The sequence below is a fragment of the Marinobacterium alkalitolerans genome (genome assembly GCF_017776525.1).
Taxonomy (GTDB): Bacteria; Pseudomonadota; Gammaproteobacteria; order Pseudomonadales; family Balneatricaceae; genus Marinobacterium; species Marinobacterium alkalitolerans.
Genome location: NZ_JACVEW010000014.1, coordinates 1 through 55,962, shown reverse-complemented (window position 1 = coordinate 55,962; position 55,962 = coordinate 1). Strand labels below are relative to the sequence as shown.

At 59.3% G+C, this 55,962-nt stretch carries 55 protein-coding genes (1 of these 55 only partly in view); 19 read left to right on the top strand and 36 right to left on the bottom strand.

The genetic code is table 11. The features are described 5' to 3' along the window. From H9C73_RS10250 to H9C73_RS10230, 5 genes are all read left to right on the top strand, one after another. A protein-coding gene (locus tag H9C73_RS10250; RefSeq protein ID WP_209287736.1) for a GIDE domain-containing protein crosses the window boundary here: on the top strand, nucleotides 1–803 show its 3' portion. It extends 130 nt beyond the left edge of the window; the window shows 803 of its 933 coding nt (coding positions 131–933); the start codon falls outside the window, past its left edge; it ends in the stop codon at nucleotides 801–803. A gap of 71 nt (nucleotides 804–874) precedes the next feature. After that, on the top strand, nucleotides 875–1,285 hold the full coding sequence (locus tag H9C73_RS10245) for a hypothetical protein (protein WP_209287735.1): 411 nt from the start codon (nucleotides 875–877) through the stop codon (nucleotides 1,283–1,285). A 34-nt stretch (nucleotides 1,286–1,319) separates the two neighbouring features. Then, entirely contained in the window at nucleotides 1,320–2,168 is an 849-nt protein-coding gene (kdsA, locus tag H9C73_RS10240) for a 3-deoxy-8-phosphooctulonate synthase (protein ID WP_209287734.1), read from the top strand. Nucleotides 2,169–2,240: 72 nt separating this feature from the next. Next, on the top strand, nucleotides 2,241–4,334 hold the full coding sequence (locus H9C73_RS10235; RefSeq protein WP_209287733.1) for an SUMF1/EgtB/PvdO family nonheme iron enzyme: 2,094 nt from the start codon (nucleotides 2,241–2,243) through the stop codon (nucleotides 4,332–4,334). A gap of 13 nt (nucleotides 4,335–4,347) precedes the next feature. Then, nucleotides 4,348–5,760, top strand: coding sequence for a DUF4139 domain-containing protein (locus H9C73_RS10230; protein ID WP_209287732.1), 1,413 nt, complete (start codon nucleotides 4,348–4,350; stop codon nucleotides 5,758–5,760). Here the strand turns inward: H9C73_RS10230 and H9C73_RS10225 are convergent. Then, nucleotides 5,750–6,235: a tetratricopeptide repeat protein gene (locus H9C73_RS10225; RefSeq protein WP_209287731.1), complete on the bottom strand. Its 486-nt coding sequence runs from the start codon at nucleotides 6,233–6,235 to the stop codon at nucleotides 5,750–5,752. The genes H9C73_RS10230 and H9C73_RS10225 overlap by 11 nt on opposite strands. Nucleotides 6,236–6,416: 181 nt before the next feature. Between H9C73_RS10225 and cysK the strand changes: the two genes are divergently transcribed. Continuing rightward, nucleotides 6,417–7,385 (top strand): cysteine synthase A, encoded by a 969-nt coding sequence (gene cysK, locus H9C73_RS10220; RefSeq protein ID WP_209287730.1) that lies wholly within the window; start codon nucleotides 6,417–6,419, stop codon nucleotides 7,383–7,385. A 57-nt stretch (nucleotides 7,386–7,442) separates the two neighbouring features. On the opposite strand, the gene H9C73_RS10215 is transcribed toward cysK, so the two are convergent. The 3 genes from H9C73_RS10215 to H9C73_RS10205 all read right to left on the bottom strand — a co-directional run bounded on the left by H9C73_RS10215 (nucleotide 7,443) and on the right by H9C73_RS10205 (nucleotide 10,045). Next, entirely contained in the window at nucleotides 7,443–7,646 is a 204-nt protein-coding gene (locus H9C73_RS10215) for a hypothetical protein (protein WP_209287729.1), read from the bottom strand. Between the two features lie 170 nt (nucleotides 7,647–7,816). After that, nucleotides 7,817–8,743 carry a Dyp-type peroxidase gene (locus H9C73_RS10210; protein WP_209287728.1) on the bottom strand — a complete coding sequence of 309 codons (927 nt, stop codon included), beginning with the start codon at nucleotides 8,741–8,743 and terminating at the stop codon, nucleotides 7,817–7,819. A 24-nt stretch (nucleotides 8,744–8,767) separates the two neighbouring features. Further along, nucleotides 8,768–10,045, bottom strand: coding sequence for a tryptophan--tRNA ligase (locus H9C73_RS10205; RefSeq protein WP_209287727.1), 1,278 nt, complete (start codon nucleotides 10,043–10,045; stop codon nucleotides 8,768–8,770). Between the two features lie 131 nt (nucleotides 10,046–10,176). On the opposite strand from H9C73_RS10205, the gene H9C73_RS10200 reads away from it, so the two are divergent. The 3 genes from H9C73_RS10200 (at nucleotide 10,177) to yaaA (ending at nucleotide 11,610) form a co-directional block, all read left to right on the top strand. After that, nucleotides 10,177–10,455, top strand: coding sequence for a hypothetical protein (locus H9C73_RS10200; protein WP_209287726.1), 279 nt, complete (start codon nucleotides 10,177–10,179; stop codon nucleotides 10,453–10,455). Between the two features lie 77 nt (nucleotides 10,456–10,532). Then, nucleotides 10,533–10,766: a DUF2789 domain-containing protein gene (locus H9C73_RS10195; protein WP_209287725.1), complete on the top strand. Its 234-nt coding sequence runs from the start codon at nucleotides 10,533–10,535 to the stop codon at nucleotides 10,764–10,766. A 61-nt stretch (nucleotides 10,767–10,827) separates the two neighbouring features. Then, nucleotides 10,828–11,610 (top strand): peroxide stress protein YaaA, encoded by a 783-nt coding sequence (yaaA, locus tag H9C73_RS10190; RefSeq protein WP_209287724.1) that lies wholly within the window; start codon nucleotides 10,828–10,830, stop codon nucleotides 11,608–11,610. Nucleotides 11,611–11,700: 90 nt separating this feature from the next. On the opposite strand, the gene H9C73_RS10185 is transcribed toward yaaA, so the two are convergent. Together H9C73_RS10185 and H9C73_RS10180 are read right to left on the bottom strand one after the other, a co-directional pair. Continuing rightward, nucleotides 11,701–13,635, bottom strand: coding sequence for an FAD-dependent monooxygenase (locus H9C73_RS10185; protein WP_209287723.1), 1,935 nt, complete (start codon nucleotides 13,633–13,635; stop codon nucleotides 11,701–11,703). A gap of 109 nt (nucleotides 13,636–13,744) precedes the next feature. Further along, nucleotides 13,745–14,635: a LysR family transcriptional regulator gene (locus tag H9C73_RS10180; RefSeq protein WP_209287722.1), complete on the bottom strand. Its 891-nt coding sequence runs from the start codon at nucleotides 14,633–14,635 to the stop codon at nucleotides 13,745–13,747. 116 nt (nucleotides 14,636–14,751) lie between these two features. On the opposite strand from H9C73_RS10180, the gene H9C73_RS10175 reads away from it, so the two are divergent. Next, nucleotides 14,752–15,525: a ferredoxin--NADP reductase gene (locus tag H9C73_RS10175; RefSeq protein ID WP_209287721.1), complete on the top strand. Its 774-nt coding sequence runs from the start codon at nucleotides 14,752–14,754 to the stop codon at nucleotides 15,523–15,525. Between the two features lie 140 nt (nucleotides 15,526–15,665). On the opposite strand, the gene H9C73_RS10170 is transcribed toward H9C73_RS10175, so the two are convergent. The 5 genes from H9C73_RS10170 to H9C73_RS10150 form a co-directional block, all read right to left on the bottom strand. After that, nucleotides 15,666–17,819 (bottom strand): methyl-accepting chemotaxis protein, encoded by a 2,154-nt coding sequence (locus H9C73_RS10170; protein WP_209287720.1) that lies wholly within the window; start codon nucleotides 17,817–17,819, stop codon nucleotides 15,666–15,668. Between the two features lie 191 nt (nucleotides 17,820–18,010). Next, nucleotides 18,011–18,859, bottom strand: coding sequence for a Tim44 domain-containing protein (locus tag H9C73_RS10165; RefSeq protein WP_209287719.1), 849 nt, complete (start codon nucleotides 18,857–18,859; stop codon nucleotides 18,011–18,013). Continuing rightward, nucleotides 18,859–19,767: a DMT family transporter gene (locus tag H9C73_RS10160; RefSeq protein ID WP_209287718.1), complete on the bottom strand. Its 909-nt coding sequence runs from the start codon at nucleotides 19,765–19,767 to the stop codon at nucleotides 18,859–18,861. Before H9C73_RS10160 ends, H9C73_RS10165 begins: the two co-directional genes overlap by 1 nt. Then, entirely contained in the window at nucleotides 19,767–21,467 is a 1,701-nt protein-coding gene (locus H9C73_RS10155; protein WP_209287717.1) for a potassium channel family protein, read from the bottom strand. The genes H9C73_RS10160 and H9C73_RS10155 overlap by 1 nt, the downstream gene beginning before the upstream one ends. A gap of 3 nt (nucleotides 21,468–21,470) precedes the next feature. Beyond that, a complete protein-coding gene (locus tag H9C73_RS10150) occupies nucleotides 21,471–21,854 on the bottom strand; it encodes a DUF6394 family protein (RefSeq protein ID WP_209287716.1) in 384 nt (127 codons plus the stop codon). Between the two features lie 137 nt (nucleotides 21,855–21,991). On the opposite strand from H9C73_RS10150, the gene H9C73_RS10145 reads away from it, so the two are divergent. Further along, nucleotides 21,992–24,832 carry an insulinase family protein gene (locus H9C73_RS10145; protein ID WP_209287715.1) on the top strand — a complete coding sequence of 947 codons (2,841 nt, stop codon included), beginning with the start codon at nucleotides 21,992–21,994 and terminating at the stop codon, nucleotides 24,830–24,832. Here the strand turns inward: H9C73_RS10145 and H9C73_RS10140 are convergent, their stop codons facing one another. After that, nucleotides 24,833–25,435, bottom strand: coding sequence for a hypothetical protein (locus tag H9C73_RS10140; protein WP_209287714.1), 603 nt, complete (start codon nucleotides 25,433–25,435; stop codon nucleotides 24,833–24,835). Then, complete coding sequence (gene sbcB, locus H9C73_RS10135; protein ID WP_209287713.1) at nucleotides 25,401–26,855, bottom strand: exodeoxyribonuclease I; 1,455 nt, start codon at nucleotides 26,853–26,855, stop codon at nucleotides 25,401–25,403. The genes H9C73_RS10140 and sbcB overlap by 35 nt, the downstream gene beginning before the upstream one ends. A gap of 87 nt (nucleotides 26,856–26,942) precedes the next feature. Here sbcB and H9C73_RS10130 point away from each other — a divergent pair, with 87 nt between their 5' ends. The 3 genes from H9C73_RS10130 (at nucleotide 26,943) to H9C73_RS10120 (ending at nucleotide 31,306) form a co-directional block, all read left to right on the top strand. Beyond that, nucleotides 26,943–27,371, top strand: coding sequence for a YchJ family protein (locus H9C73_RS10130; RefSeq protein WP_209287712.1), 429 nt, complete (start codon nucleotides 26,943–26,945; stop codon nucleotides 27,369–27,371). 61 nt (nucleotides 27,372–27,432) lie between these two features. Then, the gene (locus tag H9C73_RS10125) at nucleotides 27,433–28,545 is read left to right on the top strand and encodes an EF-hand domain-containing protein (protein WP_209287711.1); all 1,113 of its coding nucleotides are present in this window, start codon (nucleotides 27,433–27,435) and stop codon (nucleotides 28,543–28,545) included. A 151-nt stretch (nucleotides 28,546–28,696) separates the two neighbouring features. Then, nucleotides 28,697–31,306, top strand: a complete 2,610-nt coding sequence (locus tag H9C73_RS10120; RefSeq protein WP_209287710.1) for a DUF349 domain-containing protein — start codon at nucleotides 28,697–28,699, stop codon at nucleotides 31,304–31,306. Between the two features lie 57 nt (nucleotides 31,307–31,363). Here H9C73_RS10120 and H9C73_RS10115 read toward each other — a convergent pair whose 3' ends face one another. The 17 genes from H9C73_RS10115 to H9C73_RS10035 form a co-directional block, all read right to left on the bottom strand. Continuing rightward, complete coding sequence (locus tag H9C73_RS10115; RefSeq protein ID WP_209287709.1) at nucleotides 31,364–31,693, bottom strand: DUF7352 domain-containing protein; 330 nt, start codon at nucleotides 31,691–31,693, stop codon at nucleotides 31,364–31,366. A 69-nt stretch (nucleotides 31,694–31,762) separates the two neighbouring features. Continuing rightward, a complete protein-coding gene (locus H9C73_RS10110) occupies nucleotides 31,763–32,686 on the bottom strand; it encodes a LysR family transcriptional regulator (protein WP_209287708.1) in 924 nt (307 codons plus the stop codon). Nucleotides 32,687–32,734: 48 nt separating this feature from the next. Then, on the bottom strand, nucleotides 32,735–33,301 hold the full coding sequence (locus tag H9C73_RS10105; RefSeq protein ID WP_209287707.1) for a HupE/UreJ family protein: 567 nt from the start codon (nucleotides 33,299–33,301) through the stop codon (nucleotides 32,735–32,737). A gap of 34 nt (nucleotides 33,302–33,335) precedes the next feature. Continuing rightward, nucleotides 33,336–33,983 (bottom strand): urease accessory protein UreG, encoded by a 648-nt coding sequence (gene ureG, locus H9C73_RS10100; protein WP_209287706.1) that lies wholly within the window; start codon nucleotides 33,981–33,983, stop codon nucleotides 33,336–33,338. Nucleotides 33,984–34,015: 32 nt separating this feature from the next. After that, complete coding sequence (locus H9C73_RS10095) at nucleotides 34,016–34,690, bottom strand: urease accessory protein UreF (RefSeq protein ID WP_209287705.1); 675 nt, start codon at nucleotides 34,688–34,690, stop codon at nucleotides 34,016–34,018. Beyond that, nucleotides 34,665–35,114, bottom strand: a complete 450-nt coding sequence (gene ureE / locus H9C73_RS10090; RefSeq protein ID WP_209287704.1) for an urease accessory protein UreE — start codon at nucleotides 35,112–35,114, stop codon at nucleotides 34,665–34,667. The genes H9C73_RS10095 and ureE overlap by 26 nt, the downstream gene beginning before the upstream one ends. A gap of 24 nt (nucleotides 35,115–35,138) precedes the next feature. After that, nucleotides 35,139–36,845 (bottom strand): urease subunit alpha, encoded by a 1,707-nt coding sequence (ureC, locus tag H9C73_RS10085; protein WP_209287703.1) that lies wholly within the window; start codon nucleotides 36,843–36,845, stop codon nucleotides 35,139–35,141. Further along, on the bottom strand, nucleotides 36,845–37,174 hold the full coding sequence (locus H9C73_RS10080; RefSeq protein ID WP_209287702.1) for an urease subunit beta: 330 nt from the start codon (nucleotides 37,172–37,174) through the stop codon (nucleotides 36,845–36,847). The genes ureC and H9C73_RS10080 overlap by 1 nt, the downstream gene beginning before the upstream one ends. A gap of 204 nt (nucleotides 37,175–37,378) precedes the next feature. Beyond that, entirely contained in the window at nucleotides 37,379–37,681 is a 303-nt protein-coding gene (gene ureA / locus H9C73_RS10075) for an urease subunit gamma (protein WP_209287701.1), read from the bottom strand. A 39-nt stretch (nucleotides 37,682–37,720) separates the two neighbouring features. Then, a complete protein-coding gene (locus H9C73_RS10070) occupies nucleotides 37,721–38,608 on the bottom strand; it encodes an urease accessory protein UreD (RefSeq protein ID WP_236014213.1) in 888 nt (295 codons plus the stop codon). A gap of 10 nt (nucleotides 38,609–38,618) precedes the next feature. After that, the gene (gene urtE, locus H9C73_RS10065) at nucleotides 38,619–39,314 is read right to left on the bottom strand and encodes an urea ABC transporter ATP-binding subunit UrtE (protein ID WP_209287700.1); all 696 of its coding nucleotides are present in this window, start codon (nucleotides 39,312–39,314) and stop codon (nucleotides 38,619–38,621) included. Beyond that, nucleotides 39,311–40,144 (bottom strand): urea ABC transporter ATP-binding protein UrtD, encoded by an 834-nt coding sequence (gene urtD, locus H9C73_RS10060; RefSeq protein WP_209287699.1) that lies wholly within the window; start codon nucleotides 40,142–40,144, stop codon nucleotides 39,311–39,313. Before urtD ends, urtE begins: the two co-directional genes overlap by 4 nt. After that, complete coding sequence (gene urtC, locus H9C73_RS10055; protein WP_209287698.1) at nucleotides 40,141–41,286, bottom strand: urea ABC transporter permease subunit UrtC; 1,146 nt, start codon at nucleotides 41,284–41,286, stop codon at nucleotides 40,141–40,143. The genes urtD and urtC overlap by 4 nt, the downstream gene beginning before the upstream one ends. Further along, a complete protein-coding gene (gene urtB / locus H9C73_RS10050) occupies nucleotides 41,283–42,896 on the bottom strand; it encodes an urea ABC transporter permease subunit UrtB (protein ID WP_209287697.1) in 1,614 nt (537 codons plus the stop codon). Before urtB ends, urtC begins: the two co-directional genes overlap by 4 nt. 64 nt (nucleotides 42,897–42,960) lie before the next feature. Further along, nucleotides 42,961–44,247, bottom strand: coding sequence for an urea ABC transporter substrate-binding protein (gene urtA, locus H9C73_RS10045; protein WP_209287696.1), 1,287 nt, complete (start codon nucleotides 44,245–44,247; stop codon nucleotides 42,961–42,963). 186 nt (nucleotides 44,248–44,433) lie between these two features. Beyond that, nucleotides 44,434–45,294, bottom strand: a complete 861-nt coding sequence (gene mtnP / locus H9C73_RS10040) for an S-methyl-5'-thioadenosine phosphorylase (protein WP_209287695.1) — start codon at nucleotides 45,292–45,294, stop codon at nucleotides 44,434–44,436. Nucleotides 45,295–45,369: 75 nt separating this feature from the next. After that, nucleotides 45,370–46,485, bottom strand: coding sequence for an FAD-dependent oxidoreductase (locus tag H9C73_RS10035; protein ID WP_209287694.1), 1,116 nt, complete (start codon nucleotides 46,483–46,485; stop codon nucleotides 45,370–45,372). Between the two features lie 216 nt (nucleotides 46,486–46,701). Here H9C73_RS10035 and arsS point away from each other — a divergent pair, with 216 nt between their 5' ends. From arsS to H9C73_RS10010, 5 genes are read left to right on the top strand one after another with little or no spacing between them, the layout of a single operon-like run. Beyond that, entirely contained in the window at nucleotides 46,702–47,664 is a 963-nt protein-coding gene (gene arsS, locus H9C73_RS10030; RefSeq protein ID WP_209287693.1) for an arsenosugar biosynthesis radical SAM (seleno)protein ArsS, read from the top strand. Further along, entirely contained in the window at nucleotides 47,661–49,811 is a 2,151-nt protein-coding gene (locus tag H9C73_RS10025; protein ID WP_209287692.1) for an FAD-dependent oxidoreductase, read from the top strand. The genes arsS and H9C73_RS10025 overlap by 4 nt, the downstream gene beginning before the upstream one ends. Before the next feature lies 1 nt (nucleotide 49,812). Then, a complete protein-coding gene (locus tag H9C73_RS10020; protein ID WP_209287691.1) occupies nucleotides 49,813–50,502 on the top strand; it encodes a TIGR04283 family arsenosugar biosynthesis glycosyltransferase in 690 nt (229 codons plus the stop codon). After that, entirely contained in the window at nucleotides 50,499–51,146 is a 648-nt protein-coding gene (locus H9C73_RS10015; RefSeq protein WP_209287690.1) for a TIGR04282 family arsenosugar biosynthesis glycosyltransferase, read from the top strand. Before H9C73_RS10020 ends, H9C73_RS10015 begins: the two co-directional genes overlap by 4 nt. After that, a complete protein-coding gene (locus H9C73_RS10010; RefSeq protein ID WP_209287689.1) occupies nucleotides 51,143–51,889 on the top strand; it encodes a DUF3047 domain-containing protein in 747 nt (248 codons plus the stop codon). Before H9C73_RS10015 ends, H9C73_RS10010 begins: the two co-directional genes overlap by 4 nt. 18 nt (nucleotides 51,890–51,907) lie before the next feature. Here the strand turns inward: H9C73_RS10010 and H9C73_RS10005 are convergent, their stop codons facing one another. From H9C73_RS10005 to H9C73_RS09980, 6 genes are all read right to left on the bottom strand, one after another. Beyond that, a complete protein-coding gene (locus H9C73_RS10005) occupies nucleotides 51,908–52,420 on the bottom strand; it encodes a M48 metallopeptidase family protein (RefSeq protein ID WP_209287688.1) in 513 nt (170 codons plus the stop codon). Nucleotides 52,421–52,428: 8 nt separating this feature from the next. Further along, nucleotides 52,429–52,734 (bottom strand): MTH1187 family thiamine-binding protein, encoded by a 306-nt coding sequence (locus H9C73_RS10000; RefSeq protein WP_209287687.1) that lies wholly within the window; start codon nucleotides 52,732–52,734, stop codon nucleotides 52,429–52,431. Nucleotides 52,735–52,932: 198 nt separating this feature from the next. Beyond that, complete coding sequence (locus H9C73_RS09995; protein ID WP_209287686.1) at nucleotides 52,933–53,235, bottom strand: type II toxin-antitoxin system RelE/ParE family toxin; 303 nt, start codon at nucleotides 53,233–53,235, stop codon at nucleotides 52,933–52,935. Further along, nucleotides 53,223–53,480, bottom strand: coding sequence for a type II toxin-antitoxin system Phd/YefM family antitoxin (locus tag H9C73_RS09990; protein ID WP_209287685.1), 258 nt, complete (start codon nucleotides 53,478–53,480; stop codon nucleotides 53,223–53,225). The genes H9C73_RS09995 and H9C73_RS09990 overlap by 13 nt, the downstream gene beginning before the upstream one ends. A 141-nt stretch (nucleotides 53,481–53,621) precedes the next feature. Further along, on the bottom strand, nucleotides 53,622–54,032 hold the full coding sequence (locus tag H9C73_RS09985; RefSeq protein WP_209287684.1) for a hypothetical protein: 411 nt from the start codon (nucleotides 54,030–54,032) through the stop codon (nucleotides 53,622–53,624). A gap of 63 nt (nucleotides 54,033–54,095) precedes the next feature. Then, on the bottom strand, nucleotides 54,096–55,784 hold the full coding sequence (locus H9C73_RS09980) for an ATP-binding protein (protein ID WP_209287683.1): 1,689 nt from the start codon (nucleotides 55,782–55,784) through the stop codon (nucleotides 54,096–54,098). Nucleotides 55,785–55,962: the final 178 nt, after the last annotated feature.

Genomic DNA, 55,962 nt, shown 5'->3' with positions numbered 1-55,962 from the left:
CACCGACCGCCCGCATCCGCTCGGCCCCTCAAGGCTATGTAGAGCTTATCGGCCATGTGATTGCAGGCGAGGATGGCATGTTGAGAGCACCGCTGTCAGGCCGCCCCTGTGTCTGGTACCAGTACAGCGTCGACGAGCTGGATAACAGCGATAACAAGCAGCGCTGGCGCCGCGTCCAGAGCGGACGCTCGGAACAGTGGTTCCAGATCAATGACGGTACCGGCACCTGTCTGATCGACCCTGAAGGCGCCGAAGTCAGCACCCGGCACAAACACAGCTGGCAAGGCAACGGGCGCCTGCCCGGTGCCGTTTCAGACCTGGGTTCAGAAGGCATATCCGCCGTCATGACCTCTGTCATGGGAGGAGAGCGTTATCGCTACACGGAACGCCTCATTTTTGAGCATGAACCCATCTACGCCCTCGGCCAGTTCAATACCGTGGGTGGCGGGCGCGACCAGCTCAATCTGGCGCACACGGCCCGCGACCTGCTCCGGGAGTGGAAACAGAACCCTGACCTGCTGAAAGAGCGTTTCGACCGCGATGGTGACGGCACCATCAGCATGCAGGAGTGGGCCGAGGCTCAGCAGGCGGCCCAGCGGGAGGCCGAACAGCAACAGGCCTCGGTGCACGCGCTGCCCAGCATGAATGTGCTGACCAATCCGGATGCCGGGCGACGTCCGTACCTTTTATCGACACTGGATGAAGAACAGCTGATCAAGCGTTACCGATGGATCTCGGTCGCCTGTTTCAGCGGCAGTATTGTCGCTTTTTGGCTATTTATCGAAGTTTTACTGGCAAATTGATCAAAAAGCACTCAAGCTGCACTTGGATACGCCGACATGTGGATGTATCGACTGCTTTTGAGGTCAACACTATGAGATGTCCGGAGCATTACCTTCAGCATCCTGACCAGATAAAACTTGAGCTTCTTCCCATCGCCCCCACGCCTCAGTGGAGCGACCCCTCTCTCCCCCTTGGCCTGTCCATGTTGAGTTTTCGCCAGTATATTCCCGGCAAGTGGCTGCGTATTACGGCTCCTGAGGTAGACCCCTGTCTGGGCATCAGCGCGCTGGTGGTCGAGTGCCTGCCGGCACCGGATCATCAGGGCCAGTTCGAGCTCAAGCTTGCCTTTCCCGACCAGGAACAACTGTTCCGGGCGCGCATGCTGGAGCAGCTGTGCCAGATCTGCATCTGCCAACAGGACTCCCCGGAAGAAGACCCGGAAAAGCTGGCGCTGGAATGGATCGAGTCAGAAGCGGCACATTTCCCCTCGGATGGCTTATAATCCCGGTTTTGCGCGCCAATAACGAGAGGAAGCTATGCAGCAGAAGGTTGTTCAGGCCGGAGCCATTGAAATCAGCAACGACAAGCCAATGGTACTGTTTGGCGGCATGAACGTGCTTGAGTCACGTGACCTGGCGCTCCGCATCGCCGAGCACTACGTGAAGGTCACCGACAAGCTGGATATCCCCTATGTGTTCAAGGCCTCTTTTGACAAGGCCAACCGCTCTTCACTGAGTTCATTTCGCGGCCCCGGCCTTGAAGAAGGCCTGAAGATTCTTGAAGAGGTCAAAAAGACCTTCAATGTCCCCCTGATTACGGACGTACATGAGCCCTGTCAGGCGGCACCGGCGGCCGAAGTCTGCGACATTATCCAGTTGCCGGCTTTCCTGTCCCGCCAGACGGATCTGGTATCGGCCATGGCTGAAACCGGAGCCGTTATCAACATCAAGAAGGCTCAGTTCCTCGCGCCTCAGGAGATGCGCCACATCCTGCACAAGTGTGAAGACGCCGGTAACAGCCGACTGATTCTCTGCGAGCGTGGTACCAGCTTCGGCTACAACAACCTGGTGGTGGACATGCTGGGCTTCAGCGTGATGAAAGAGTTTGGCTACCCCGTCATGTTTGATGCGACCCACGCCCTGCAGATGCCGGGTGGTCGTTCCGACTCGGCCGATGGCCGCCGTGCACTGGTCGCCCAGCTGTCCCGGGCCGGTCTGTCTCAGGGCATTGCGGGCCTGTTCCTTGAAGCTCACCCGAACCCCAATGAAGCCAAGTGTGATGGCCCCTGCGCCCTGCCACTGGACAAGCTGGAGCCCTACCTGCAGCAAATGAAAGCAGTTGATGAGCTGGTTAAATCCTTCCCGCCACTGGACACCGGTGCCTGATAGGCATATATCTGGGGTCTGACACTCAGACCCCGGATAATGACGCTGTTGTACTAAGGAAGGCAGCACCTCATGGCTAATGCACATGAAAACGCGTTCAACGCCCTCAAGGACGGGCTGATCATTGGGCCCGAACACCATCGGTTCAAACTCCTCAGCAAGCAACGCGACCACTTTGCCGGTCAGCTGTGGCTGGCCGAAGACATCTCGACAGCCGCACGCACTCAGGTCAGTGTTCTGGTGCTCTGGCCCGTGCTGGCCGCGCACGCCGAATCCGTCAAGGTCATTCGCAAGCTGAGCCAGCAGAACCGCACCCTGTCTCACCCGCATGTTGCCAAGGTCTATGGCCACTTCAGCTGGCGTGGACTCGAATTTCTCTCGCTGGAGCACCTGGACGGTCAAACACTGTCGGACCTGTTTCAACGCAAACAGGCAGGCAAGCTGACCGACAAGCAAAAGCAGGGGCTGATCACCCAGATGGCCAAGGCCATCGCGCGCTACCCGGCCCCTCACTATCTGCTTGCCCCCGACTGCGTTTTTCTCAACACCGGCGGAGGGGTCAAGCTGTTCGGCTTCGGCTGGCGCCCGGTCATTGCACCTCTGGCCGACACCCTGCCCAGCAAGCCGGAATACCCGCTGTACCAGCCCCCGGAAGCCTTTCACGCGCACCCGGCAGCAGAACAGGCCGATGTCTTTGCACTGGCGGTCATGTGCTGGGAGCTCTACAGCAACAGGCATGCATTTCAGGTTTCAGATGGTGAGGCCTCCCGTTTCCAGCGTGAGCTCAAGGCTCTATCAGCACTCAGCAAATCGCAATGGGAGCAGCTGCGGCAGTCGCTCTCGCCCGAACCGGAAGAGCGCCACACTGACAGCATCGAACTGGTACGAGCCCTGTTTACCGAGACGACTCCGACGGACGAGAACGGCGAAATTGACGCCACCTCCCTTGAGGCCGGTGCCGACACGACCGAAGCGCCGCCTCAAGCCACGGACGCCACCGAGGCAGCCCCGGCTGCCACTGTAAATGAAGCAGCGCCCGCCGAGCCGTCGACAGCCCTACCAGAAGCCGCGACTGATACTGGCAAGCGCCGCCTCTCGCTGCATCTTCCCGCCTTGTCAGACCGCATCAAGCGCATGCTGATGCTCGGACTTGCCTATGGTCTGGGCCTTATAAGCGGTATCTGGCTGGCACTCCTGATGTATCAGGGCCAGCTCGACAATGTGAGCAGCCAGGCGCTGGCGCAAATGAAAGCCAATCGTGAGCTGCGAGCAGCGTTTGATTCCGTTGAGCAGGAGCGGGCGCGCCTGCAACAGGCACTGGACGAAGCCAGTAGCCGGGCCTCAGAACCAGAGGACAGCAGCCGGGAAACGGAAGCTGTAGTATCGGCCCGGGAACTGCGTGCTTCCGGCCAGCCGGCCCCCAACCTCACCCTGTTCCAGGATGAGCTTAAAGCAGGCGGCGTGGGACCGAAAATGGTCGTCGTTCCTTCCGGCCGCTTCCGCATGGGCGATCTGCACGGCCAGGGCGATGACAACGAATATCCGGTACACGACGTGAATATCGCGCAGAGCTTTGCCCTGGCGCGCCATGAAGTGACCTTCGCGGAGTATGACCGGTTTGCCGAGGCAACAGGGCGCCCCTTGCCGGACGATGAGGGCTGGGGACGCGGTTCACGCCCCGTCATCAACGTCACCTGGAATGATGCCAAGGCCTACGCTGACTGGCTGCGTGAGCAAACCGGCCAGCCTTACCGCCTGCCAACCGAGGCCGAGTGGGAATACAGCGCACGTGCCGGGACAGAAACCGTGTACTGGTGGGGGGATGAAATGCGGCCCGGCTATGCGGTTTGTGATGGCTGCGACCCGGAATGGGGCGGCAAGAGCACCGCGCCAGTGGGCAGCGTACGCGCCAACCCCTGGGGCCTTTTCGATATGAGCGGCAACGTGGATGAGTGGGTCGCTGACTGCTACCGCCCCGACTATACTCAGGCCCCTGACAACGGGCAGGCCGAACAGCTCAGCGGCTGTAATCAGCGCGTAATGCGTGGCGGTTCCTGGTTTGACATTCCCCGCCTCACTCGGCCCGCCAGCCGCTACCGTCATCCGGCCACGGCCTCGCGCAACAGCTGGGGCTTCCGTGTAGCCCTGGACCTGACGACTCAATAAGGAGCCCCCAATCATGACGACTCGCCTGCTACCCCGTCTGCTGGTAACAACGGGCCTGTTAACGGCCAGCGTCACCAGCGCATCGGCGCTGGTACTCTCCGAGGAAGAGAGGACCGCCCTTGGCCTGACCCTGTATCAGCACAATCTGGCGCAGGTAGACGAGCAGCGTTCCATCCCTGCCCTGCCAGCCGCCTCCCCGGTCCACCTGACCGGTGTCAGCCCCCTGATGCTGCCTGAAACGCTGCAGATCTCGGGCGCGGGCAGCCTGCTGGAGCAAAGTCTGCAGCAGAACACGCTGGAGCTGAACCAGCTGCTGCAGCAACAGATCGGCAAGACCATTCAGCTCAAGCGCTTCAATCCCGCAACCGGTATCGACAGCGAGCGGCGCGTGCGCCTGCTCCGAGTGCAGGGTCAGATACTGCTGATTGAAAATGAACAGGGCCAGGTGGAAACGCTGCCCATACATAATGGACAGTGGCGATTGGCGGTAACCCCGGATGCGCCCTATGCGCTCAAGCCAAGGCTCACCTTCCAGACCCGCGGAACAGATAACAAAGGCACGGCACAGCTGCGCTATCTGACACGCGGGCTGAGCTGGAGCATGGATTATGTGCTGTCTCTGGACGCAGAGGGCCAACAGCTGGATCTGCAGGGTCTGGCCAGTATTCAGAACGATACTGACCAGCACTGGCCATCCGCGACCATCAAGCTGCTGGCCGGAGAAGTCCACGAACCGGAGCCCGGCTACCGCATGGAACAGGTCCAGTTCATGGCGCGTGCAGCCAAGGCGGATGCAGCCGGCGGGGCATCCCGCTCCAGCATTCAGGACTATCATCTTTATACCCTGCCCCAACCCCTGAGTCTGGGCCCTCAGGAGCGCAAGCAGGTACCTCTGATACAACAGGACGGTATCGCCGCCGACATCCGCTACCAGCAGCAGCTGCAGATCAGCACACATCAGCAGGCCCCGGTTGAGGGTGCCACCCCGAATGTTGTGCTCCGCTTCGAGGCACCTGCCGTGCGCGACAGCAAAACCCCGCTGCCTGCAGGTCAGGTCAGAGTCTTCCGCCCCGATACGGAAGGCCAGCCACAGTTTGTCGGCGGAAGTCGACTGGACGCAACGGCCGCCGGTGACGAGGCAGAAGTGCTGCTGGGCCAGGCTTTTGATCTGGAAGTGGAATATGTTCAGACGGCGTTTCGCAAGGTCTACAACGGGTACGAGGTCAGTTACACCGTCACCTTGCACAACCGGGCCGAAACATCTCGCTCATTTGAGCTCAACGCACAGGCCCCGCTTCCGTTCAACCTGATCGAATCAGAGCTGGCTCCCGCCAATACCTACGCATCAGGCCTTCAATGGCTGCTGGAACTGCCGGCTCAGTCCAGCCGGACGCTCTCCTTCAGTCTGGAGCTGATCAGGCCTTGACGTCGGGCAGGGGCTGCTGGCGCTTGCGCCAGCACTCCGCCCGAGCCGGATCGATCGCCGCCCCCAGCACCCCTTCATCATAGACCTCGATCATCCGCTTAACGGCCAGCGGGTGGCCCTGCTCCCCGGCACTGCGATAGTAGGCCAGCGCCTTGACCGCATCAGGGCGGAAATAGGGCTCAAACCCCTGTTCATAGATACGCCCCATCTGATACTGAGCCCGGGCATCGCCCAAATCGGCCGCACGCTCCAGATAGATACCGCCCTGCACCCGACTGGCATGATCTTCACCACGGAAGTGCAACAGGTGGCCGTAGGTCGAAAGCGCTGAACAACTGCCTCCTTCGGCCGCCACACGGAACAGTTTCATGGCCATGCGGTGACGCAGGCGAGAGCGCTTGAACAATGGAAAGTGAAACAGCCGTGCCGCCAGCCAACCGAGCAGAGGGGCGGTCACTCGGGTCAACAAACGCATTCGTTATATCTCCAGGCACTTAGATCTTTATTTTTTATAACAATATGGTAAAAAAGTCTGACACAAGCAGGCATTGATCGTTACACTGAACTATACCTGTTGTCAGCCTGATAGCTGAAGGCAGTTCTGACACCAGACTGTTCCATTTTACAGAGTGCGCACTAAGGGAGTTGACTCGCTAATGAACATTTATGAAGACAATGCGTTGACGATCGGTAATACCCCGCTGGTTCGTCTCAAGCACCTCTGGCCACAGGGCAATCTGCTGGCAAAGGTGGAATCGCGTAACCCGGCCGGCTCCGTCAAATGCCGCATTGGCGCCAACATGATCTGGGCGGCGGAACAGGAAGGCCGTCTGAAACCCGGCATGACTCTGATCGAACCTACCAGCGGCAATACCGGTATTGCACTCGCGTTCGTCGCCGCTGCCAAGGGATACAAGCTGGTCCTGACCATGCCCTCTTCCATGTCGCTGGAGCGCCGCAAGCTGATGAAGGCACTGGGTGCCGAAATTGTGCTGACCGAACCGCCCAAGGGCATGAAAGGTGCCATTGAAAAAGCCCAGCAGCTGGTCGATGAAAACCCGGATCAGTACCTGATGCTGCAGCAGTTTGAAAACCCGGCCAACCCGGCCATTCACGAGCAGACAACCGGCCCTGAAATCTGGCGTGATACCGACGGTCAGATTGATATTTTCGTTTCCGGGGTTGGTACCGGCGGCACCCTGACGGGCGTGTCACGCTACATCAAGCGTCAGCAGGGCAAGGCGATCAAAACCATCGCCGTTGAGCCTGAAGACTCCCCTGTTATCTCTCAGACGCTGGCAGGCGAGGAGGTCAAACCGGCGCCACACAAGATTCAGGGGATCGGTGCCGGCTTTGTGCCCAAAAACCTGGAACTGGATCTGGTCGATCAGGTTGAGCAGGTCAGCAATGAAGAAGCGATGGCAACAGCTCGCGACCTGATGCAAAAGGAAGGGATCCTGTGCGGCATTTCCTGCGGTGCGGCGCTGACTGCAGCCCTGCGCGAGGCGCAAAAGCCCGAGAATGCCGATAAGCAGATCGTCGTGATTCTGCCCGACTCCGGTGAGCGTTACCTGTCATCCGCTCTGTTTGAAGGCATGTTTACCGAGAACGAAACCGTTCAGTAAGCCCAACGAAAAACAGCCGCATCAGCGGCTGTTTTTTCAGTAGTAAAGCGACAACACTCAGCTCATCAGCTCGCGTACCTGCTGGTGGCTCGGGAAGCTGCTCAGGTCACGAACCGTAACCGCCTTGTCGCCTGTGCGGGTCAGGATATAGGAGCTTGGCTTACGCGCGCTGCCCTTGTACACACCACTGACCTCGAAATTCTCACCATCCACTCCAAGGATCGCAATCTTGCGTTCCTGAGTACCTGTCTGCGTTTTCATGCTTTGCCCTACCCTAGATTTATTATGTAGTTTTATTACATAAAGGATAGCCTAAATTTCGATTTTGACAAGTCCGTGAGGGTTTCTTTGTCATTTGATGACAATCGCGACAGGGCAAAGGAAGGGTGCAGTAGCGGCCCGGATGCAGGCCGCTACGGGAAGGGGGTAGATCAGGCCAGCTGTTCCAGCCAACCGTTGGACGGCACAAAGAAAGCCGCGCCAGTCACGGCACGGGTAAATTCCAGAATGCGATCGGCGCGCCCTTCCTCGTCACCTTCGACCATACTGGTCAGCATGCGCTCATAGTGCTCCGGCGTTCGGCAGGTGCTGACAAACATCAGCCCCTTACGCTGACTGTCACCGTAAGGCATGCTGTGACGCAGAATCTCCATGGATGTTCCATCCTCACGCTTCAACGACGTGCGCTTGGTATGCGCATGCGGAGATTTCTTGTCGCCCGGATATTCGATGTTGTCATCCTTGGTACGGCCGTACGCATCTTCCTGCTGCTTGACGCTGAGGCGCTGCCAGGCAGAGAGGTCATGTTCATAGCGCTGCAGGTGTAGATAACTGCCACCGGCGAATTCAGGGTCCTCGGCCCCTACCAGGGCAACTTCAAGACGGTCCTCTCCTTCGGGGTTCTCAGTGCCGTCAACGAAACCGGTCAGGTCTCGCATATCCCGGTAGCGGAAGCCATGAATCTCTTCCACCAGCTCGGCGGCATCTTCAAGGCTTTTTACAATCTCGGCTCCCAGGTCAAAGACCGCGTCATACTGGTCCGCTCGCACGATAAACAGAAGATCAACCGGAGTGGAAGGCGCCACCCGCTCACCATTCTCAAGCGCCGGGAAGGCACGCAGCAGCGCCGGGCGCTCCTGCGGGTTCAGCCGATCCCAGTAGGCAGAGCCCACACCAAGCGTCAAATGCAGCCGTGCATCGGGAAAACGCTTGCGGTACGCCTCGACGCGTTGCGGCATGGCCGCCAACACGGAGCGGACCACAGCCAAAGCATCTTCGTTGTGTGTCTGGTTAAAGGTCAGAAACAGGGCATCCTTGCTGGCCTCAGCAATCACGCCCGACTGATAGGTCTCTCGCATCGCTCTCTCCTTTGCATGCGCGCCTCAGAGCAGCGCAGACAACTCTTCAGTCAGCAGCTCCAGCTCGTTCTGAGCCTTCTGCCGCGCTTTCTTTTTCAGTTTTTCGACCTCTGCCGTCTTTTCGGCAACCAGTGCCCTGGCGGCAGCCGCCTTGTCGTCTGCCTGCTCAACCTGGTCCAGCAGCGGCTTGATCTGCATCAGGATCGCACGGCGGCGCCCTTCCTCGGCGCGTGCCAGCTCCTCGGCCGATTTTTCCTTCTCCTTGGGAGCGCTTTGCTGCTGAACAGGGCCGTTATCGGTCAGGGAACGGATACCCACGGCATGACGTACACGATCCAGGAACGGCGCCGAATATTCACGTGCGCGCTCGGCCCCCTTGTGCAGAATCGCTTCCACCTCACCCAGGTCGTTCATCAGCTCGTTATACCGCGCACGGGGTTCGCTGAGCTTGGCATCCATGAACTCGAACAGCTCTTTCTTGGCATCCCCCCAGGCGATCCCTTCCAGGAAGCGCTGGCGCATGGCCGCACTCTCGGTTTCATTACCGAAGCAGCGGTACAGGTGCATCAGTGTGTTATCCGGATCCTTGGGTTCGCCCGGTTCACGGGTGTCCGTCACGATCTGGTTAATCAGCTTGCGCAGTTCATCCGCGCTGCAGAACAGGGGGATGGTGTTGTTGTAGCTCTTGGACATCTTGCGTCCGTCCAGCCCCGGAATCAGCTGGGTCTCTTCATCGACCTGCGCCTGCGGCAGCGTGAACAGCGGCTCGAACAGGTGGTTGAAACGGCCCGCGATATCACGTGCCATCTCGATGTGCTGTACTTGGTCCTTGCCGACCGGAATGATGTCGGCATTGAACATCAGGATGTCCGCCGCCATCAGAATGGGGTAGCTGAACAGGCCCATGGTCACGCCATCGTCCAGGTCTTCCTTGCCCGCATCACGGTTGGCATCGACGGACGCCTTGTAGGCATGGGCGCGGTTCATCAGGCCCTTGGAGGTCTGACAGGTCAGAATCCAGGTCAACTCGGTGATTTCGGGAATATCGGTTTGACGGTAAAAGGTGGCCTTGTCGGTGTCCAGGCCCAGCGCCAGCCAGGTGGCGGCAATTTCACGTGTGGAGCGTGCAACCCGCTCTGGTTCCTGACACTTGATCAAGGCATGAAAGTCAGCCAGAAAGAAGTAGCTGTTGAAGTTGGGGTTTTCACTCGCTTCAATTGCCGGCTTGATTGCGCCAAGATAGTTGCCGATGTGGGGGGTTCCGGTCGTTGTAATACCGGTCAGAACGGTTTTCTTAGTCATCATTTACTCGTCAGTCGATTCATCCTGCCCGGGTCTGGGATGACCCTGCACTTCGCAAAAGGCTATGATACACAAGTTGGCTTTCCAACGCGCTGTGTAATGCTCAACTGATACGGAGATCGAACCGGTTTATGGATGAATACCTGCCTTCATTGATTACCCTCAGCGGGTTTGTCGTACCTGCTCTTCTGCTGCTGTTACTGACACGCCCACTGACACCGGCCACGCTGGCCTACCTGATGGTCATCGCAGCACTCTGCCTGATGGGCGGATTCCTGTTTGCCGCCGGGACCATTACTGTACTGGAACTGAAGGCAACACCCATCGCCAACTCCCTGCTGGTCCTGGCGGGTGCGGTTTTGAGCCTGATGCTGCGACAGGCCATGAAGGCTCGGGAAAAGACTGAGTAAAATAGTCAACTTTTGACAATTGGCCCGACATGGCCATAATGAAAGTGTCAAAACCGACCACTGATTCGGAGGCACACATGGACACATCCACCCATACGTTTACAGCCCTGTTCGAGCAACTGGGGCTCGACAGCGACAAGGATTCCATTGAGCAGTTCATTCGCACGCACCAACTGTTCAGCGATGAAGTGCCTTTGCACGAGGCTTCCTTCTGGAGCGAGGCGCAGGCCGAGTTTCTGCGCGACGCCATCACCAGCGATTCTGACTGGGCAGAAGTGGTGGATGAACTGAACACCAGCCTGCACGCCTGATTCACATATCGGAGCGGGTGCGCCCGCTCCCTGAACTATTTTGATCGAGGATTCGCCACAGATGCTGACACTGGTCTCTCCAGCTAAAACACTGGACTACGACTCGCCGCTTGCCACTGAAACCCACACCCAGCCTCGTTTTACTGAACATTCAGCCATGCTGATCGAAACCCTGCGCAAGCTGTCAGTGCAGGACGTGGCGGATCTGATGAAGCTGAGTGACAAGTTGGCCAGCCTCAACGTGGCGCGGTATGAAAGCTGGCAATCGGAACACGATCTCAATAACGCCCGCCAGGCGATTCTGGCCTTCAAGGGCGACGTCTATACCGGTCTTGATGCGGAAAGCTTCAGCGAGGACGACTTCGCCTTCGCACAGGACCATCTTCGCATTCTGTCCGGGCTGTACGGCGTGTTGCGCCCACTCGACCTGCTGGAGCCCTACCGCCTTGAGATGGGCACCAGGCTGAGCAATGCACGGGGCGATAATCTGTACCATTTCTGGGGTGACCTGATCACCGAATCGCTGAACGACGAGCTTGAGCAATCCGACACGGATGTGGTCGTCAACCTGGCCTCCAACGAATACTTCAAGGCCGTCAAGCCCAAGGCCCTTCGCGCCCGCCTGATCACGCCGGTGTTCAAGGACTACAAGAACGGTCAGTACAAGATCATCAGCTTCTACGCCAAGAAGGCACGCGGCTTGATGAGCCGCTATATGATCCAGAACCGGATTGATACGCCTGAAGACCTCAAGGCGTTTGATCTTGAGGGGTACTATTTCAGTGCCGATGAGAGCAAGGGCGATACCTGGGTATTCCTGCGCGACGAGCCGCCCGCGAAGTAAGGGCCGCAACCCTCGCTACAGAATAGATACAAGGGGGCGCAGGCCCCCTTTTGAGTGAGCACGGGACGCTGTTTGCGACGCCCCGGAACATCATTTCGGTTCAATCATGAAGACATCAAAAAACTGCGACAGCGCTTCATGGTCACTCACCGGCAGGATGGCCGCGATATGCTGGTCGGGCCTTACAACCACGACACAGCCCTGAGCGCGATCAATCCCGCGCAGATCAAAGATGTCGTTCCCCTCTTCAGCGTGGAATACTTTTTCATAGTCACGCAGGCCAAACTTCCCTTTTGCCGGCCACAGGTAGTCCTGCATCTCCTGCACCGACAGGTCCTGTTGCTGGAAAACAGCATAGGTATCGAACACCGCATCAATGTCAGCGCCCTTCGGGGTATATTTCTGTACCGGTGAAGACGGATCATTGGCCAGGAAATCGATGAACTGATAGGCCGCTGAAGCGGGGTCTGTCGGATCCTGCTTATCACCAAACAGAAAAATGCGCCAACGCCCGTCGGCTTTTACCAGATGCCCAAGGTGCTGGACCCTGCCGTCAGCAACGCGCGTGGCCTCCGCCGAATGGAAGCGCTGACCGATATGAAAGCCCTTGGCCAAATGCTGATTTTCCTGCCCCGTACAGATATAGGACGGGAAATACTCTATGGATGTGCCGGCAACAAAGCCGCTTTGCCGCTTCATGAAAGCTTCAATCTTGGCCGTGTCGACCTTTGCCTGGTGGGAGTTATCGTCGGCAGTCGGTCGTGTGGCCACCAGCCTTGACAGCTCGCGGTCGGCGTCAATCAACTGTTGTGCCACTTTGCGCCGCTCCGGGCCGTAGGTGCTCAACAGCCTGGGATGGCATTTGCCCTGAAGTACTGCCGCCAGCTTCCAGCCCAGGTTGAAGGTGTCCGGCAGGGAGGTATTCAGGCCCCAGCCGCCCTTGGGGCTGTGCGTGTGGCAGGCATCACCGGCCACGAACCCCCGGGGTATAACGTCTTCCGGGCTGTCCAGGGGACGATTGTCAAAGCGTTCGGCAATGCGCTGACCCACCTCGTAGATAGACCACCAGGCCACCTGTTTCACATCCAGGGTATAGGGGTGAAATATCCTTTGCGCCTTGGCGATGAGGTCTTTTTCGGTCAGCTTCACATCCGCAGCACGCTTGTCCTTCTCGAGCAGGTCCAGCTCGACATAGAACCGGCAGAGGTAGCCACCTTCACGGGGAATAATCATGACTGCGCCATGATTTTTCGACTGGACAAAGCTTTTGACACGGATATCCGGGAAGTCCGTGTTCAACAGAATGTCCATCACGCCCCAGGCTTTATTGGCGGAATCGCCCAGCAGGGGAATCCCCATGCTTTTGCGCACCTTGCTTCTGGCACCATCGGTACCAACGACGAAGCGTGCCTTGACGGTTTCTGTTTTTCCGCCTCCTGCGTCGTTACTGCGCTTGAACGTGGCGGTGATGGGGTAAGCCTCAAGGTCCTGCGTCAGGCTGTCATCAATGGTCATTTCCACCAGTTCACGGCTGTAGTGCGGGCGCAGGTGAGTGACAGACCTTTCCATACCGTCCAACAGCAGTTCATGCAAACGGGCCTGATTCACAATGCTATGGGTGAACTCGGACAGTCCGGCTCGGGCATCCGGGATTTTGTGTGTGCGCTTGATGTTCTCGGGGTTATCCTTATCCGGCTCCCAGAACGCATTCTGTTTCAGCTGGTAGGCCTCTTTCACCACCATTTCGCTGCTGTTGAAGGCTTCCATGATCTCAATGGTGCGACAGGAGATGCCGTCAGCACGCCCGAACAGCAGAGGGCCGGGCTCCATATCAACAATGCATGTCTTGATATCAGGAAACTCGGACAGCTGCCGTGCCATCGTCAAACCCGCAGGACCGGTGCCAACAATCAGTACATCCACTTCACCGGGCAGATCCTCTATCGGCGGGTTGGGGTAAGGCTCTCTCACCTCATCGGGAATCTCGTAATTGCCGGGTTTGAACCCATTCAGATGATATTGCATCACTCGATTACCTCACTTATGCCCTGCAATCACTGCAGACGGGAGTCAGGGGTCTACTTAACAAAATAGACGATATGACTTGTACCGACATCTGCTTCAATCGGTTTGGTTACCCCCTTTCACGCTGATGCAGACAAAGCTCAAGCCAGGCGTTGATACCCGCGCTGCGGTATTTCTGCTTGTGAATGATGAGGTAGAGCTGGCGGCTGAAATCCCGGCCGGGCACCTGCAAACGTTTCAGGCTGCCACGGTTGAACGCATCGGTCAGCGTTATCATCGACAGGCAACCAATGCCCAAACGCGCTTCCACCGCACGTTTGATGGCTTCGGTATGCTGCAACTCAATGGCAATGGTCAGATCCGGCAGCAGCCCCGACATCGCCCGATCAAAGGTCTGACGGGTGCCGGAGCCGGCCTCACGCAGTATCCAGCGGGCCTCGAGGAGATCAGCATCGGAGACCCTCTGCTGCTGCGCCAATGGATGCTCCGGGTGGCAGAACACCGTCAGCTCGTCCTGTCGCCAGGGCAGGATGTCCAGATCCGGATGGTTCAGTTCACCTTCAATCAGGCCAACATCCAGCTCGAAGTTCAGCACCCGCTCAACTATGTTTCGAGTATTGGCAACGTCCAGTTGCAGACTGGCTTTCGGATAGCGATCCATATACTGCGCCATCAAGCCTACGGCCAGATAGTTGCCGATGGACAGGGTGGCCCCCACGTTGAGCGGGCCGGCTTCGGCGTGCTGCAGCAAACTCTGCTCAAAATCACGGGCCTGCGCCAGCAGCGCTTCAGCTTGGGGTCTCAGTAAACGGCCCTGCTCATTCAGCTGAAGGCGTTTACCGATACGGTCAAACAGCTGCAGCCCGAACTGGCTCTCCAGCTCTTTCAGTGAGCTGCTGGCAGCACTCTGGGACATGGCCAGCTCATCGGCTGCACGGGTCAGGTTCTGCTGATGAGCGATGGCGACAAACACCTCAAGCTGGCGCAGTGAGTAACGCATAACGAGCCTTTTTCGATAAAACCGAATACAGATATCAAAACAACCTGATTTATCGATATTTTGGAGGGCGCTAGTATTGTCTGCAAGGTCAATTTATACAGGAAAGCAGTAGAACCATGAGTAACCTGATCCGTGAAACAGTGACAAGCGTGCACCACTGGAACGACACCCTGTTCAGCTTTACCACCACCCGGAACCAGGGTCTGCGTTTTAAAAATGGCCACTTCACCATGATTGGCCTTGAAGTGGATAACAAGCCTCTGCTGCGCGCCTACAGCATCGCCAGTGCCAACTATGAAGACGAGATGGAGTTCTTCTCCATCAAGGTTCAGGACGGGCCGCTGACCTCACATCTGCAGAATCTGGCCGTGGGCGATGAACTGCTGGTCAGCAAGAAGCCGGTTGGCACTCTGGTGACCGACAGCCTGCTGCCGGGCAAAAACCTGTATCTGCTCAGCACGGGGACGGGTCTGGCGCCCTTTTTGAGCATCATCAAGGATCTGGATGTGTACGACGAGTACGACAACGTGATCCTGACGCACGGCGTACGGTATGTGTCCGAACTGGCCTATCAGGACCGAATTCAGAATGAACTGCCGAACAACGAATATTTCGGCGATATCGTGCGTGAAAAGCTGATTTACTACCCGACCGTGACCCGTGAGCCCTTCCGCAATCAGGGCCGCCTGACCGATGCCATCACGACCGGAAAGCTGACGCGGGATATTGGCCTGCCGGATCTGAACCCGGAAACAGACCGCTTCATGCTGTGCGGCAGCCCGGCGATGCTGAAGGATTTGACGGAAATTCTGGATGCGAAGGGCTTCAGGGAAGCGCGTGCGGGTGAAGCCGGTCATTACGTGATTGAGCGGGCATTTGTCGAAAAGTAAGCAAGCCGACAGCGCTGATTACTCTTCACAAAGCAGCTGTAATGCACCGTTTTGTTGAGCCATCCTCTTTGCTTGCACTCAAAACAGGGAGGCCCGCTCGGGGCCTCCTGAATGCTCGAAATAGTCAGACTAACAGCGCGTTACTTGTTTACCGAGCTCACCTCAAAGGCACCCACCAGCTGTTGCAGCTTGCCTGCGGTCCCCTTCACCTGATCCGAACTGAGCTGCAGGGCGCTGAAGGCCTCGTTCATGCGCGTGGTAATTTCAGCGACCGAGCGGGCGTGACCACCATGCTCCTGACTGTGCTGATCGATATGCTTGATGATGTCGAACATCTCCGCCACGGTATCGTGCAGCTCCGAATTGTCGGAGGTGGACTGCTCAGCCAGCGTCAGACTGCGGTCCACGTCTTCCACACCGGATTCCATGAACCGAACGGCTTCACTGCTTTCGGTCTGAATGCGTTCAACCCGCGCCCCGATTTCGCGTGCCGCCTCATCAGTCCGAGCCGCCAGCCCTCGCACCTCGTCAGCCACAACCGAGAAGCCACGGCCATGCTCACCGGCACGTGCGGCCTCAATCGCAGCGTTCAGTGCAAGCAGGTTGGTTTGCGCCGTGATATCGGTAATGAGTGTCACGATTTCATCAATCTCGGTGGTGCGCTCATTCAGCGCCTGCACCCGCTGGGCCGAGGTCTGCACGATATCGCGGATCGCCTGTGTCCCTGAGCGCACGGATTCAAACTGCTCCCGCGCCTGGCGCACAACCTTGTCCATCGCTTCTTTCATCACTTCCGCCGTCGACGATGCGCGGCTGATTTCGGTGAGCTGGGATTCAACCAGCGACAACATCTGCTCGGCGGCCTGATCCACCGAGCCGGCCGCTTCCAGTGCAACCTGGTTGCGTGCCTGCATCTGCTCACTGTTTTCACCCACATCGCCGGAGGCGCGAATGACCTGCCCGACAATGCTGTCCAGGTTATCGACAAAACTGTTGACCCAGCGCGCCAGGTCCCCCGTTTCATCCGCCACGATTCCTTCGCTGTCCAAACGCTGGCGCAGGTTACCCTGCCCCTCCGCAAGGTCACGAATCACGCCTGTCATCTCATCCAGCCGACGAGACAAAGGCTTGAGCCCGATACGCCAGAACAGCAGCACCGACAGCATCACGAACGCAAAGTTGATCAGCATGCCGGTCAACTGTCCCAGCCCGAGCCAATACTGCAACCCATAGCTGGCGCTCAAGCCCAGCCCCAGTGATGCGGTCAGGCTGCCGAACATGCGCGTGCTGATGGAGCGGCGGCGATACACTTCCTCCAGATCGGACTCGCACATCATGCCCCAGCGGTCACGCGAACCCGGCATGGTGAAAGTCACGCCCTTGCCGATGACCGGGATATGGCGATAGTCAGAGTAGCCCGGGTAGGCAACGTAGAGGTTGCTGCCTTTACGAATGGTCTCGCGGACACCGGGGTGCAGCTTGCCGGTAGCCGGGTCGGTGAAGCGAATCTCGAACTCGGTATGCTCGCGGACCCCAACCGTGCCCCACTTGGTGTGAATGCCGCTTTTCAGGTTTTCACCGTGTGAGAAGGTATCGTCTTCAAAGCGTGAGCGTGACAGTGCGATCCCCTGCTCAATGGAGGGGTCAAAGCGGGAGTCCACCATGAACAGGTAGTTGTCGCCCGACTCGGGGTAAATATGACCGGCTTCACGCTGAATCAGGTCGCCCAGCACGTCGTTGGGTACCCGAGCACAGACCAGCCCCAGGGTTTTGCCGTTCCTGATAACCGGCTGGTAGAACATCAGCGTCACCGCATCGTGGAAGCGCGATGAACTGGGCCCCAACTGAAGCGTCACCTGATCACGATAGGGGCCATGCAGGAAGGGCGCTTTCAAGCCCTCCTTCACTGCCGCGGGGTTCAGATCATTGGCCCCGGTGCGTCCATGTGCACTTGAGAGCAGAACGCGTCCGGTCGTATCCACATAGGCCAGCTCGGACCAGTCCACGGCCTGCTGCATCTTGTGACGAAAGAGTGTTTCGTTGCTCTTAGGGTGCTCGGTATCGACCTGCTCCGCCAGTGATTCCAACAGCTCCCACTGGGCCCCTGCCCAGTCCTTCAGCAGTTTGACTCGAATCTCGGCCACGCTTTCAAAGGTTTGCTCGACAACCGGCAGCTGACGCCGATTCAACCAGCAGGACCAGCGCATGGCCAGTTTGCCGGTACCCCCCAGCCAGGGCAGCCAGTGTCGTTCAGCCTTGGACAACTGCATCTGAGAGCTTTTGAGTGTCGTCATAGATTACTTCTCCCGAAACACGATAAGCTCTCATTAGCAATAACTGCGCCAAATCAGTGCAACGTGGATAAAGCGGATCAGGATGACGACACTTGACCAGAACGGTCGGCAGAAATGACTCTTGATGGTGCAAAATGCTTCAAAAATGCACCAAAAAAAGGCGAGAAAGCGTACTTTCTCGCCTCCGGGGATCAGGCTTGCTCAATACCCACGATTTTCCAGTCGGCGTTGTCCACCTGCATATCACGGTGCAGGTGCCAGATTTCACTGAATTCAGTCAGGGGCTGACCGGATTCGGCAATCCAGCCATAGAAGTGAACGCTGGCCACCACGTGATCACCCTCATCCATGAAGTTGACCAGCTCTGCCATAACAGACTCAACGGCAGTATGCTGTTCGGCCGGCAGCTTGGCACGCTCACGCTGCAGGGCCTCAAACATCTCGTCCGACATGTAGTCCCGGATTTCGCTCCAGTCCTGCGTATCCCAGGCTTTCTGCAGATGAATAAAGTGCTGCTGAGCCCCGTCCACAAAGGCTTTTTCGTTAAACCACTCAGGCAACGTCAGGCGCGCTGATGCGAGGCCGGGGTTGCCACCCAGGCCGCCAAAGCGCGCCGGTGCCGGTGCGGGTTCAGGCTGCTGACGCGCCATGGTGCCTCCGGGCATGGCATACGCCGGCTCCCGCTGAGGCTTGCGTCCGGCAAAGAGCTTGAACAGCACAAAGCCGATCAGACCAATCAGCACGATGTCCATCAACTGAATGCCCTCGAATGCGCCCCCCATGAACAGTGCTGCCAGCAGGCCACCCGCCAACAGGCCGCCCATCAGGCCACCAAAGCCACGTGATTTGGTTGCCGTGTTGGTCGTGGTACCAGTCTTGGCAGCGGTTTGTTCCCGGCTGGGAGCCGGTGAGACTTTTTTGGTTGTCGTATACGACTTGCCAAAGCTTGAGCCGCCACCCAGGCGTTTGGCTTCTGCCACGTCCGGCACCATCGCCAGGCCAAGCACGAGGGCAAAAAAGGTTGTCATCAGGGTTCGCATTATGTCTCCTCAGGTGTGGTACGTCCCAATCGGCGCAGTGCCTGCGCCAGAATTGCAATATAAAGCCCGGTAAATATCAGTACGACGCCGACCAGGTGATAGAGCCCGAGGCGCTCACCCAGAAAAACCGTCGCCAGCAGCAAGCCGAACATGGGCATCAGGTGTATGAACAGGCCCGCCGTCGGTGCTCCCAGTCGCTCAACCCCCAGGTTCCAGAACAGGAACGCCAGTATTGACGCGAAAACTGACATATAGAGCACCGTCAGCCAGAAGGGTTCCCCGCCGGGTACCGAAAATTCTCCCCCCTGCTCCCAGAGCATCACCGGCAGCAGCACGACGACACCCACCAGCACGGAAAAGCCAAAGAAGGTCAGCCCGTCCAGCGCCTTGGGACGCCAGCGCAGACTGAGGGTGTAGGAGGACCAGCTCAGCATGGCCAGAAAGATCCAGAGGTCCCCCTGATTGAACGCAAACCCGGTCAGAGTGCCAAGCTCTCCCCGGCTGACCAGCACCAGCACGCCCGCCAGTGACAGCCCTACGCCCAGCCACTGCCGCATGCTGGCACGTTCACCAAAGAACAGTGCCCCCAGCAGCAGAATCATCACCGGTACGGCTGACTGCATCAGCATGGCATTGCTGGCCTGGGTGTACTGGACGCCAAAGTAGACCAGCGTGTTGAAGCAGGCCACCCCCAGCACGCCCTGAAGGCACAGAATGGGCAGGTTATCCCGCAGGATGTCCCGCTGGCGCCAGGCGCGTGGCAGCCACCAGGGGAGGATCAACAGCAGCGCAATCCCCCAGCGCAGAAAGGCCAGCGTGACCGGCTGCATCTCCAGATGGATGGCACGGGCCAGCACAAAGTTGCCGGCCCAGAACAGAGTCGTCAGAATCAACAGCAGATAAGGCATCAAGCACTCTCTTGATCATGGCGGCGAACAAGTCGAGCCAGCAGACTATGGGGCGGGTCTTCGCCGGTCAACAGATAATGAAGTACGTTGTAGTTGTTCACGCTCCACTCCATCTGGCGTTTGGCCGAGGACAGGCCGCAGAACAGGATCTCGTCGCCTTCCTGCAACTCGTGCAGCTCACCGGGGAGCAGCTTGATCGATTCGCCGCTTTTGATCAGCAGCGGGAAGCAGGCCAGCTGTCGATCACGTTGGCGCGGATCCTTGCCCAGATAGCGCAGGCTGATGCTGCGCTCGTCCATCAGCGCCATGACTGCCGGTGCCGTTGACGGGGTAACACTCACCGCCCAGCTGTCCAGCTCCTGATCCCCCACCACACTGCTCATGCGGTTCACCAGCGTATGAGCCCAGACATCATCACGCAGCTGCAGCTGTTCCAGAAAGCGTGCCAGCAACGGCGTCTTGAGCTGCGCCAGAATGCGGTTGGCGATGATGCGACCGGGCTCCATCACGAAATCACACCGACTGTTGCGGAACACCAGACTGTTTTCATGCAGGTTCTGACGCACGACGGTGGTCAGCTTCGGGTTCAGCTCCCGGGCCGTCATGATAATGGACAGGTTATCCGCATCGTTATCTGTACCGGCGATAATGCCTACGGCGGTTTCCACCCCGGCTTCACGCAGCGTATGGGCCTCGGTGCCCACGCCTACCACCGCCTGCTTGACGGCCGCCAGGTTACCGGGGCTGGGATCGATGATGGTCATCTCCATCTCTTCGGCCGCAAACGCTGTCGCCAATGCGCGCCCGAATCGACCATAGCCACAGATAATCCAGCGCCCGGGCACATGCTTGTAGGCACTGGAGAGGGTGCGATGGCGCGGATTCATCAGCCAGTCGAACACCAGCAGCTTATGGGGCGAGCGGGCCGCCAGCGCCATATATTCGGCATAGGCCCTGAAGGGGTCGACGATCATATCGGTGCCGAAGGACGCCATATTGGCCGTGGTCACTTCGGCATTGGTCCGTGTAATCACCTGGCGTTTGGGGGCCAGCAACTTGCTGGCTATCGCCACCGAAAGATTGACGTTGTCGTTATTGGTGAGGGCCAGCACTCCGATACAGTGCGAGTGCTGCAGACCGGCGTGATCAAGAATATCGGGCAGTGAGGCATCGCCACAGAGGGCCGGCACGGGGATCTCCAGATTATCCAGCTCCAGCGCATCAATCCGGTCCTGTTCGATATCAATCACCACCGCACGTATTCCGCGATTGACCAGCCGCCGCACAACGATACTGCCGGTTACGCCGTAGCCACAGACCAGGTAAAAGGGCTCTCTCAGGTTACGAACGTGATTGCGAAAGCCGCGCAACCGCATCAGACGGCCAAACATGGGCTCCTGCAACACCGCCAGTGTCTGTCCGATCCCGTACAGCCAGCTGATCACCGTCGCGTAGATCGACAGGGTCACCCACATGCGCTGGGCATCCGTGAACTCGTAGGGCAGTTCGCCAAAGCCGATAGTCGTGCCCATGTAGGACACGAAGTAGAAGGCATGGAAAAAATCCATGTACCAGACATTCCCATCCGCATCCCGGCCGGGAATCAGCGTCATGCCGAATACGGAAATGGCGTACACCGTAATCAGCGTGATCAGCGGCGCCCTCAGGCGCCGCATGAACAGGAATACCAGGTTATTCATGGTTCAGCGCCGAACCAGTGCGGTTTCGACCACCAGCAGAATCACTGAAATCAGGTTCGCGACCAGCGCGCCGGCAGCGAAAGAGACCACACTGGCCATCATTTTCGGCGTCATGCCCGTTGCGGCCACCTGCTCCCCGTAGCCCCAGAAGACGGCAGCAATCACCAGCTGTACATCGGCCACCAGGCTGGTGGCGAGCATCAGGGCACCGAGATGGGTGCGGTCACCAAACTTGAGCACGGTACAGATCAGGCTGACGACCAGTGCGGCGAAAAGCTCAAAGACGTCATGGTGCTCGGCATTATCAATTTCTCCGAGCACAAACCCGAAGTTCAGCGTCAGCGCCAAGACGATAAAAAATGCAAAGATCACCTTTTCGCGGTTCATGGTCAGCTTCCCTATCCTGTAGACTTCGAAGAATTGTATAGGCTGGCCGGCCACTCTGCACGCTCCCGGACACGGGAACCCATCCGGCAGATGCCTGTCTCAGATGTTCGTACACGTTTCCGGTCGAGAGAGGGATAATGATTCAACTGCGACGCGCCAGCATCCTGGTCAGCCTGATTCTGTTTTTGGTGGCAGCGGCAACCGTCCGTGCCGAGATCATCACCAGTCCTCTCGAAGCGCGCCAGTTCAAGGCACTGACTCTGCCCAACGGTCTGGAAGCCGTGGTGGTATCGGACCCGAGAGCTGACAAGACCGCCGTGTCGTTGAATGTCGATGTGGGCTCCAACGCCAACCCTGAGCAGCGGCCGGGCCTTGCCCACTTTCTGGAGCACATGCTGTTTCTGGGGACCGAGAAGTACCCCGAGGCCGACAGTTACCAGCATTTCATCAGTTCACATGGCGGCAGCCATAACGCCTTCACCGCCTACGAAGACACCAACTACTTCTTCGATGTCGAAGCCTCTGCCCTGCCGCAGGCGATCGACCGCTTTGCACAGTTTTTCATTGCCCCTCTCTTTACCCCCGAGTATGTGGATCGGGAGCGCCATGCGGTGCACTCCGAGTATCAGGCCAAGCTGAGGGATGACGGCCGTCGCATGCACGAAGTGGCCAAACAGGTGATGAACCCGGAACATCATTACAGCCGCTTCATGGTGGGGAGTCTGGATACGCTCTCCGACGCTGATGACAGCACCATCCGTGACGAGCTGATCCGGTTTTATGAACGCTATTATTCTGCCAATCTGATGACGCTGGCCGTGGTGGGTCCTCAGCCTGTTGAAGAACTGGAAACACTGGTGCGTTCACACTTCAGCAGTATCGAGAATCGCGCCGCCACCCCTTACACCGACACTGTCCCCCTGTACCCGGACGACCGCTTACCGGCGCAGCTCAATATCCAGACCCTGCGCGAAACACGCACCCTCAGCCTGAGCTTTCCGGTACCGGCCACCCGTTCGCACTGGGAGCAGAAGCCCCTCTATTACATCGGCAGCCTGATCGGCTATGAAGGGGAAGGCAGCCTGCTGGAGTTTTTCAAACAGAAAGGACTGGCCCGCGGGCTGTCTGCCTATCCGGCCATGGATCTGCCGGGACAGGCCATGTTCCGTATCGATATTGAGCTGACCGAGGCCGGCTGGGACGAAATCGACGCCATCACCAGCTGGACCTTCAGCTTCATCGAAACCCTGCGCCAGCAGGGAGTTGACCCGGCCCTGTATAACGAAGAGCGCAAGCTGGCCGAAATTCAGTTCCGCTTCGCTCAACCCGGCCAGCCTACGCACACCGCCATGCGCCTGTCGCAGGCCCTGAAGCGTTACCCTACCGAGTACCTGCTCAAGGCCGACTACCATCTGGGCGAGTTCGATGCCCAGTTGATTCAGGCGTACCTGAACCGACTGACGCCGGATAACCTGTTGCTGACGCTGGCGGGTCAGGACGTTCAGACGGACCAAATCGAGCCGCGCTATGAAACGGCCTACAGCCTGACGCCGATTCAGCCCTCACGCCTGCTCTACTGGCAGCACCCGCCCGTGGAAGCGGCGCTGCACGTACGTGCAAGCAACCCGTTTATTCCGGAGCAGCTGGAGCTGGTCGAGTCCGAGCCGATGGAGACCCCCATCGCGGCCTGGGCCAAGCCCGGCGCCGTACTCTGGTACCTGTCCGACCAGACATTCAAGCGGCCCAAGGCTGACTTTTACTTCACGCTGCTCTCACCGGTCGCCAACCAGTCCCCACGCCATGCCCTGCTGGCGGAGCTCTATACCCGGATGGTGAAGGACCAGCTGAATACCACGCTCTATGATGCCAGCCTGGCCGGGCTGTCCGTTGACCTCTACCCCCACCTGCGCGGCATCAGCCTGAAGCTGTCCGGTTTCAGTGACCGCCAGCCGGTATTGCTGACCGCCGTACTTGAAGCGATGAAATCGCCCGATATGAATACTCGTCGCTTTGCGCGCATCAAGCGCCAGTTGCGCGAGCAGATTGAAAACAGCCGCCAGGACAAGCCCTACGAACAGGGCTTCAGCCACCTTTACCAGCACCTGCTGGGCACCTGGTCGACAGAGCAGAAACTCTCAGCGCTGGAAGATCTGACGCTTGATGATCTGGCCGGCAGCTATCACCAGTGGTTGAAACCGGCAGAGCTGCGCCTGTTTGCCCACGGCAACCTCAGTCGAGAAACGGCCACCGCCATGGCAGCACAAACACGTGAGCAGTTGCAGCCCGATGTGATGGGCTGGCAGGCCGAAAAGCCCCATATCCTGACACTGCCAACAGGCGAGCCCCTGATCGACAGCTTTGCCACCCAGCACAGTGATGCATCGGCCCTGCTCTACCTGCAAACCCCGAATGACAGCCTGCGTACCCGCGCGGGCGTGGCGCTGCTGAGTGAAATGCTGTCTACCCCCTTCTATTCGACGCTCAGAACCGAGAAGCAGTATGGGTATATCGTCTTTGCCCGTTTCATGCCGGTGCGTGAGCGGGCCGGTCTGGCACTGGTGGTCCAGTCACCCTCAACCGATCCCTACACCCTGGCGTACGAGTACAACAGTTTTCTCGAGCGCATGTCCGGGATGATTGCCGAGATGGATGACGCCATGCTGGAGCGTTACCGGCAGAGCCTGCTGGCCCGCATCAATCAGCGTGACACCAGCCTGACGGATCGCACCAACCGGCTCTGGCGGGAGCTGGACCGAGACAATATCGAGTTCGACACCCGTGCGCGCCTGAGTGAGGCCGCTCAGCAGGTGGACCGTGATGAGCTCTTGTCTCTGCTGGATAAACTGCTGTCACGCCAGTTGCTGATTCGCAGCTTCGGTGAAACCGTGGAGGCGGAGGTCAAGGAACAGGCACTGAGTGATGACGACGCACGACTGGCGCAGTTGAAACGGGACCAGCTGGGGATCCCGGCACAGTAATTACTGCGCCGGCTCCTCCACGAAAATCCGTCCAGGCCGCAGGGGACCAGAGGCTGCATCCTCTTCACTGCCGGCCTGGCCCTCGCTGGGCTGCGGCATGGCAGAAGGCCCTTCTGTCAGCACTTCAAGCCCGTCGCCCGCTTGCCCTTGCCAGACGCTGTCCCCGGTTTGATTTTCTTCCAGATAGACGCCCGGTATCTTCTTGACCTCTTCCGTACACTCGTTCTGGAACATGCAGCGGGCAATCGCCACATCAATCCGGATCTGCTCGAACACCTTGTGCTCGCCACGCAGCTCAGGCTCGGGATCAGGCCTGACCACCACCTCTTGAATCGGCGGCGGATCAGACGGATACACAAGCTGCACCGGAGGCAGTTCAGTGTCTTCATTGTGATAGGCCACCTCACGCATGGGTTCGCGGTCGATATCGCCTCGGTCCATACCTTCATACACATCGCGACCGTGCGTCATCCCGGTTGAATAGCCGTCAACAGGGGTCACGTCATAGGGCTCCAGCTCCTGCGCCGTCAGAGTCAGTGGCAGCAGGCCCAGTACTCCGAGCAGGTAGCTAAAAGATTTCACCGGGGTAGATCGACTCGGCATAGAGTGCCAGCTCCTCCAGTATGTGGCGGTCCCGTTCAGACAGATCCGGGTTCTGCGCCAGCGTATTCAACTCTTCCGACAGTTTGGGGAAGCTGTAACAGCCCGCCTCGCCCTGCAGGAGCTTACGGCTGCGGTATTCTTCCCAGTGCTGTATCTCTTCTTCCGTCAACGTGTGCGGGAAGTTGCGTGCCTTGTAGCGCAGCAACATCTCCTCCAGACGCGGGTCCTGGAACGCCAGATCCAGCTGATCCAGATGATTGGGGTCAGAGATTCGGACCTGCTCGATCAGGCTGCGGTCATGATCAGAAAAAAAGCCGCCGCTGTAGAGCATGTGGTCCGGATCACCGTCAGATTCAAAGCCGCTATCGGTAAAGATATCGGCCACTTTGGCCGCAACTCCAGTGGCAGAACGCAGTATCTGCAGATGCTGGCGGCAGGTGTCACCGTCAATCTGCAAGCGATCCGCCTCCACTTTGGTGAGCATGCCCGCCGGCGCAATGATGGGGCACTTGTTGGCCAGCACCTGCTTCAGGGGGATACGGGGCGCATCCGGGGGCAGCTGGTCATGACGGGTAAAAATCAACTCCCGCAGCTGCTCCACGCTCAAGTCGAGCAAAGGTGTAGGGTCTTCGCGCAGATCCCACACCAGCGTGCTGTTACGGTTGGTCGGATGCGCCGCGACCGGCGCCACGATGGCGGCGTTCCCCCACCCCGCCGGATAGCGGGAGGAGATGTGCAGCACCGGCTTCATGCGTGCCACATCCAGTTGCGCCTGAATGGCGCGCTTGCCCCGATTGCGCAGCACATACTCAAACAGCTTGGGCTGGCGTTCTTTCACCAGTCTGGCAACCGCAATGGTGGCATACACATCCGACAGGGCATCGTGCGCACTGCCATGATCAATGCCGTTGGCCTTGGTCAGATCCTCCAGCCTGAGGCTGGGGGTTCCGTCTTCATATTCCGGCCACTCGATACCTTCGGGGCGCAGTGCGCGTGTCAGGCGCAGCATATCGATGATATCCCAGCGCGAGCAGCCGTTTTGCCACTCCCGTGCGTAAGGGTCGTGAAAGTTGCGGTACAGCGTATAGCGGGTGACTTCATCGTCAAACCGGATGCTGTTGTACCCCACCCCGCAGGTTCCCGGAGCTGACAGCTCGGCATGAATACGTGCGATAAACTCTGCCTCACACACGCCTTCCTGAAGTGCGGTCTGGGGCGTAATACCGGTGACCAGGCAGGCCTGAGGGTGCGGCAGGACATCCTCGGAGGGACGGCAGTACAGCATAAGAGGCTCGCCGATAATATTTAAATCGGCATCCGTCCGAATACCCGCGAACTGTAGCGGCCGATCCCGAGCCGGATCGGTGCCGGTCGTTTCGTAATCATGCCAGTAAAAGGTCTCGGTGCTCGCCTGTGCCATCTATTCGCCGTCTCGACTTTTCAGTTGGGGAATGCTTAGATCTGGAAAGCCGCCAGATTAACACTTCAGCCTTGAGGGATCACGTGCATGCTGACTGACGACAAGGACATGGAAACACGCTGCCCCTGCGGTTCGGGCAAACCCTTTGCCTTCTGCTGCCAGCCGGCACTGACCGGTCGCAAGCCCGCGCCTACCGCGGAAGCACTGATGCGTTCCCGTTACAGTGCCTTTGCTCTGGGCGCCATCGACTACCTGATCGAAACCACCGCCAGCCGCAAACGCTCACCCGGCGATGCGGAGCTGCTGGCCGAGCAGACCCAGGTCACCACCTGGACCGGGCTGGAAATCGTCAGCACCGAGCAGGGTGGCACCAATGACACGACCGGCATGGTCGAATTCAAGGCCTCCTTTGACAGCCCCGAGGGCAGCGCCATTCTGCACGAGCGCTCCAACTTTGAACGTGAAAACGGCCTCTGGGTCTACACCGACGGTGAGGTGGAACTCATTCCCGCCTGAGCCCGACTAAACCTTTTTCGGTTCCAGCCGATACCTCTGGTAATACCAAGAGGGGTTGGCGATGCAAATTCAGGGCTTTCAGCTTGAGCTACAGGGGCAGCGAGAGTACGCACGCACCGAGCAAGAGCAGCTTCAGATGCGTATCCGGCGGGCGGAGGCGGCGCAGTCACAGGCCGAGCAATCTTCTGCCTCAGCTCGCCCCGACGCCGCAGGCCCCGCCCCCACCTACTCGGCAGATGGCCAGTCTGCCAAAGAGACGCCTTTTTATATTCCCCCTGCTCCCGTCATGATCAGCGCCGCCTCGCAGCCACTGACGGAAGATGGACTGCAGATGAGCCAGGATGACCGCTTGCGCCTTGAGATCATCAATCGACTGCATCAGGCCATGACCGGAAAGTCACTGGGCGGCATCAAGGTCGGAGCCGACGCACCGACCGACACGGGTCAGAAAGAGCAGGCTGCCTTGAACCTGTCGCGCAGTGAAGAAGCCCCCAGCCTCGAAAACGGCGGGCTGACACTGGAACTGACCCGCACCTTCAGTGCCAGCGAACAGGAAGCCACCGCCTTTTCGGCGCAGGGCACCATCCTGACGGCCGATGGTCGCCGTATCAGCCTTGATCTGGAACTGCGCATGGAGCGCTCTGCCGAAACGCACCAGCGACTGAGCGCCACCCTGGGCGGTCGCCTGCAGGACCCGCTGGTGATCAACTTCGATGGTCAGAGTGCATCCTTGAGCAACGCACGCTACGAGTTCGATCTGGACGCCGACGGTCAGGTGGAGATGATCCCGGGCCTCAGCGGCAACCGGGCGTTTATCGCGCTGGACAAAAACGGTGACGGCCAGATCAACGACGGCAGCGAGCTCTTTGGCGCCATGACCGGCGACGGCTTCGCCGAGCTGGCGGCCTATGACGATGACCGGAATGGTTTCATCGACTCGGGCGATGCCATCTTCAGCCAACTCAAACTCTGGGTCCCCAACAGCCAGGGTGGCCAGCTGTATGACCTGCGCAGCCAGGATGTGGGAGCCATCATGGTCTCCGGCACACCCACCGAATTTTCCATCACCCCCGACTTCACCGAAAACCGCCTCGGAGTGATCCGTTCCACCAGCATTTTCCTATCAGAATCAGGAGGATCGGGGACGGTTCAACATGTTGATCTAAGCGTGTAACCAACCGCCAGCCACGTAATTTTATCAATTCCGGCCCTGATTCAGCCGCTGTCAAGGCTTCCCCTTGCGCTGGCCAGACCGTTAGAATAGCGACCCGCCCGTTCACCTCCGAGCTTTTGGTTGCGGGACTCTCCTGTGGTAGTGGTGACTGATGTTTGCAAACCTGTTTAAACCCAAGTGGCGTCATTCAGACCCGGACGTTCGTATCAGTGCTGTGGCAAAACTGAGCCCTGACCAGCCTGATCAGCTATCGATTCTGCGCCAACTGGCGCTGTCCGACAGCAGTCCACGGGTTCGAATCAGCGCCGTGCAGCGCTTGCAGGACACGGATTCGCTGCTGCAGGTACTGTCTGCCTCATCAGACCCCGAAGTACGCGAACAGGCCGGCCAGCGCGTGGGTGAATGCCTCAACGACAATGCCCCCAGCGCCTCCATTTTCAGCCTGCTGGAACAGGTACACGACGACTCGGCACGGACTCAGATTATTCTCAACGCCAACGGCCTCAAGCCCGATAGCCTGGGCAATGTGGACGATGAACACCTGCTGGTTCAACTGGCGCTGCACGCACGGGTGGCCGACACGCGCAAGGCGGCTGTGAAGCGCCTGAGCAACACCTCTCTGCTTGAGCAGGTTCAGCGTGCCAGCCGTGGACGTGACAAAACCGTACATCGTATTTCCCGTGACAAGCTCACGGCACTGCGCGAGGAAGCCCGTCAGCAGGCCGAGAACGAACAGCGCCGTCAGCAGCTGATCCACCAGCTGCATCAACTGCTGATGACCGAAGATACCCAGTTTCTGCAGGCACGGGCACAGGCGGCCTATCAGGAGTGGGACAGCCTGCTGCACAAGGAAGACGAACTGCATGCCCGCTTCCTTGAACTGAGTCAGCAACTGAACGAGCGCCTGCAGCGACTTGTGGCCGAGGAAGCCGCCGAGGCCGAGGCACGTGCCCGTCGTGAGCAGCAGCTGGAAACCGCTCAAGCCCTGCTGGATCAGCTCGATGCGCTGGACGTGAACACCGATACAGACTTGGCGATCGAGCTGGCCAATGTGGAGCAGGCCTGGCAGGCCCTGAACCCGGACTGGCTCAGCCCCGAGTTCAAACAGCGTAAAAACACGCTGATCGAGCCGCTTCAACAGGCCCTTGAAGCCCGCCAACGTTTTGAAACCGCACGCCCCGAGATTGAGCACCTGCTGGCGCAGGAAGACGGGGCTGCAAAAAGCCGCCTGTCCTCTGCTCAAACACTCGCGGCCGCCGTCAACTGGCCGCGTTCCGTGGCGGCTCCTGCTCTCCTGCAGTCACTCAATGACTTGATCGAAACCCTGCGTCAGGACCAGTCCCGTCTCAAGCAGGCCGCGCGTCAGCAAAGTGACGAGATCGTATCGCTGTTGGACCAGCTGGAAACCCTGATCGAACAGGGGAACGTGCTGGAAGCCGACAAGCTGAATGCTCGCCTCAAGCACAAAACCGGTGAACTTGCCCCGGCACTGCCGAATACGCTGGAGAACCGCCAGCGCCAGCTCAACGCACGGCTGGCCGAACTGCGTGACTGGCAGGGATTCGCGGCTGCCGAGAAGAAAGACGCGCTCTGTGAACGCATGGAAGCGCTGATCGGTACCGAAATGGCGCCACAGGCACTGGCTGATCGCGTGCGCGCTCTGCAGCAGGAGTGGAAACAGGTCGATGCCACCGATCCGGTGCACTCTCAGAAACAGTGGAAACGCTTCCACGAGGCCGGTGAAAAAGCCTACGAGCCCTGTCAGGCCTGGTTTGCCTCCCAGCGCAAGCAGCGTGAGTACAACCTGCAGCAGCGCCAGCAAATCTGTGAGCAGCTCACGGCCTACATTGAGCAGATGGACTGGGAGCAGGCTGACTGGCCCGCCGTGGAAGCGGTCAGCCGTACGGCCCGCAACGAGTGGCGTCAGTTCGCGCCCGTTGATCGCGCCCCCGGCAAGCCCCTGCAGCAGACCTTTAACGCTCTGCTGCGTGATCTGGACAACCGTATCAAGGCACATCGCCAGCGCTGCGCGGACACCAAGGAAGCCCTGATCGAGCGAGCGGCTGAGCTGGCCCAAGCTGAAGATATCAGCCAGGCCGCACAGGAAGCCAAGCAGCTGCAGCGCGAATGGAAAGCGGCCGGACCGACCTTCCGCAGCCGAGAGCGTGCCCTCTGGCAGGCGTTCCGCAAAGAATGCGACGTGATTTTCAGTCGTCTCAAGTCTGAACGCCAATCCGAAGCCAAGGCGCAGCAGAGCGCCCGGGCTCAACGCCAACAGGAGCCGCTGGGCAACGATCAGATTCAGGCGTTGCAGCGTCTGGACCAGCTGGCCACGCAGGCAGAAGAAGAGCTGGCCACCGATGGCCAGAGTGAAACCCTGTCCACCCTGCTGACAGAAGCGATCACCGGCCCGTCACCGGGTGCCCGCTGGCGTGAGCGCATGGGGCAGCGGCTCGAGGCCATTCGCTCGATCAGCGCCGGCTCACGCAGCATCGAAGCGCAGCTCGTGGACACCGAACGTGCCGCCCGGGAGCTGTGTATTCGGCTGGAGATCCTGCTGGGTGTCGCCTCACCGGAAGAAGACGAGTCCTTGCGCATGGCCTACCAGATGGAACGTCTGAGTCAGGCGCTTGAGCAACAGGACGATGAACCGACTCCCGCAGCCCTGCAGGCGTTGGCACTCGAGTGGTACACCCTGCCCTATCACTGGCACTTCCTCGAACTGCACCAGCGGTTCGAGCAGCTTCAAACCAGCCTGTAACAAAAAAGCCGGGGAACGCTCCCCGGCTTTTTTATCCCTGCTTTATCACTGTCTGCTTCAGGCCGCGTGGTGCACCCACTTGGGCTCAGGTGCCGGCTCCAGGTACTTCTCGGATTCGATGCGGAACAGGTGGTAGGCCTCGGGACCAAAGGGGTCCAGCGCCGTATCCATGTATTCGTAGTCCATGGCCACCGGCTTGCCGGTCATGGCAACCTTGAAGGACGCATCACACAGGGGCACGTCGGCGCGCAGCGGCTCTTCCACCCACATGAAGAGTCCTTTCTCCGCTACCAAGTACTCGAATCGCACCACACGGTACCCTTCTTTCAGCTGCAGGCGGGTCGCACGGTCAGATGCTTCAAGACGGTATTTATGGATCGCTTTCATGATCGGACTCCTCGTCTCGTTTAATCACAACTTCATATTGGACAAGGATAGCGAAAGAAAAAAGCAGCTTTATTCATCTTTTTTGTCAGATTTTTTCGATGAATGACCCACCTGCTGTCGACAGATCGCCTGCACCGCCGGATGCTGCGGGTGAGCACCACGCGTAATGGCATACAGGCGGTCATAGACCGTATCCACCCGGCCGATGAATTCCACCTGATACTGACGGCACACCTCCTCGGCTATCACCTCCGGCGCAGCAAATACGCCAAGGCCGTGGTGGCCCAGCACCTTGATCAGCGCACTGTCGTCCACCTGTGCGCGCATGGAGAGGCTGACGCCCTGATCCGCAAACCACTGCATCAGCTCGCTTACGTAAGGGGCATCCACGGCATTGGCCAGGAAGGGCTGCTCGTTCAAGCTGTGCGGAAAACCCGGCTTCAGGCTTTGCGCCAGTGCCGGTGCAGCAAAAAGGCACATGGGTGAACGTCCCAGTTCATGCAGAAACACTCGCGCATCCGGCTCCAGTGCCGGTGGGCGGTCCGTCAGCACGATATCCAGGTCACGCCGGTGAAGGTCACTCAACAGGTTGGGGGTGCGGCCGGTTTCACAGACCAGATTCACTTCCCGGTTCTGCTCCAGCGCCGGTTCAATCAGGTGCCAGGCGATCAGCTTGTGAATGGAGGCCGAGATCCCCACGGCCAGACGCAAGGGACGTTCGTCGGAGGGGGTCTGCAACAGCTGCTGAAGGGCTTCCGCCGCTTCAAAGATCTCGTCAGCATGGGATTGTACCTGCTGCCCCAGATCGGTCAGCTTCAATCCGCGCCCTTCGCGACGAAACAGCAAGCCACCAATTTCACTTTCCAGCGCAGCCACCTGACTGCTCAAGGTTTGCGGCGCCAGGTTCAGCATGCGGCTGGCCTTGGCCATACTGCCGGCCTGGGCAACGACCCAGAAATGGTACAGATGACGAAAATTGAGTGTGTTCAGCATCCGGCGCTCTCCTTCAGCGGATGCTGAACAGTCTACCTCAGTCGAGGTTCAGGCGGCGACCATCGCCACGCCGGTCAGCGCGATGGCTCCCCCGGTAACGCGGCTCAACAGGTTGGCTTTCGCCTCAGACCCCAGCTTGCCAAACACAACACCCGACAGATGCAGGCCCAGGGTGGCCAGAACGAAGCCGGCCGCATAGCTGAAACCACTCGCGCTCAGCGGCATTTCAGCGCCATGGGCCAAACCATGGAACAGGGCAAAACCACCGGCCAGCGCCATGCACACAGGTGTCGCGAAGCGTGCCGCCAGCGCCAGCAGCAGGCCCAACACGACCACTGACAGGCCAATGCCCTGCTCGGTGATGCCCAGGCTGACACCGGACAGCGCCAGCGCGTTACCCAGCACCATCGCGCTGACAAATGCCAGAGGCACCAGCCAGAGGGAGCGCCCACCCAGTCGAGCGGCACAGAGGCCAACCGCCAGCATCGCCAGCAGGTGGTCTGCGCCCCCCACCGGATGCGCCAGCCCGCTCACGAACCCTGATACTTCATGTCCGCTGTGCGCCATCGCAACGCCCGGGAGGAGTGCAACGGCTGCAATCAGTGACTTTTTCATGGTTATCTCCTTCAAACGCTATTGCTGTATTTGATCACACCACCGCGCGGGCTGGCGGCAGTTGTTTGGCTTCCAGCATCCCTTCTTCGATGATAAAGCCGATAATATCATCCAGACCCTTGGCCGCTTTCAGGTTGGCGAAGATGAAGGGGCGATCGCCCCGCATCTTGCGTGCATCCCGGTCCATCACCTCCAGCGAGGCCCCCACCAGCGGCGCCAGGTCGGTCTTGTTGATGATCAACAGGTCCGACTTGGTAATGCCCGGACCACCCTTGCGCGGAATCTTGTCACCGGCGGAGACGTCGATCACGTAGATGGTCAGATCCGACAGCTCCGGGCTGAAGGTGGCGCTGAGGTTATCGCCGCCACTTTCGACAAACACCACATCCAGCGCGCCATGCCGCGCCACCAGTTGATCGATCGCCGCCAGATTCATGGAAGCATCCTCACGGATGGCGGTATGCGGACAGCCACCGGTCTCCACGCCCATGATACGGTCGGCGCTGAGTGCTTCGTGTTCGGTCAGAAACCTGGCATCCTCCTGAGTGTAGATATCGTTGGTCACGACCGCGATATCGTAGTACTCGCGCATGGCGGCACAGAGTGAACGCAGCAGTGCCGTTTTGCCGGAGCCGACCGGACCGCCAACGCCGACACGCAATGTCTGTTTGGGTTTGCTCATGTCTATTTCCTCTTGTGTCCGGTGGTGCCGCATCAGGAGCGGAACAACCGTGAATACTGTGTTTCGTGGCGGCTGCTGGCGATCGCCAGGGCAGGCAGGCCAGCGCCGATAAAGTCTTCGTCCAGATTGCGGGCCGTCTCGATTGCCCGGGGTAGCAGCGGCTGCAGGTCATTCAACAGCTGCTGGGCCTGGGTCTGCCCCAGCGGCACCAGTTTGGTCGCGGCCGCCACCTGGTTTTCCAGCCAGGACCAGCCCAGTCCCAGTGCCGCCGCATCAAGCGCGATGGCCCAGTGCCGTGCAGCAAAAGCGAACAGCAGGATGAAACTGACCTCCTGCTGCAGTGCCTCCGGCACGTCGATGCCGAGATTGTTCAATACCCGTCGCAGCGCTTCCCCCATGGCAGAGTCGGTCAGGCGCAGCTCGCGGGTTTCGCGGCAGGCCAGCGACAGGTCATTGAGTTCGCGCCAGCGACACTCGCTGTCGGCCTCCATCGACAGTCGCAGCAGGGCCAGATCGGTACGCGCCACGGACTGCAGCAGCTGCTGTTCCAGCCAGCTTTCGACCTGATCAGCCTTGCGAACCCAGCCCGCGTCGATGGCGTACTCCAGTCCCTGAGAAAAGGCGTAGCCGCCCACCGGCAAGCTGACACTGCTCAGCTGCAGCAGCCGCAGCAGAGCGTGATCAGTGGTCGTGATGGTGGTGGCCATGGGCATAGGCTCCGGATTCCGGCATGAATACGGCTTCACACTGGCGGGTTTCCAGCCCCAGCAGTTGCAGCATCTCCTCCAGCACATGATCCGGCTTGATGCGCAGACAACGGTCCCCCACCTCTATGCGCACATGGCGGTTGCCCAGGTGGTAGCAGGCACGGGCAAAGGTGTGCCAGTCATCACTGCGTGCTTCCAGCACCGGCTCTTTGGCCCCTTCCACCAGAATCTGCCGCCCACAGGTGGATTTCAGGTATTCACCCACCAACAGCGGCTTGCCACGCTCCAGAAAGACACGCACCTCTTCGCCCGTATCGCTGGTCAGTTTGAGACGACCGCGGTCGCGCTGGTCATGGGTCAGTGTCACGCGCGCCGCGATGGGCCCGTGACAGTGAGTCCCCAAACGTTCATGCACTTCAAACATGGTGTGTTCTCCCAAAACCCGGTGTTAAAAAAGTGTGTAGCGCTGCGCCAGCGGCAGTACGTCTGCCGGCTCACAGGTCAGCAGTTCACCGTCGGCCCGCACTTCATAGGTCTGCGGGTCGACCTGAATATCGGGCTGCCAGTCGTTCAGTATCATGTCGGCCTTGCTGAGAGTGCGCGTATTGCCACAGGCCACCAGCTGACGGCTCAGCCCCAGCTGTTCGCGCAGACCTGACGCCAGCGCCGCCTGACTGACGAACGTGACCGAGGTGGCAGCAGCTGCCTTGCCTTCCGCTCCAAACATGGGGCGGTAGTGCACCGGCTGCGGCGTTGGAATCGATGCGTTCGGGTCTCCCATCGGGGCGGCCGCGATCATGCCGCCCTTGATAATCATGGCCGGTTTGATACCGAAGAAGGCGGGCTTCCACAGCACCAGATCGGCCAGCTTGCCCGGCTCGATGGACCCCACTTCGTGGGCAACGCCATGGGTGATCGCCGGGTTGATGGTGTACTTGGCGATGTAGCGGCGGGCACGAAAGTTGTCAGCACCCAGTTCCGCATCCTCCGGCAGCAGGCCGAATTGGACTTTCATCTTGTGGGCGGTCTGCCAGGTGCGGGTGATCACCTCGCCCACACGCCCCATCGCCTGCGAATCGGACGAGATCATGCTGAAGGCGCCACGGTCGTGGAAAATATCCTCGGCGGCGATGGTTTCCTTGCGGATACGGGAGTCGGCAAAGGCCACGTCTTCAGGAATGTTGCTGTCCAGATGGTGGCACACCATCAGCATGTCGAGGTGCTCATCCACGGTGTTCACCGTGTAGGGCCGTGTGGGGTTGGTCGAAGAGGGCAGCACATTGGGGTAGCCCGCCGCGCGGATAATATCGGGCGCATGACCACCGCCCGCCCCTTCGGTGTGATAGGTGTGGATGACGCGGTTCTTGAACGCGCCCAGGGTGTCGTCCACAAAGCCGGATTCGTTCAACGTGTCGGTATGGATCGCCACCTGTACGTCGTACTCTTCAGCCACACTCAGGCAGCAATCGATGCTGGCCGGTGTAGTGCCCCAGTCCTCGTGCAATTTGAGACCACAGGCGCCGGCGTCCAGCTGCTCACGCAGGGCCTCCGGGCGGCTGGCATTGCCCTTGCCCAGAAAGCCCAGATTCATCGGCATCTGGTCCGTCGCCTGCAGCATTTTGCCCAGATACCAGGGGCCCGGGGTGCAGGTGGTGGCCTTGGTGCCGGTCGCAGGGCCGGTGCCGCCACCAATCATGGTGGTCACGCCGGACATCAGCGCTTCTTCCACCTGCTGCGGGCAGATGAAGTGAATGTGCGCATCGATCCCGCCCGCGGTCAGAATAGCCCCTTCACCGGCCACGACCTCGGTACCGGGCCCGATAACGATATCGACACCGTCCTGAGTATCGGGGTTGCCGGCCTTGCCGAGGGTATGAATCCGGCCATTCTTCACCCCTACGTCGGCCTTGACGATGCCCCAATGATCCAGGATCAGGGCATTGGTAATCACCAGGTCCATGGCCACTGCGTTGGTCATTTGGCTCTGGCCCATGCCATCACGCACCACCTTGCCGCCACCGAATTTCACTTCGTCACCGTAGGTGGTGTAGTCCTTTTCCACTTCGATCCAGAGCTCGGTATCGCCCAGTCGTACCCGGTCACCCTGGGTGGGGCCAAACATCTGGGCATAGCTGTGTCGGTCCATGTTGGCCATCAGTTGCTCCCCTCTGTTGCAGTGTCCAGCGGTCCCATCACGTCGCCACGAAAACCGTAGATGGTGCGGCTGCCGGCGTACTCGACCAGCTCCACCTCTCGCCCCTGCCCCGGCTCGAAACGGACGGCGGTGCCAGAGGCAATATTGAGGCGATACCCCCGCGCTGCTTCGCGATCGAACACCAGCGCCGGGTTCACTTCGTAGAAGTGGTAATGGGAGCCGACCTGCACCGGGCGGTCGCCATGGTTTTCGACCCGCACTCGGGTGGTCCTGCGGCCGACATTCAGCTCGATGTCGCCGGCGGCTGTCTGAATTTCTCCGGGAATCATGGGATTCTCCTTGTTTCCAATCTCGTCATTGGCATTAACGGTGGGTGCTCACAGTTGGCACCGGGGGCTTCGCTGTACTTCTGCCGGAGTGGGTAACCATGCCGGGACACGCTGTGAATACATCCCTGTACGCTTCACGCCAGCTTCCCTGCTGGTGAGAGTCCCGTCATGGCTACCCACTCCTGACATGACACCCTGCCTCGATTACACAATCGGCTGATGCACGGTGACCAGCTTGGTGCCATCGGGGAAGGTCGCTTCCACCTGCACCTCGTCAACCATCTCCGGCACCCCTTCCATCACCTGGTCGGCGTTGAGCAGGGTCTTGCCGTAGCCCATCAGCTCCGCCACGGTGCGGCCATCACGAGCGCCTTCCATGATCTCCATGGTGATGTAGGCCACTGCCTCCGGGTAATTCAGCTTCAGCCCTCGGTTCAGGCGGCGTTCCGCCAGCAACGCGGCTGTAAAGATCAGCAGCTTGTCTTTTTCTCTTGGCAACAGTTCCATCACGTTCTCCTTCAGCCTGCCGGGGCAGGCCGGTTACAGTCAGGTGGCCCAGATGCGCGGGGCACAGGCCGCGCGCCCGATCAATGCAGGGCGGATCAGCCCCCAGCACTGCTCCAGACAGAGACGGGTGCGCTCCGAACAGCGGCCCAGCGTTCTGATCAACAGGAACTCTCCACTGAGGCTGACACCCGCCAACAGATCGTCCCGCTCGCAGCATTCGCGCAGCGGTTCCAGCAGGGGTTCGGCCTGTTCAGCCGTCATGGGGCCAGCCACCATCAATCCACTCACCGGCTGGCCCTGCAGACCTGCCTTGCTCATCATCACCTCGGCGCAGGTGCCGTCAATCAGCAGTTGTTCACGCAGCAGCAACCGCCCTTCCCGGCTGATTTGCAGGCGCTGCTGCAGCTCACCACGGCCAAAGCCTTCGCCCTGTACAGGCAGGCCCAGGCTGGTCACTTCCCAGCCGATAAAATGCGCACCGGGGGCAAGCTCCACATCCAAGTCCAGACGGGTGCGAGCATCGGGGTACAGAATGGTCTCCAGCGGCAGCCACTCCACCGAAGCACCGGGCCCGGCCTCGAGCCGGACGTGCTGATGCTGCAGGGTGCGGTCCGGGCGGGCGCGGTAGACACGCCCGGCCCCCGGCGTCGTGATCAGGGCCGCGGTATCGGCCTCCAGCCGGGCTTCGATCTCCAGCAAGTCACCGGAGACCATGCCGCCCGGCGGGTGCAGCAGATATAGATGCGCCAGATCCGGCCCTTCCGGGTAGAAGGGCTTCTGCAGATGCAAGGGGCCGAACCGCTCGGCACTGGCGACCCGGCTGCCCCGCGACGTGCGCTTGAGCCCCAGCGCCAGCCGTGCATGCCAGCGCGAAGGCTGTGCATCTTCGTTGTGCGGGCCGGGCGGAGTCAGCAGCGGCATGTTCATCCTCGCCTCCTCAGACCGCCAGATACTGGCGGATCAGCTCGTCGTTGAGGTTGTCCATGCGGTCGGCCGCGACGATGCGCCCCTTCTCCATCAGGCGAAATTCCTTGCCGACCCGGCGCGCAAACCCCAGCTTCTGCTCCACCAGGATCACGGTCAGCCCTTCCTCTTCGTTGAGCTTGAGGATCACATCGCCGATCTGCTTGACGATGTTGGGCTGAATGCCCTCGTTGGGTTCGTCCAGAATCAGCACCTTGGGGTCGAGCACCAGCGCCCGGCCAATGGCCAGTTGCTGCTGCTGACCACCGGACAGGTCACCCCCACGACGGTGCATCATGTCGCCCAGTACCGGGAACAGCTCGAAGATCTTCTCGGGGATCTCTTTCGCCTTGTCCTTGCGAACTGGCAGGCCAATACGCAGGTTTTCCTCCACCGTCAGCAGCGGAAAGATGTCGCGCCCCTGGGGCACGTAGCCGATCCCGGCGCGGGCCCGGTGCTCAGCCGGGCGGGTATGGAGCGGCTTGCCATCCATCAGAATGCTGCCGCTTTCAATCGGCAGCAGCCCCATCAGGCACTTGAGCAGCGTGGTTTTGCCCACGCCATTGCGCCCCATGATGCAGGTACAGGAGCCGGCTTCGATCTCCAGGTCCAGGTCCCAGAGAATGCGGGTGCCGCCATAGAGCTGGTTCACGTTTTGGATGGAGATCATGCCTCTTCCCCCAGATAGACTTCGATCACGTCGCGGTTGTTCTGCACCTGCTCCATGCTGCCTTCGGCCAGCACCGTACCCTGATGCAGCACGGTGACGGTGCGAGCGATGCTGCGCACGAACTCCATGTCGTGCTCCACTACCACCACCGTGTGATCACCGGCCAGCGAGGTGAGCAGCTCCGCCGTGCGTTCGGTTTCTTCGGCGGTCATGCCGGCCACCGGCTCGTCGATCAGCAGCAGGCGGGGCTCGGCCACCAGCAGCATGCCGATCTCCAGCCACTGCTTCTGGCCATGCGAGAGTGCACCGGCCAGCATGAAGCGCTGCTCCTTGAGGCCGATGGTGTCCAGCACCTGATCGATCAGATCCAGCTCGCGTGGCGCCAGTCGGGCCATCAGTGTCTGCCAGATGCCTTTTGCGGTTTTAAGCGACATCTCCAGGTTGTCGAACACCGTATGCGCTTCAAACACCGTGGGCTTCTGGAACTTGCGACCGATGCCCAGCTGGGCGATCTCGGGTTCGCTCTTTTCCAGCAGGTTATGCGTCTGGCCAAAGTAAACGCTGCCCTCATCACAGCGGGTCTTGCCGGTAATCACGTCCATCAGGGTGGTCTTGCCCGCCCCGTTGGCACCGATCAGGCAGCGCAACTCGCCATCGTTGATGTAGAGGTTCAGATCATTCAGGGCCTTGAAGCCGTCGAAGCTGACACTCAACCCTTCCACGTAGAGCAGTACCTGGTGGGACACATCCACCGGCGGGGCCGGCGGGACCAGGAATGGCCAGACCCGGTCCGGTCGCATCAGTTCGCGTGCGTTATCCATTGCGGTCATGAGTGCGCCTCCTGGTGTGTTGCCTTGCCGGCCTTGCGTTCACGACGGGCCGCGAGCTGTCCGCCCAGCCCCACCAACCCCTTGGGCAGATAGAGGGTGACCAGTACGAAGAGCGCCCCCAGTGCGAACAGCCAGCCTTCCGGCATGATCGCGGTAAAACGGGTCTTGGCGTAGTTGACCAGCAGAGCACCGATCACCGCGCCGTAGAGGGTTCCACGGCCGCCCACAGCGACCCAGACCACCACTTCGATGGAGTTGAGCGGCGAGAACTCACCCGGGTTGATAATGCCGACCTGCGGCACGTACAGGGCACCGGCCATGGCCGCGATCAGAGCCGAGAACACGAACAGCCACACCTTGTAGCGATCGGTGCGGTAGCCGAGGAAGCGGGCACGGGCCTCGCCGTCACGGATCGCCACGATCACCTTGCCCATGCGGGACTTGAGGATCAGATGACTGAGCACGTACACCAGCCCCAGCATCAGCGCGGTGATGGCAAACAGAGCCACACGGGTGCTATCGGACTGAAGGTCAAAGCCGAGGATGTCCTTGAAATCGGTCAAGCCGTTGTTGCCGCCAAAGCCCATCTCGTTGCGGAAGAAAGCGAGCATCAGGGCGTAGGTCAGCGCTTGAGTCATGATCGACAGGTACACCCCGGTCACGCGGGAGCGGAACGCCAGCCAGCCGAACACGAAGGCCAACAGGCCCGGTACCGCCAGCACCATCAACATGGCGAACCAGAACTGATCCATCCCCAGCCAGTACCAGGGCAGGCTGTCCCAGTTGAGGAACACCATGAAGTCGGGCAGTTCCGGGTTGCCGTAGACGCCGCGATCGCCGATCTGGCGCATCAGGTACATGCCCATGGCGTAGCCGCCCAGCGCGAAGAAGGCCCCGTGGCCCAGACTGAGGATGCCGCAGTAGCCCCAGATCACGTCCACCGCCAGCGCCAGCATCGCGTAGGAGAGATACTTGCCCAGCAGAGTGATGGTGTAGGTGCTGACGTGCAGCGGTGAGCTTTCCGGCAGCATCAGGTTGGCCATGGAGGCCAGCGTGGTGACCAGAAAGAGTACGGTTACGAACGGCAGTACCCGATTACCGGGTGTACGACCGGCGGCAAAAAGCTGAGTCAGCCAGTTCATTCAGCCGCCCTCCCTTTCTGTGGGAAGAGTCCCTTGGGACGCTTCTGGATAAACAGGATGATGAAGACCAGTACCAGAATGCTGGCGAGAACCGCACCGGTGACCGGCTCCAGGAACTTGTTGGCAATGCCAAGCGAGAAGGCTGCAACCAAAGTGCCCCAGAGGTTGCCCACGCCGCCAAATACCACGACCATGAAGGAATCGATAATGTAGGACTGACCCAGATTCGGCCCCACGTTGGTCAGCTGGCTCAGCGCCACCCCGGCGATACCGGCGATACCGGAACCCAGGCCGAAGGTCATCGCATCCACACGCCCGGTGGGAATGCCCATGGATTTGGCCATGGCACGGTTTTGCGACACGGCACGCACGTTCAGGCCGAGCGAGCTTTTCTTCAGCAGCAGCATCAGCGCAAAGAACACCAACAGCGCAAAGGCCAGGATGTAGAGGCGGTTCAACGTCAGCGACAGTACCGGGTTGATCTCCCAGGAGCCGCTCATCCACTCGGGTGACGCCACCTGACGGTTCAGCGGCGAGAAAACGGTACGCACCAACTGCTGCAGTATCAGGCTGACCCCGAAGGTTGCCAGCAGGGTCTCCAGCGGGCGGCCATGCAGGTGTCGGATCACCAGCCGCTCCAGTAGCACACCGGCCAGACCGGACACCACAAACGCCGCCGGAACGGCGACCCAGAGCGAGTATTCAATGAAGTTCGGCATCAACAGCTGCACCACGTAAGTGGTGTAGGCGCCCAGCATGATCATTTCGCCGTGGGCCATGTTGATCACGCCCATCACACCGAAAGTGATCGCCAGTCCAATCGCCGCCAGCAGCAACACCGAGCCCAGGCTCAGACCGAAGAAGAGCTGGTCAACGAACGCATAAAACTCGACCTTCTGCTCGATGCCGGTCAGCGCCCTGAACGCGGCCTGTTGCACCTGCGGCGAGGGATCACGCTCGGCCACGCGATTCAGTGCATTGCGCACATCACCCTCAAGGCTGCCCTCGAGCTGCCCGATCGCTTCGATGCGATCCACGGCCAGACCCGCCGTATTCAGGCGGTGCAACGCCAGCGCCATATCCATTACGTCGCGCACCGCTGAAGAAGGCTCGTTCAGGCGGGCATCGCGGATTGCCTCAAGGGTGCCGTCATCCAGATCCGACAGCAGCGAGCGTACCGCGCTCTCGCGCACGGAGGCGCTTTCAGACCCCAGTTGCAGACGTGCAATCGCATCGCGCAGGTGGCCACGCAGGCGATTGTTGACGCGGATTTTCTTGATCTCGCGGCTGGACAGCGGCGTCAGCTCTGCGCCGCTCAGCATATCGATAAAGGTTTCCTGACCGGCCGCTTCGCTCACCGCGATCACCTGTCGGGAAGATTTGATGTAGTAGAGATCGCCCTCCAGCATATAGCTGAACAGCGGTTGGACGGCCTCGCCCCCTTCGGCTTCCAGCGCATCGAGGACCGGAATCGCCTTACTCAGGCGTGCTTCGGTCAGCTCACTCAGCAGCGGTGCAAGCTCGGTCGGCAGCGGCTTCTCCGCGGCCATTGCCGGCAGCGACAGCAGCAGGCCGAGGCAGTAACAGCAGATCGCCAATAATCGTTTCACGGTAAGACTCCAGAGGATGGGAAAGGCGGCCCCGCCGTGACAGGGCCGCAAGGGAAACGCCTGATCAGTTGGCCTGGCCACCGCAGGACTGGGTTTCCACGTTGTAGTTGCCGCACTTGACCGGAGCGGTCCAGTCGGCCAACAGGTTCTTGGAGCCCGGCAGGAAGTCGGACCAGGCATCACCCGGCACTACGCCCTCGGTTTCCCAAACCACCTCGAATTGACCGTCATCCTGAATCTCGCCGATCAGCACCGGTTTGCTCAGGTGGTGGTTCTTGTTCATCACGGCAGTGCCGCCGGTCAGGTTGGGCACTTCCTGGCCGATCATCGCCTGCTCGACCGCGTCCACATCGGTCGTACCGGCTTCGGTCACTGCCTGGGCCCACATGTTGAAGCCGATATAGGTGGCTTCCATCGGGTCGTTGGTTACGCGGTTTTCATCACCGGTGAAGGCGTGCCATTTCTGGATGAATTCGCTGTTCAGGTCGGTATCCACGCTCTGGAAGTAGTTCCAGGCGGCCATGTGGCCCACCAGCGGGCCGGTGTCGATACCGGACAGTTCTTCCTCGCCCACGGAGAAGGCGACAACGGGGATATCTTCGGAGGAGACGCCCTGGTTACCCAGTTCCTTGTAGAAAGGCACGTTGGCATCGCCGTTGATGGTGGAGACCACGGCGGTTTTCTTGCCGGCGCTGCCGAATTTTTTGACGTCAGAGACGATCGACTGCCAGTCGGAATGACCGAAGGGGGTGTAGTTGATCATGATGTCCTCGGCCGCCACACCCTTGTCTTTCAGGTAGGCTTCGAGGATCTTGTTGGTGGTACGCGGATAGACGTAGTCGGTGCCGGCCAGCACCCAGCGCTCCACGCCCAGCTCGTTCATCAGGTAATCCACGGCCGGGATCGCCTGCTGGTTGGGCGCCGCACCGGTGTAGAAGACGTTCTTGGAGGACTCCTCGCCTTCATACTGAACCGGGTAGAACATCAGGCCGTTCAACTCTTCCAGCACCGGCAGCACGGACTTGCGGGACACCGAGGTCCAGCAGCCGAAGATCACGTCCACCTCTTCCTGCGTCAGCAGCTCACGGGTTTTCTCGGCAAACAGCGGCCAGTTGGAGGCCGGGTCAACCACGACCGGCTCAAGCTGCTTGCCCAGCAGGCCGCCCTTCTTGTTCTGTTCTTCGATCATCATCAACACGGTGTCTTTCAGCGTGGTCTCGCTGATAGCCATGGTGCCGGACAGAGAATGCAGCACACCTACCTTGATGGTGTCCGCGGCCAGCACGCTGAAAGACAGCGTGGATGCACCCATTGCCAGCGCTATACCGGCGGTCAGTGATTTGATCTTCATTGCAGTACCCCCTTCGGTTCCGAATCCCTTCAGTGCGGGTGGAACCCTTGTTATCGATCGGGCCTCAACGAGGCCGGGAAAAACAACTCAGTGCCCGATCGATTATTCCCAAGGGGTGCAACGGGGGGTATGCGCGTAATGACGCAGTGGGATACGTCAAATGACGTACCCCACCGAGGGAAGGCGTTATTGCAGAAGGAGTTCGACCAGCGCTCGGCGGGCCTCGGGGATCTGCTCCATAGGAGTCACCAGCCCCTGTTTCAGGGCCTGATGGGCCTGGGACTCGGGCGCGTGCCGGTTAATCAGCTCGATCGCGGTGCGCGCGATCCGCTTGGCGTTGTCCGCATTATGCATCAGGTTGGCAATGGCCAGTTCGGCCGTCACATGGTCCTCTTTGGGGTTCCAGCTATCGTAGTCCGTCACCATCGCCAAAGAGGCATAGGCCATCTGCGCTTCCCGGGCCAGACGGGCTTCCGGCATGTTCGTCATGCCAATCACACTCGCCCCCATCTGGCGATACCACTGTGACTCGGCGCGGGTGGAGAACTGCGGCCCCTCCATGCAAACGTAAGTGCCGCCGGTGTGCAGGTTGGGCGCGTTTTCCTGAGCGGCAACGGCTTCCGCCAGCAGCTTCGAGAGCGCAGCGCACACCGGGTCGGCAAGTGCCACATGGGCCACTACCCCCTCGCCAAAGAAGGTGTTCACGCGGTGCCGCGTCAGGTCGATGTACTGGTCAGGAATCAGCATGTCGCGCGGCGCCACCTCGGCCTGCAGGGAGCCAACGGCCGAAAAGGACACCAGATAACGCACTCCCATCTGTTTCAGGGCATGGATATTGGCGCGGTAGGGCACTTCCGTGGGCAGGAAGCGGTGATCGCGACCGTGCCGGGCCAAGAACACCACAGGCACACCGTCCATGTTGCCCGTGACCAGCGGGTCAGAGGGCGCACCGAAGGGGGTATCGATGCTGTGCTCCTGTACGTCGGTCAGCCCTGGCATCTGGTACAGGCCACTGCCGCCAATGATGCCGATACGTGCTTGACTCATCTGTGTCTCCCTGTCGCCTGATTGTGAGCCCTTGATACTCCACGCTTTTCAGGATCAGATCAATCCATGCGCGGCTTATGCCGGCTGATCAAAGCCTTCCACGAAGCGGCGGTCGATCCAGTCCTTGAGCCGCCAGACCCAGCGTCCTGAGAACGCCAGAGGGCCATAGCTTCCAATGGCGCTGCCCTGACCACAGGACAGCAGATAGAGCGCATAAGGGCGAGGGTTGAACGGCTTCAGCGGGCGCTGATCGAGGGCCGCCTTCAGATTATGGGCCAGAACGGGCCCGGCCCTGACCGCATGTACCCCGGAACGGCTAAGCCGGCCATCCTGCCGGCTGCACACATCGCCGGCGGCAAATACTGCGGGGTGGGACAGGCTCTGGTGACAGGGCGTCACGCTGACAAAGCCTTCCGTATCCAGCGCCAGCCCGCTGCCCTCAAGCCAGGACGCGGCTTTGGCCCCAGTTGCGGCCAGCACAAGGTCGGCTTCGATCGTTTGCCCTGCCGACGTCACCAGCCTTCCCTGCCGCACTTCGGCCCGCGCATCCACCCGCGTGATACCGGCTTGCGCCAACTGTTTGCGTACCCTGCGCCGAACGCCGGCATTGAACTCCGGCAGCACGCCCTTGTCACCCGCCACCAGCGAAACCCTGAAGTCTTTGCCGTCTGCAGGCGTGGTTTTTAGCGACTCTCGGATCGCCATGGCCAGCTCGACACCGCCCGCACCACCACCCACCACGGCAATATGTCCCCCCGGTGCCGACATCAACCGGGGTTGTACCTGTTGCCACTGCTCGCAAAAGGCCTCGATCGGTTTTACGGGCACCTGCTCACCCTCAAACGCTGTCAGTGTACCCATCCGGGTGGAGGAGCCGGTATCAATCGACAGGTAGTCATAGCCCTCCACCACGCCGCTGTGCAGCTCAACAGTGCGGTCCGAAGCCTGCAGGCGAACGGACCGATCCAGACACAGGCGACCGCCAGCAGCCGCCACCAGCGGCGCCACATTGATGCGGCACTGATCAAGCGCATACAGCCCGGCCACCCAGCCGGGGACCATGCCGGAGTAGTACTGCCAGACCGTGGGCGTAATCACCACCAGCTCGATATCCGAACGGGGCGAACGGGCCAGCTCACGCAGCACCAGCAGGTGTGCATGCCCCGCTCCCAACAGTACCAACCGCTTCATGCCATATCCCTGTCGTTGATGTTCAAGGTGAGATCCTGCAAGGCAGCTTATGCCCGATTTTGCCTCGCCGTCCAGCCTCTGCCTTGCCCTGCAAAAGACCATCCAGTCGCCAACACACTCTTTTGACACGAAAAAAACAGAAATCAGTTGTAAGGAAAGGCGCACTTGGCTTGACTAACAGACAAGCCAAACGGATTTTTTGATCGGGAGCCCAAGATGCTGTCCACCATAGAACTGCTTGAAGTCACCGACTTTCCCAGCCTTCAGCGTGCGCAAACGCAAACCTTACAGGTCAACCTGGGCTATCGCTGTAACCAGACCTGCGTGCATTGTCACGTGAACGCCGGCCCCAACCGCACCGAAATGATGGACGACGCCCTGATCGACCTGATCCCGCAGGTGCTGAAAGCGCGCGATATCGGCACGCTGGACCTGACCGGCGGCGCGCCGGAACTTCATCCCCGTTTCCGAGATCTGGTCAGGGAGGCACGGGCACTGGGGGTCAACGTGATTGACCGCTGTAACCTGACCATTCTGTTCGAGGATGATCAGGAGGGGCTGGCCGAATTTCTGGCCGAACAGCAGGTTGAAGTGGTCGCTTCCCTGCCCTGCTATTCGGTTGAGAACGTCGACAAGCAGCGCGGCAAGGGCGTCTTTGACCTCAGCATTGCGGGGCTGCAGAAACTGAACGCACTGGGCTATGGCCAGCCCGATTCAAACCTCACCCTGAACCTGGTCTACAACCCGCAAGGGCCGTCCCTGCCGCCGCCACAGCAGGCGCTGGAAGCGGATTACCGGCGTGAGCTGGAAGAGCATTTCGGGATTCAGTTCAGCCAGCTGTTCACCATCACCAACATGCCGATCAAGCGCTTCGGCTCCATGCTGGTGTCCAAGGGACAGTTCGCGCCCTACATGCAACTTCTGAAGGACAACTTCAGCGAGGCCAATCTGGATAACCTGATGTGCCGCTCCACCATCAGCGTGGACTGGCAGGGTCGCCTGTATGACTGCGACTTCAACCAGCAGCTCGAGCTGGCCGTTCCGGGCCAGACCCGCACATTGAAAGACCTGCTGGAAGCCGATCTGGATGGCCACTCGATCTGCACCGCCGACCACTGTTACGGCTGCACGGCGGGACAGGGCAGCAGTTGTGGCGGCGCACTGGGCGACTCAGCATGAAAAAGCTGTTCATACTGGCGGCCATTGCGGCCATCGCCACCGCCTTCTTCATGCTGGACCTGCACCAGTGGCTGACTCTGGAGGGCCTCAAGTCCGGTCTGGGCCGGTTTGAGAGCTGGCGCAGCGAAGCACCTCTGCTGACGGCAGGCGGGTTCTTCCTGCTCTACGTCATCGTCACCTCGCTCTCCCTGCCGGGAGCAGCCGTGATGACGCTGGCGGGTGGGGCGCTGTTCGGGCTTGGGCAGGGTCTGCTGCTGGTCTCCTTTGCCTCCACCATCGGTGCGACGCTGGCCTTTTTGGTTTCCCGTTACCTGCTGCAAAGCTGGGTGCAATCCCGGTTTGGCAACCGGTTAAGTGCCATCAACCGCGGCATCGAGCGTGACGGTGCCTTTTATCTGTTTACCCTTCGCCTGGTGCCCGCGTTCCCCTTCTTCCTGATCAACCTGCTGATGGGGCTGACGCCGATCAAGGCCTGGACCTTCTACTGGGTGAGTCAGATCGGCATGCTGGCCGGCACGCTGGTGTACGTGAATGCCGGTACCCAGATCGCGCAACTGGAAAGCCTGTCCGGCATTCTGTCACCGGACCTGCTGATCTCCTTCGCGCTGCTGGGCCTGTTCCCGCTGTTGGCCAAGAAACTGATCGGCTGGATTCAGCGTCGCCGGGTGTATGGCCGCTGGCAGAAACCGGCCCGGTTTGACCGCAACCTGATCGTGATCGGCGCCGGTGCCGGCGGGCTGGTATCCGCCTATATTGGCGCGGCCGTCAAAGCGAAAGTGACCCTGATCGAAGCGCACAAGATGGGCGGCGACTGCCTGAATTATGGCTGCGTGCCCAGCAAGGCATTAATCAAAAGCGCCCGGGTAGCCCACCAGATGCGGCAGGCGGAGCGGTATGGGCTGGAGGCGTCTTCTCCCCGGTTCTCCTTCCGTGCCGTTATGGCCCGCATCCATGCGGTCATTCGTCAGGTGGAGCCCCATGACAGCGTCGAACGCTACACCAACCTGGGCGTTGAAGTACTGCAGGGCCATGCACAACTGATTGACCCCTGGACCGTGGAGATCCGCCTGCACGAAGGCGAGACCCTGCGCCTGACAGCCCGCAGCATCATTCTGGCAACAGGTGCCAGCCCGGCCGTGCCGCCCCTGCCCGGACTGGACGACACCGGCTACGTCACCAGCGATACGCTCTGGGACCGGTTTGCCGAGCGGGATACGCCCCCCGAGCGTCTGGTGGTGCTGGGCGGCGGCCCCATCGGCTGCGAGCTGTCACAAAGCTTTGCGCGACTGGGTTCAAAAGTGACGCAGGTCGAGCGCGGACAGCGCCTGATGGCACGGGAAGATCCCGAGGTTGCCGAGCTGGTGCAGACATCGCTGCAGGATGATGGCGTGCAGGTCCTGACGGAGCATGGTGCGCTGCGTACGGAGCGGCGCGACGGATGCAACTACCTGATCTGTGATCATCAGGGCCAGGAAGTGGTGCTGCCGTTCGATGAACTGCTGATCGCGGTGGGCCGACAGCCGCGCCTGACCGGCTACGGGCTGGAAACGCTCGGCATCGAAACGCAGCGCACCCTGACCACCAATGCCTATCTGGAAACCCTCTACCCCAACATCTACGCGGTCGGGGATGTGGCCGGCCCCTATCAGTTCACCCATACCGCTGCCCATCAGGCCTGGTACGCCGCCGTCAACGCGCTCTTTGGCCAGTTCAAGCGTTTCCGTGCCGATTACCGCGTGATCCCCTGGACCACCTTCACCGACCCGGAAGTGGCCCGCGTCGGACTCAGCGAGCAGGAAGCGATCGAGCGCGGCATCCCGCACGAAGTCACCCGATACGGGCTGGACGATCTGGACCGCGCCATTGCGGAAAGCGAGCGCAAGGGCTTCGTCAAAGTCCTGACCGAGCCGGGCAAGGACCGCATTCTGGGGGCCTGCATTGTCGGTGAGCATGCCGGCGAGCTGCTGGCGGAGTTCGTCCTCGCCATGAAGCACGGGCTGGGGCTTAACAAGGTACTGGGCACCATTCACACCTACCCGACCTGGGCCGAAGCCAACAAGTATGCGGCGGGTGAATGGAAAAAGGCCCACGCCCCGGACGCGGCCCTGAAGTGGCTGGAACGCTATCACGCATGGAGGCGGGGCTAGCATGAGCAACACGGGCTTCGATTGGGCCATTGTGGTGCCGGTGTTGAACGAGATCGACACCCTGCCCGACCTGCTCGACCACCTGCAGATCTGGCAGCAGCGCGGTGCAGAGGTACTGCTGGTGGATGGCGGCAGCCGGGATGGAACGGCAACGGCCGCCCATGAGCGCGGCTTTCGGGTGATCTCCGCCCCGCCGGGGCGCGCCAGCCAGATGAACGCCGGTGCCCATCACACCCGGGCCGCCCATCTGGTGTTTCTGCATGCGGATACCCGCCTGCCCGGGCACGCGGACCAGCGGATTCAGTCCGCGATCGCCCGCTCCGCCCTAGCCTGGGGGCGCTTCGATGTGCGCATTGAAGGCCAGTCTCGCCTGCTGCCGGTCGTCGCCTTCCTGATGAACCTGCGCTCCCGCCTGAGCGGCATTGCCACGGGAGATCAGGCGCTGTTCATCACGCGGGCGCTGTTCGAGCAGGTGGGCGGTTTTCCCGCTCAGCCACTGATGGAGGATATTGAAATCAGCAAGCGCCTGAAACACATCAGCGCCCCTGTCTGCCTACGCGCCAGGGTACGCACCTCCGGTCGACGCTGGGACCAGCGCGGCAGTTGGCGCACCATTGTGCTGATGTGGCAACTGCGCTGGGCCTACTGGCGCGGAACCCCTGCCCAGCAGCTGGCGGAGCGTTACCGATGAATACCACGCGGATTATTGTGATCGCCAAGGAACCCATTCCCGGCTTTGCCAAGACACGCCTGATACCGGCACTGGGCGAGGATGCGACGGCAGCGCTGGCCGACCGCCTGTTACAGCATGCCCTGAGCCAGGCACTGGCCGCGGATCTGGGTCCGGTCGAGCTCTGTGTTGCCCCTCACCGGGACGCGACCTACTGGAAAAAGCACCTGCAGAACGGCAACGTGACGCTGACCCAGCAAGCGGAGGGCGATCTGGGCGTGCGCATGATGCTCGCCGCCGAACAGGGCCTTCAACACGGCTGCCCTGTCATGCTGATCGGTACCGATTGTCCGGGGCTGAACGCCCGGCGACTGCGCGCCCTTGCCGAGGCGCTGTCGCGGCACGATGCCTGCCTCGGCCCGGTCAGCGACGGAGGCTACGCCCTGCTGGGGCTGCATCAAGCGCACCCTCTGCTGTTTACCGATATGCCCTGGAGCACGCCGGACGTGGCCCGCCTGACGCGGGAGCGGCTGCAGCAACTGGGCTGGCGCTGGGCCGAGTGCGAAACGCTTTGGGATGTGGATGAACCCGACGACCTCATCAGGCTCAAGGCTGACTATCCAGAATTGGCAGAGTACCCGGAACTGGCAGGAGAGCCGTCATGAAGCAGATCGGATGGGCCGCAGCACTGCTGATCGCCCCTGTGTGCAGCGCTGCTGAGGGTGTGATTGAGGTGGGCAATTTCAGACAGTACAGCCAGATGCCCGAACCTCCCTGGCAACTGGTTCGCTTTGATGACGACATTCCGCCCACCCGATACGCACTGCAACAGTATGAGGGCGTGCACGCCGTCGAGGCCCGGGCCGAAGCCAGCATGGCCCTGCTGGCCCGACCGCTGGCGATCAACCTGCAGCAGACGCCGGTCCTGTGCTGGCGCTGGTGGGTAGACGCCCCCATCGAACAGGCCGATATGACCCGCAAATCCGGCGATGACTATGCCGCCCGTGTGTACGTCACCTTTGATCTGCCGGACAGCGCCCTGAGTCTGGGCACCCGCATCAAGCTGGGGCTGGCACGTGCCGTGCACAGCGATGACCTGCCCGCCGCCGCCATCAACTATGTATGGGACAACCGCCACCCCGTTGGCACCACTCAGCCCAACGCCTACACCGACCGTGCCCAGATGCTGGTGCTGCAGAGTGGAACCGACAACAGCGGACGCTGGATTGAACAGCGGCGCAACCTGCTGACTGACCTGCAGCAGCTATTCGAGGCCGATACCGGCGTAACGCGGCAACTGGCTGTCGCCTCGGACACGGACAACACCGGCGCCACTGCCCGCGCCCGTTTTGCGGACCTTCACCTGGTCCCCGCCGACCAGCCCTGCCAATTCCCGCCTCAGAGCTGACCCCGGTCACTTGGCCGCTTACCAGAGGTCGCCATACCGCTCGCGGTGACAGAGGTACAGCCGCAACTCAAACTCGAGCTGATGGTAATCCGGCTCCATGTAGCAGCAGAGCTTGTAGAACGCCTTGCCGTGCTCCTTCTCGCGCAGGTGCGCCAGCTCATGTACCAGAATCATGCGCAGAAACGGCTCCGGCACCTTGCGGAACAGGGACGAAATTCGAATCTCGTTCTTCGACTTCAGCTTCTTGCCCTGCACCCGCGAGGCATAGGTGTGCAGGCCCAGCGCATTGTTGATGATGTGAATCCTGTCGTCGTACACCACCTTGCTGATCGGCGAAGAACTGCGCATGTACTGGTTCTTGATGCCTTGTGCGAAGTCATACAGCGCTTTCTCGGACGCCAGCCCATGGGCCTGCGGATACTTCTGCAACAGCCAGTCGCCGGAACGCTGATTGTCCAGCAACGTCTGCGCCTGCTGCTGAACGTCCGGGCTGTAGCCGCTGAGATACTTGGATGCCCTGGGTTTGCTCATTGGTTGGATCAGCCCGCGCCCAACTTGTCGGTCACACTCTGCACCTTGTCCTGCATGCTCTGCTCACGATCCGTGCGCGTCCCCAGCCGCATGGACGAACTGATACGCGGCGCCCCCATCTCATGGAGAACCTCGTGACAGCGCTTCACCGCCGCCATCACCTCATCCCAGTCGCCCTCGATATTGGTGCCATAGGCATGCAACTGATGCTCAAGCCCCGCCTCCTCCAGCACCCGCTGACAGGCCGTAACATACTCGGACACGGAAACGCCCACACCCAGCGGGATGACACAAAGATCAATCATGACTTTCATAAGCGCTCCTGTTGGCAAGGGTTATTGAGAGACATTTTACCTGCGTACCCGGCAAACGGGAAAAGGGGGAAGTTGAAGGCCTGTTAAGTGTCCGAACAGAGGGGCTGCTTTGCGCACGAGGTTGACGTTAACGCCGAAGCGCAGCAATGACTTTGACGTAGTGAAGCGGAGGCAAAGACATCCGGGTGACGCGCCTGGTTAGCTGTTCCCAAGCATGAAGGCACGAAGCTGCTGCTCCTCTCGCATGACATAAAGGATGAAGACCCGCTCCTGATCTTCACGATAAAAAATGCGACAGGGTGGAACCACTACCTCCCTGTAGACCGAATTGGGGAGCTCTGGAGGAATCCGCCCTGATTGGGGAAAATCTTCCAAGCGCTCGGTCTTATCGAAAACTTCCTGAACCAGATGTTTTGCGGCAGCAGGGTTATCCAGAGCAATGTACTCAGCGATGGCATCCAGCTCTTGCAGGGCGGGCTCCGTCCATATTACTTCAGCCATTTACCCATTTTCTCCCTGGCCTCACCTTGGCTGTACGTTCGTCCCTCAAGTACAGCAAGCTCTCCCCGCGAAAGCCCCTCAAGCAGCGCAAGTCGACGCTGCATAAACTCGTAATGCTGCACATCGACCAGGTATGCGGATGGCTGACCATGTTCCGTGATCAGTACCGGCTCTTTAGACACATGAAGATCTGCCAGAATCTTTGTGGCTTGGCGCTTGAGGTTCGTAACAAGCTCAACTTTCATGTGCTTCACCCTGAATCAGACCAATAGTGACACTATAGTATCACTTATCGGGTAGAGCAATCACAGCTAACCCTTGCAGCATGCGCGCCTACGGAATGGAGCCGTAGGCGCAATGTAGTGGGCATAATCTTCACCCACTTGTTAATTGGATACCTCAATGTACCACTTGGGCTTGATGCGACCGAAATCACGGCGAACATTTGATTTCAGTGCCATTTTTGAGTCGAGCACCTTTGCCTCGCCATTTTCTCGGACGAACAGAACCCAATGCCAAAATGGCTTGCCCTGCTCTATTCGCCATTTAATTGCCAGAAGGGCCTTGTCTGGCAACTGCTCCCAAGACTCGAATGGTGTTTCTTTGGGAGAGACAGAAATACCGAAATCTCGCAAAAGCGTTCGGACGTACTCGGTGTCGGACCAGAGCGATGTGTCTGACGCATAAATGCCCAGAACATTGGCTCTCTTTTTCGCCTCAGCATAGCTGAGACCCGCCAGTGCAGCAGATGCCGCGATGCCACAACCGGTCACTTCTTCCTGAACGACGACTTCCATACCTTTACCAATTAACGCAAGAGCGCAACGGCGCACTTTAATGCGTCCGAGTGACGCGGATTGTTAAACTACGGAATCCGAAGTTCTAGGCGTAAATTCTATATCCAGTATTTCTTTTAGATACCATTTCAAACAAAAAACCTCAATTTTATGAGCTTTTTTGGGATTATCTAAAAAGTACTTAGTATAAGACTCGTTCGAATCAGGGGCTATTATTTGCATTTTCCGCTCTTCCCCGTTTACGTCCTTCAGGACATCATCGTGCTTTATATCCGATTCCCAGCAAACAATGCTGTGTAGATTTTCAAAGGAATGATTGAAGTTTCCCGTCAACGTTCTTTTAAATTCTACATAGAATAGGCGAGCACTAGATATAGGCGTTTTTTTATCCCCCTTGGCAATAACATCGATCCCCTCATGCGTGTCGTAATCAACAACATGAAATGGAAAGAGGCCTGGCCTCTTTTGTTCGAGTAATATAAATATTGAGAATACTCCACTTTCTCGTTCAGGCTCCACAAGCGTAAGCCCTTCATAAACAGCAACGTTTGACCGATTAACCTTCTTAATACGCCATTCAAAGTTCTTCTTTTCTTTTTCAGTTGTTTGGTATGCCTGAGCCTCATCTTCAAGCCATTCCAATGAAGTCCACTCATCACTCTTTATAATTTCCTCATATATTTTCTTTACCTCCTGCTGGAGGTCCTGAAGAACTTCCGAAGGAGTATTATCTATAGATCCTCTGTTAGCTGTGAGCCGAAGAGCCTGACAATTGATAAAGGCATGGAATTTTGTATACTCAGAACCCTTAAAGGTGATCCATTCATTCTTTCTCTGGATTGGTATAAAATCTTTGCAAACCCACAACCCATATCGCTCTTGGATAGTATAGGCACCAGTTGGTGCTGAATATCCTGGCCTTCTTAGCATCGCATTATAAGAATACTTTCTATACTTTCCTTCCACACAAAAAATAGCGTTGAATCGGATCTCAGGATAGTTTTTAAGGCTTCCAGTTCTAACTATCCTCTTGGAGTAATGATCAGGGGCTTTTACCAAATGCTCTTCGAACAGCTTATTTATATCTTTGCTATCCTCTGGGAAGTAATGGCCTTGCTGGATTGTTTCAAATTCTTCCTCACCCAACCCCTTCAGCTCGAGGGTTACAGGCGTCTTGAAATCAAAGAACTGATTCTCTACCGATCCATGCTTTGTAAACCAAGAAATATAGTCCTTCAAAATATCGTGAGTAAACTTATCTCGTCGATTGTTGTTGTAACCCCAAACTACTATTTTCGTTCCTTTCTTAACTCCCTCTTTACTAACCACGTGAGCAACTGGTATCTCTCGATCGAAAAGTTTCCGAAATGGAGAATCCATAGTGGCGTGCAAGCCATTGCTCCCATCTGATGTTTCAACCTCAATCTTTTCGCTATTGAAATAGACTTTAGTTCCATGGCCTTTCTCGCCAATTGATTCGATATCATCCCTTCGGGTAGAGTTTCCCAAGTCGAAAAAATTCTGCAATTGCTCAGAAGTCATTCCGGCGCCGTTATCAGAAATCTCGATTTTCAAAACGGATTCGCCGTATTTTTTTACGACGTCAAAGCAAATTTTAATTTTTGAAGCTTTGGCGTCATAAGAATTACTAATCGCCTCTCTCACCAAATCCAAAGGATTAGAAAAATCATTGGCAATTTCAATAAACTCTTGAGTTTCATCAACAGCAGGTCTTATTTCGAACGAATTCATCTCATCTCTCGATTGGTTGTATTTTTGTTTAACGCCGCCAGCATGCGCGGCTACGAAATGAAGGCGAAGCCGCAATGTAGTAGGCGTCGCCATGGCTGGCCTTGTATGGATAATTCCGTGTGTTTTCCGGGTAAATTGGGACCCACCCTCAACGGCCATTGAGGGCCTTCATGCAGCA

Excerpts from the sequence above, each read along its gene's own strand:
- yaaA (WP_209287724.1), top strand. The coding sequence starts at position 10,828 with ATGCTGACACTGGTCTCTCCAGCTAAAACACTGGACTACGACTCGCCG.
- H9C73_RS10165 (WP_209287719.1), bottom strand. The coding sequence starts at position 18,859 with ATGCGAACCCTGATGACAACCTTTTTTGCCCTCGTGCTTGGCCTGGCG.
- H9C73_RS10110 (WP_209287708.1), bottom strand. The coding sequence starts at position 32,686 with ATGCTGAACACACTCAATTTTCGTCATCTGTACCATTTCTGGGTCGTT.
- H9C73_RS10115 (WP_209287709.1), bottom strand. The coding sequence starts at position 31,693 with ATGAAAGCGATCCATAAATACCGTCTTGAAGCATCTGACCGTGCGACC.
- H9C73_RS10000 (WP_209287687.1), bottom strand. The coding sequence starts at position 52,734 with ATGAAAGTCATGATTGATCTTTGTGTCATCCCGCTGGGTGTGGGCGTT.
- ureC (WP_209287703.1), bottom strand. The coding sequence starts at position 36,845 with ATGGCCAACATGGACCGACACAGCTATGCCCAGATGTTTGGCCCCACC.
- H9C73_RS10225 (WP_209287731.1), bottom strand. The coding sequence starts at position 6,235 with ATGCGTTTGTTGACCCGAGTGACCGCCCCTCTGCTCGGTTGGCTGGCG.
- ureG (WP_209287706.1), bottom strand. The coding sequence starts at position 33,983 with ATGAGCAAACCCAAACAGACATTGCGTGTCGGCGTTGGCGGTCCGGTC.
- H9C73_RS10140 (WP_209287714.1), bottom strand. The coding sequence starts at position 25,435 with ATGCCGAGTCGATCTACCCCGGTGAAATCTTTTAGCTACCTGCTCGGA.
- H9C73_RS10005 (WP_209287688.1), bottom strand. The coding sequence starts at position 52,420 with ATGAGCAAACCCAGGGCATCCAAGTATCTCAGCGGCTACAGCCCGGAC.
- ureA (WP_209287701.1), bottom strand. The coding sequence starts at position 37,681 with ATGGAACTGTTGCCAAGAGAAAAAGACAAGCTGCTGATCTTTACAGCC.
- H9C73_RS10025 (WP_209287692.1), top strand. The coding sequence starts at position 47,661 with ATGAAAAAGCTGTTCATACTGGCGGCCATTGCGGCCATCGCCACCGCC.
- cysK (WP_209287730.1), top strand. The coding sequence starts at position 6,417 with ATGAACATTTATGAAGACAATGCGTTGACGATCGGTAATACCCCGCTG.
- H9C73_RS10160 (WP_209287718.1), bottom strand. The coding sequence starts at position 19,767 with ATGCCTTATCTGCTGTTGATTCTGACGACTCTGTTCTGGGCCGGCAAC.
- H9C73_RS10185 (WP_209287723.1), bottom strand. The coding sequence starts at position 13,635 with ATGCAATATCATCTGAATGGGTTCAAACCCGGCAATTACGAGATTCCC.
- H9C73_RS10215 (WP_209287729.1), bottom strand. The coding sequence starts at position 7,646 with ATGAAAACGCAGACAGGTACTCAGGAACGCAAGATTGCGATCCTTGGA.
- kdsA (WP_209287734.1), top strand. The coding sequence starts at position 1,320 with ATGCAGCAGAAGGTTGTTCAGGCCGGAGCCATTGAAATCAGCAACGAC.
- sbcB (WP_209287713.1), bottom strand. The coding sequence starts at position 26,855 with ATGGCACAGGCGAGCACCGAGACCTTTTACTGGCATGATTACGAAACG.
- H9C73_RS10245 (WP_209287735.1), top strand. The coding sequence starts at position 875 with ATGAGATGTCCGGAGCATTACCTTCAGCATCCTGACCAGATAAAACTT.
- H9C73_RS10120 (WP_209287710.1), top strand. The coding sequence starts at position 28,697 with ATGTTTGCAAACCTGTTTAAACCCAAGTGGCGTCATTCAGACCCGGAC.
- H9C73_RS10180 (WP_209287722.1), bottom strand. The coding sequence starts at position 14,635 with ATGCGTTACTCACTGCGCCAGCTTGAGGTGTTTGTCGCCATCGCTCAT.
- H9C73_RS10145 (WP_209287715.1), top strand. The coding sequence starts at position 21,992 with ATGATTCAACTGCGACGCGCCAGCATCCTGGTCAGCCTGATTCTGTTT.
- urtC (WP_209287698.1), bottom strand. The coding sequence starts at position 41,286 with ATGAACTGGCTGACTCAGCTTTTTGCCGCCGGTCGTACACCCGGTAAT.
- H9C73_RS10130 (WP_209287712.1), top strand. The coding sequence starts at position 26,943 with ATGCTGACTGACGACAAGGACATGGAAACACGCTGCCCCTGCGGTTCG.
- H9C73_RS10095 (WP_209287705.1), bottom strand. The coding sequence starts at position 34,690 with ATGGCCACCACCATCACGACCACTGATCACGCTCTGCTGCGGCTGCTG.
- H9C73_RS09985 (WP_209287684.1), bottom strand. The coding sequence starts at position 54,032 with ATGGAAGTCGTCGTTCAGGAAGAAGTGACCGGTTGTGGCATCGCGGCA.
- arsS (WP_209287693.1), top strand. The coding sequence starts at position 46,702 with ATGCTGTCCACCATAGAACTGCTTGAAGTCACCGACTTTCCCAGCCTT.
- H9C73_RS10205 (WP_209287727.1), bottom strand. The coding sequence starts at position 10,045 with ATGACTAAGAAAACCGTTCTGACCGGTATTACAACGACCGGAACCCCC.
- H9C73_RS10070 (WP_236014213.1), bottom strand. The coding sequence starts at position 38,608 with ATGAACATGCCGCTGCTGACTCCGCCCGGCCCGCACAACGAAGATGCA.
- H9C73_RS10170 (WP_209287720.1), bottom strand. The coding sequence starts at position 17,819 with ATGACGACACTCAAAAGCTCTCAGATGCAGTTGTCCAAGGCTGAACGA.
- H9C73_RS10010 (WP_209287689.1), top strand. The coding sequence starts at position 51,143 with ATGAAGCAGATCGGATGGGCCGCAGCACTGCTGATCGCCCCTGTGTGC.
- H9C73_RS10155 (WP_209287717.1), bottom strand. The coding sequence starts at position 21,467 with ATGAATAACCTGGTATTCCTGTTCATGCGGCGCCTGAGGGCGCCGCTG.
- H9C73_RS10200 (WP_209287726.1), top strand. The coding sequence starts at position 10,177 with ATGGATGAATACCTGCCTTCATTGATTACCCTCAGCGGGTTTGTCGTA.
- H9C73_RS09980 (WP_209287683.1), bottom strand. The coding sequence starts at position 55,784 with ATGAATTCGTTCGAAATAAGACCTGCTGTTGATGAAACTCAAGAGTTT.
- H9C73_RS10020 (WP_209287691.1), top strand. The coding sequence starts at position 49,813 with ATGAGCAACACGGGCTTCGATTGGGCCATTGTGGTGCCGGTGTTGAAC.
- H9C73_RS09995 (WP_209287686.1), bottom strand. The coding sequence starts at position 53,235 with ATGGCTGAAGTAATATGGACGGAGCCCGCCCTGCAAGAGCTGGATGCC.
- H9C73_RS10035 (WP_209287694.1), bottom strand. The coding sequence starts at position 46,485 with ATGAAGCGGTTGGTACTGTTGGGAGCGGGGCATGCACACCTGCTGGTG.
- mtnP (WP_209287695.1), bottom strand. The coding sequence starts at position 45,294 with ATGAGTCAAGCACGTATCGGCATCATTGGCGGCAGTGGCCTGTACCAG.
- H9C73_RS09990 (WP_209287685.1), bottom strand. The coding sequence starts at position 53,480 with ATGAAAGTTGAGCTTGTTACGAACCTCAAGCGCCAAGCCACAAAGATT.
- H9C73_RS10015 (WP_209287690.1), top strand. The coding sequence starts at position 50,499 with ATGAATACCACGCGGATTATTGTGATCGCCAAGGAACCCATTCCCGGC.
- H9C73_RS10175 (WP_209287721.1), top strand. The coding sequence starts at position 14,752 with ATGAGTAACCTGATCCGTGAAACAGTGACAAGCGTGCACCACTGGAAC.
- H9C73_RS10080 (WP_209287702.1), bottom strand. The coding sequence starts at position 37,174 with ATGATTCCCGGAGAAATTCAGACAGCCGCCGGCGACATCGAGCTGAAT.
- urtD (WP_209287699.1), bottom strand. The coding sequence starts at position 40,144 with ATGACCGCAATGGATAACGCACGCGAACTGATGCGACCGGACCGGGTC.
- H9C73_RS10105 (WP_209287707.1), bottom strand. The coding sequence starts at position 33,301 with ATGAAAAAGTCACTGATTGCAGCCGTTGCACTCCTCCCGGGCGTTGCG.
- H9C73_RS10210 (WP_209287728.1), bottom strand. The coding sequence starts at position 8,743 with ATGCGAGAGACCTATCAGTCGGGCGTGATTGCTGAGGCCAGCAAGGAT.
- H9C73_RS10235 (WP_209287733.1), top strand. The coding sequence starts at position 2,241 with ATGGCTAATGCACATGAAAACGCGTTCAACGCCCTCAAGGACGGGCTG.
- H9C73_RS10230 (WP_209287732.1), top strand. The coding sequence starts at position 4,348 with ATGACGACTCGCCTGCTACCCCGTCTGCTGGTAACAACGGGCCTGTTA.
- ureE (WP_209287704.1), bottom strand. The coding sequence starts at position 35,114 with ATGTTTGAAGTGCATGAACGTTTGGGGACTCACTGTCACGGGCCCATC.
- urtE (WP_209287700.1), bottom strand. The coding sequence starts at position 39,314 with ATGATCTCCATCCAAAACGTGAACCAGCTCTATGGCGGCACCCGCATT.
- H9C73_RS10125 (WP_209287711.1), top strand. The coding sequence starts at position 27,433 with ATGCAAATTCAGGGCTTTCAGCTTGAGCTACAGGGGCAGCGAGAGTAC.
- urtA (WP_209287696.1), bottom strand. The coding sequence starts at position 44,247 with ATGAAGATCAAATCACTGACCGCCGGTATAGCGCTGGCAATGGGTGCA.
- H9C73_RS10195 (WP_209287725.1), top strand. The coding sequence starts at position 10,533 with ATGGACACATCCACCCATACGTTTACAGCCCTGTTCGAGCAACTGGGG.
- H9C73_RS10150 (WP_209287716.1), bottom strand. The coding sequence starts at position 21,854 with ATGAACCGCGAAAAGGTGATCTTTGCATTTTTTATCGTCTTGGCGCTG.